At 66.1% G+C, this 56,775-nt stretch carries 51 protein-coding genes, 2 tRNA genes and 1 pseudogene (2 of these 54 only partly in view); 25 read left to right on the top strand and 29 right to left on the bottom strand.

The features are described from left to right. The 3 genes in view from AB7U46_RS04035 to AB7U46_RS04025 are tightly spaced (each overlapping or abutting the next) and all read right to left on the bottom strand, a layout consistent with a single transcriptional unit that may run on beyond the window. Nucleotides 1-1,585, bottom strand: partial view of an MlaD family protein gene (locus AB7U46_RS04035; protein WP_428335646.1) — the 5' portion only. The gene continues 437 nt to the left of window position 1, outside the view; only the first 1,585 of its 2,022 coding nucleotides appear in the window; the start codon lies at nt 1,583-1,585; the stop codon falls past the left edge of the window. After that, nucleotides 1,582-2,211 (bottom strand): paraquat-inducible protein A, encoded by a 630-nt coding sequence (locus tag AB7U46_RS04030; RefSeq protein ID WP_428335645.1) that lies wholly within the window; start codon nt 2,209-2,211, stop codon nt 1,582-1,584. The genes AB7U46_RS04035 and AB7U46_RS04030 overlap by 4 nt, the downstream gene beginning before the upstream one ends. Further along, nucleotides 2,208-2,843 (bottom strand): paraquat-inducible protein A, encoded by a 636-nt coding sequence (locus tag AB7U46_RS04025; protein ID WP_428335644.1) that lies wholly within the window; start codon nt 2,841-2,843, stop codon nt 2,208-2,210. Before AB7U46_RS04025 ends, AB7U46_RS04030 begins: the two co-directional genes overlap by 4 nt. 137 nt (nt 2,844-2,980) lie before the next feature. Between AB7U46_RS04025 and AB7U46_RS04020 the strand changes: the two genes are divergently transcribed. The 5 genes from AB7U46_RS04020 to AB7U46_RS04000 all read left to right on the top strand — a co-directional run bounded on the left by AB7U46_RS04020 (nt 2,981) and on the right by AB7U46_RS04000 (nt 8,871). Beyond that, nucleotides 2,981-3,832 (top strand): flagellar motor protein MotB, encoded by an 852-nt coding sequence (locus AB7U46_RS04020; protein WP_428335643.1) that lies wholly within the window; start codon nt 2,981-2,983, stop codon nt 3,830-3,832. A 104-nt stretch (nt 3,833-3,936) separates the two neighbouring features. Then, nucleotides 3,937-5,277, top strand: coding sequence for a flagellar hook protein FlgE (locus tag AB7U46_RS04015; protein ID WP_428335642.1), 1,341 nt, complete (start codon nt 3,937-3,939; stop codon nt 5,275-5,277). Between the two features lie 27 nt (nt 5,278-5,304). Continuing rightward, on the top strand, nt 5,305-6,759 hold the full coding sequence (flgK, locus tag AB7U46_RS04010; protein ID WP_428335641.1) for a flagellar hook-associated protein FlgK: 1,455 nt from the start codon (nt 5,305-5,307) through the stop codon (nt 6,757-6,759). 1 nt (nt 6,760) lies between these two features. Then, nucleotides 6,761-7,774, top strand: coding sequence for a flagellin (locus AB7U46_RS04005; protein WP_428335640.1), 1,014 nt, complete (start codon nt 6,761-6,763; stop codon nt 7,772-7,774). After that, nucleotides 7,774-8,871: a flagellar basal body P-ring protein FlgI gene (locus tag AB7U46_RS04000; protein ID WP_428335639.1), complete on the top strand. Its 1,098-nt coding sequence runs from the start codon at nt 7,774-7,776 to the stop codon at nt 8,869-8,871. The genes AB7U46_RS04005 and AB7U46_RS04000 overlap by 1 nt, the downstream gene beginning before the upstream one ends. 157 nt (nt 8,872-9,028) lie before the next feature. On the opposite strand, the pseudogene AB7U46_RS03995 reads toward AB7U46_RS04000, so the two are convergent. The 8 genes and pseudogenes from AB7U46_RS03995 to AB7U46_RS03960 all read right to left on the bottom strand — a co-directional run. Further along, nucleotides 9,029-9,813 (bottom strand): annotated as a pseudogene (locus AB7U46_RS03995) (integrase core domain-containing protein); the annotation flags it as partial. Nucleotides 9,814-10,346: 533 nt separating this feature from the next. Next, on the bottom strand, nt 10,347-11,780 hold the full coding sequence (locus AB7U46_RS03990) for a mannose-1-phosphate guanylyltransferase/mannose-6-phosphate isomerase (RefSeq protein ID WP_428335638.1): 1,434 nt from the start codon (nt 11,778-11,780) through the stop codon (nt 10,347-10,349). 293 nt (nt 11,781-12,073) lie between these two features. Further along, nucleotides 12,074-12,208, bottom strand: coding sequence for a hypothetical protein (locus tag AB7U46_RS03985; protein ID WP_428335637.1), 135 nt, complete (start codon nt 12,206-12,208; stop codon nt 12,074-12,076). 664 nt (nt 12,209-12,872) lie between these two features. Beyond that, nucleotides 12,873-15,122, bottom strand: a complete 2,250-nt coding sequence (locus AB7U46_RS03980; protein WP_428335636.1) for a hypothetical protein — start codon at nt 15,120-15,122, stop codon at nt 12,873-12,875. Beyond that, nucleotides 15,119-15,988 (bottom strand): flagellar motor stator protein MotA, encoded by an 870-nt coding sequence (gene motA / locus AB7U46_RS03975; RefSeq protein ID WP_428335635.1) that lies wholly within the window; start codon nt 15,986-15,988, stop codon nt 15,119-15,121. Before motA ends, AB7U46_RS03980 begins: the two co-directional genes overlap by 4 nt. Before the next feature lie 61 nt (nt 15,989-16,049). Further along, a complete protein-coding gene (locus tag AB7U46_RS03970) occupies nt 16,050-16,661 on the bottom strand; it encodes a MotE family protein (protein WP_428335634.1) in 612 nt (203 codons plus the stop codon). Further along, nucleotides 16,658-17,017 (bottom strand): hypothetical protein, encoded by a 360-nt coding sequence (locus AB7U46_RS03965; protein WP_428335633.1) that lies wholly within the window; start codon nt 17,015-17,017, stop codon nt 16,658-16,660. Before AB7U46_RS03965 ends, AB7U46_RS03970 begins: the two co-directional genes overlap by 4 nt. Nucleotides 17,018-17,027: 10 nt before the next feature. Then, nucleotides 17,028-17,516 carry a flagellar basal body-associated FliL family protein gene (locus AB7U46_RS03960; RefSeq protein ID WP_428335632.1) on the bottom strand — a complete coding sequence of 163 codons (489 nt, stop codon included), beginning with the start codon at nt 17,514-17,516 and terminating at the stop codon, nt 17,028-17,030. Nucleotides 17,517-17,650: 134 nt separating this feature from the next. Between AB7U46_RS03960 and fliF the strand changes: the two genes are divergently transcribed. The 4 genes from fliF to fliP are packed head-to-tail and all read left to right on the top strand — an operon-like array spanning nt 17,651 to nt 20,868. Further along, the gene (fliF, locus tag AB7U46_RS03955; RefSeq protein ID WP_428335669.1) at nt 17,651-19,249 is read left to right on the top strand and encodes a flagellar basal-body MS-ring/collar protein FliF; all 1,599 of its coding nucleotides are present in this window, start codon (nt 17,651-17,653) and stop codon (nt 19,247-19,249) included. After that, the gene (locus AB7U46_RS03950) at nt 19,246-19,845 is read left to right on the top strand and encodes a flagellar biosynthesis protein (RefSeq protein WP_428335631.1); all 600 of its coding nucleotides are present in this window, start codon (nt 19,246-19,248) and stop codon (nt 19,843-19,845) included. Before fliF ends, AB7U46_RS03950 begins: the two co-directional genes overlap by 4 nt. After that, nucleotides 19,838-20,122: a FliM/FliN family flagellar motor switch protein gene (locus tag AB7U46_RS03945; protein WP_428335630.1), complete on the top strand. Its 285-nt coding sequence runs from the start codon at nt 19,838-19,840 to the stop codon at nt 20,120-20,122. The genes AB7U46_RS03950 and AB7U46_RS03945 overlap by 8 nt, the downstream gene beginning before the upstream one ends. 41 nt (nt 20,123-20,163) lie before the next feature. Then, the gene (gene fliP / locus AB7U46_RS03940) at nt 20,164-20,868 is read left to right on the top strand and encodes a flagellar type III secretion system pore protein FliP (RefSeq protein WP_428335629.1); all 705 of its coding nucleotides are present in this window, start codon (nt 20,164-20,166) and stop codon (nt 20,866-20,868) included. 30 nt (nt 20,869-20,898) lie between these two features. Here the strand turns inward: fliP and msrA are convergent, their stop codons facing one another. The 4 genes from msrA to AB7U46_RS03920 all read right to left on the bottom strand — a co-directional run bounded on the left by msrA (nt 20,899) and on the right by AB7U46_RS03920 (nt 22,152). Beyond that, entirely contained in the window at nt 20,899-21,402 is a 504-nt protein-coding gene (gene msrA / locus AB7U46_RS03935; RefSeq protein WP_428335628.1) for a peptide-methionine (S)-S-oxide reductase MsrA, read from the bottom strand. Then, nucleotides 21,399-21,851, bottom strand: coding sequence for a peptide-methionine (R)-S-oxide reductase MsrB (msrB, locus tag AB7U46_RS03930; protein ID WP_428335627.1), 453 nt, complete (start codon nt 21,849-21,851; stop codon nt 21,399-21,401). Before msrB ends, msrA begins: the two co-directional genes overlap by 4 nt. Before the next feature lie 103 nt (nt 21,852-21,954). After that, nucleotides 21,955-22,030 (bottom strand) — tRNA-Lys (locus tag AB7U46_RS03925). A gap of 46 nt (nt 22,031-22,076) precedes the next feature. Continuing rightward, nucleotides 22,077-22,152, bottom strand: a tRNA-Lys gene (locus AB7U46_RS03920). Nucleotides 22,153-22,260: 108 nt separating this feature from the next. Between AB7U46_RS03920 and dapF the strand changes: the two genes are divergently transcribed. From dapF to AB7U46_RS03895, 5 genes are all read left to right on the top strand, one after another. Continuing rightward, entirely contained in the window at nt 22,261-23,100 is an 840-nt protein-coding gene (gene dapF / locus AB7U46_RS03915) for a diaminopimelate epimerase (protein ID WP_428335668.1), read from the top strand. Next, complete coding sequence (gene mtaB / locus AB7U46_RS03910; RefSeq protein ID WP_428335626.1) at nt 23,097-24,356, top strand: tRNA (N(6)-L-threonylcarbamoyladenosine(37)-C(2))-methylthiotransferase MtaB; 1,260 nt, start codon at nt 23,097-23,099, stop codon at nt 24,354-24,356. Before dapF ends, mtaB begins: the two co-directional genes overlap by 4 nt. 87 nt (nt 24,357-24,443) lie before the next feature. After that, on the top strand, nt 24,444-24,866 hold the full coding sequence (arfB, locus tag AB7U46_RS03905; RefSeq protein ID WP_428335625.1) for an alternative ribosome rescue aminoacyl-tRNA hydrolase ArfB: 423 nt from the start codon (nt 24,444-24,446) through the stop codon (nt 24,864-24,866). 24 nt (nt 24,867-24,890) lie between these two features. Continuing rightward, a complete protein-coding gene (locus tag AB7U46_RS03900; RefSeq protein WP_428335624.1) occupies nt 24,891-25,334 on the top strand; it encodes an NUDIX hydrolase in 444 nt (147 codons plus the stop codon). Between the two features lie 96 nt (nt 25,335-25,430). Then, entirely contained in the window at nt 25,431-26,900 is a 1,470-nt protein-coding gene (locus AB7U46_RS03895; protein ID WP_428335623.1) for an inorganic phosphate transporter, read from the top strand. Between the two features lie 9 nt (nt 26,901-26,909). Here AB7U46_RS03895 and pncB read toward each other — a convergent pair whose 3' ends face one another. Both pncB and pncA read right to left on the bottom strand, forming a co-directional pair. After that, on the bottom strand, nt 26,910-28,202 hold the full coding sequence (gene pncB, locus AB7U46_RS03890; RefSeq protein ID WP_428335622.1) for a nicotinate phosphoribosyltransferase: 1,293 nt from the start codon (nt 28,200-28,202) through the stop codon (nt 26,910-26,912). A 14-nt stretch (nt 28,203-28,216) separates the two neighbouring features. Beyond that, on the bottom strand, nt 28,217-28,825 hold the full coding sequence (gene pncA / locus AB7U46_RS03885; protein WP_428335621.1) for a bifunctional nicotinamidase/pyrazinamidase: 609 nt from the start codon (nt 28,823-28,825) through the stop codon (nt 28,217-28,219). A gap of 94 nt (nt 28,826-28,919) precedes the next feature. Here pncA and AB7U46_RS03880 point away from each other — a divergent pair, with 94 nt between their 5' ends. Further along, nucleotides 28,920-29,840, top strand: coding sequence for a rhodanese-related sulfurtransferase (locus AB7U46_RS03880; RefSeq protein ID WP_428335620.1), 921 nt, complete (start codon nt 28,920-28,922; stop codon nt 29,838-29,840). Here the strand turns inward: AB7U46_RS03880 and AB7U46_RS03875 are convergent. After that, nucleotides 29,822-29,980, bottom strand: coding sequence for a hypothetical protein (locus tag AB7U46_RS03875; RefSeq protein WP_428335619.1), 159 nt, complete (start codon nt 29,978-29,980; stop codon nt 29,822-29,824). The two genes, AB7U46_RS03880 and AB7U46_RS03875, sit on opposite strands and share 19 nt — an antisense overlap. 157 nt (nt 29,981-30,137) lie before the next feature. Between AB7U46_RS03875 and mbfA the strand changes: the two genes are divergently transcribed. From mbfA to AB7U46_RS03845, 6 genes are read left to right on the top strand one after another with little or no spacing between them, the layout of a single operon-like run. Then, complete coding sequence (gene mbfA / locus AB7U46_RS03870) at nt 30,138-31,115, top strand: iron exporter MbfA (protein WP_428335618.1); 978 nt, start codon at nt 30,138-30,140, stop codon at nt 31,113-31,115. Nucleotides 31,116-31,160: 45 nt separating this feature from the next. Continuing rightward, nucleotides 31,161-32,078, top strand: a complete 918-nt coding sequence (locus AB7U46_RS03865; RefSeq protein ID WP_428335617.1) for an AEC family transporter — start codon at nt 31,161-31,163, stop codon at nt 32,076-32,078. A gap of 8 nt (nt 32,079-32,086) precedes the next feature. Further along, nucleotides 32,087-32,917 (top strand): S-formylglutathione hydrolase, encoded by an 831-nt coding sequence (gene fghA / locus AB7U46_RS03860; protein WP_428335616.1) that lies wholly within the window; start codon nt 32,087-32,089, stop codon nt 32,915-32,917. Next, nucleotides 32,914-33,369, top strand: a complete 456-nt coding sequence (locus AB7U46_RS03855) for a YaiI/YqxD family protein (protein WP_428335615.1) — start codon at nt 32,914-32,916, stop codon at nt 33,367-33,369. Before fghA ends, AB7U46_RS03855 begins: the two co-directional genes overlap by 4 nt. After that, entirely contained in the window at nt 33,362-33,979 is a 618-nt protein-coding gene (locus tag AB7U46_RS03850; protein ID WP_428335614.1) for an HAD family hydrolase, read from the top strand. Before AB7U46_RS03855 ends, AB7U46_RS03850 begins: the two co-directional genes overlap by 8 nt. Beyond that, nucleotides 33,976-34,896 carry an ornithine cyclodeaminase family protein gene (locus AB7U46_RS03845; protein ID WP_428335613.1) on the top strand — a complete coding sequence of 307 codons (921 nt, stop codon included), beginning with the start codon at nt 33,976-33,978 and terminating at the stop codon, nt 34,894-34,896. The genes AB7U46_RS03850 and AB7U46_RS03845 overlap by 4 nt, the downstream gene beginning before the upstream one ends. A 106-nt stretch (nt 34,897-35,002) precedes the next feature. Here the strand turns inward: AB7U46_RS03845 and dxs are convergent, their stop codons facing one another. The 8 genes from dxs to AB7U46_RS03805 form a co-directional block, all read right to left on the bottom strand. Further along, entirely contained in the window at nt 35,003-36,913 is a 1,911-nt protein-coding gene (gene dxs, locus AB7U46_RS03840; protein ID WP_428335612.1) for a 1-deoxy-D-xylulose-5-phosphate synthase, read from the bottom strand. A gap of 16 nt (nt 36,914-36,929) precedes the next feature. After that, entirely contained in the window at nt 36,930-37,796 is an 867-nt protein-coding gene (locus tag AB7U46_RS03835) for a polyprenyl synthetase family protein (protein ID WP_428335611.1), read from the bottom strand. Then, nucleotides 37,796-38,044: an exodeoxyribonuclease VII small subunit gene (locus AB7U46_RS03830; protein WP_428335610.1), complete on the bottom strand. Its 249-nt coding sequence runs from the start codon at nt 38,042-38,044 to the stop codon at nt 37,796-37,798. Before AB7U46_RS03830 ends, AB7U46_RS03835 begins: the two co-directional genes overlap by 1 nt. A gap of 290 nt (nt 38,045-38,334) precedes the next feature. Continuing rightward, a complete protein-coding gene (locus tag AB7U46_RS03825; RefSeq protein ID WP_428335609.1) occupies nt 38,335-38,955 on the bottom strand; it encodes a queuosine precursor transporter in 621 nt (206 codons plus the stop codon). A gap of 105 nt (nt 38,956-39,060) precedes the next feature. Then, nucleotides 39,061-39,981: an esterase-like activity of phytase family protein gene (locus tag AB7U46_RS03820; protein WP_428335608.1), complete on the bottom strand. Its 921-nt coding sequence runs from the start codon at nt 39,979-39,981 to the stop codon at nt 39,061-39,063. Beyond that, complete coding sequence (gene mepA, locus AB7U46_RS03815; protein ID WP_428335667.1) at nt 39,954-40,850, bottom strand: penicillin-insensitive murein endopeptidase; 897 nt, start codon at nt 40,848-40,850, stop codon at nt 39,954-39,956. The genes AB7U46_RS03820 and mepA overlap by 28 nt, the downstream gene beginning before the upstream one ends. A 2-nt stretch (nt 40,851-40,852) precedes the next feature. Beyond that, the gene (locus AB7U46_RS03810) at nt 40,853-42,214 is read right to left on the bottom strand and encodes an MFS transporter (RefSeq protein WP_428335607.1); all 1,362 of its coding nucleotides are present in this window, start codon (nt 42,212-42,214) and stop codon (nt 40,853-40,855) included. A gap of 73 nt (nt 42,215-42,287) precedes the next feature. After that, a complete protein-coding gene (locus tag AB7U46_RS03805; RefSeq protein ID WP_428335606.1) occupies nt 42,288-42,815 on the bottom strand; it encodes an acyl-CoA thioesterase in 528 nt (175 codons plus the stop codon). A gap of 135 nt (nt 42,816-42,950) precedes the next feature. Here AB7U46_RS03805 and AB7U46_RS03800 point away from each other — a divergent pair, with 135 nt between their 5' ends. Both AB7U46_RS03800 and recQ read left to right on the top strand, forming a co-directional pair. After that, entirely contained in the window at nt 42,951-43,241 is a 291-nt protein-coding gene (locus AB7U46_RS03800; protein WP_428335605.1) for a YggT family protein, read from the top strand. 2 nt (nt 43,242-43,243) lie between these two features. Further along, the gene (recQ, locus tag AB7U46_RS03795) at nt 43,244-45,307 is read left to right on the top strand and encodes a DNA helicase RecQ (protein ID WP_428335604.1); all 2,064 of its coding nucleotides are present in this window, start codon (nt 43,244-43,246) and stop codon (nt 45,305-45,307) included. Here recQ and AB7U46_RS03790 read toward each other — a convergent pair whose 3' ends face one another. After that, nucleotides 45,308-47,530 carry a response regulator gene (locus AB7U46_RS03790; protein WP_428335603.1) on the bottom strand — a complete coding sequence of 741 codons (2,223 nt, stop codon included), beginning with the start codon at nt 47,528-47,530 and terminating at the stop codon, nt 45,308-45,310. Between the two features lie 134 nt (nt 47,531-47,664). Between AB7U46_RS03790 and AB7U46_RS03785 the strand changes: the two genes are divergently transcribed. Both AB7U46_RS03785 and pbpC read left to right on the top strand, forming a co-directional pair. Beyond that, a complete protein-coding gene (locus AB7U46_RS03785) occupies nt 47,665-53,106 on the top strand; it encodes an alpha-2-macroglobulin family protein (protein ID WP_428335602.1) in 5,442 nt (1,813 codons plus the stop codon). Beyond that, entirely contained in the window at nt 53,103-55,145 is a 2,043-nt protein-coding gene (gene pbpC, locus AB7U46_RS03780; protein WP_428335601.1) for a penicillin-binding protein 1C, read from the top strand. The genes AB7U46_RS03785 and pbpC overlap by 4 nt, the downstream gene beginning before the upstream one ends. A 73-nt stretch (nt 55,146-55,218) precedes the next feature. Here the strand turns inward: pbpC and AB7U46_RS03775 are convergent, their stop codons facing one another. Continuing rightward, nucleotides 55,219-56,394 (bottom strand): acetyl-CoA C-acyltransferase family protein, encoded by a 1,176-nt coding sequence (locus tag AB7U46_RS03775; RefSeq protein ID WP_428335600.1) that lies wholly within the window; start codon nt 56,392-56,394, stop codon nt 55,219-55,221. Nucleotides 56,395-56,665: 271 nt separating this feature from the next. Next, on the bottom strand, nt 56,666-56,775 hold the end of the coding sequence (locus AB7U46_RS03770) for a metallophosphoesterase family protein (RefSeq protein ID WP_428335599.1). It continues 622 nt past the right edge of the window; only the last 110 of its 732 coding nucleotides appear in the window; the start codon falls outside the window, past its right edge; it ends in the stop codon at nt 56,666-56,668.

Raw genomic sequence — 56,775 nt, 5'->3', positions numbered from 1 at the left:
GCGCCGCCTTGTCCGCGGAATCGAGCGTCTCGTGCAGCCCGTCGATTTCCTCGAGGAAGCTCGTCGCGGCCTCGGTCACCGCATCCACCGCCGTCACCGTCTTCGAGGCGGCATCCTGCTTGTTCAGCTCGGCGACGAGGGTCTGCGTCTGATCGAGCAGGCCCGAGAGATTGCCCGGGATCTTCCGCGTCTCCTCGCTTTCGGCGATCGCCGAGACCGAGTCGAGCGTGCGGATCGCGGAATTCATCAGATCCTCGATCGGCAGCTTGTCGATGCGCTTGAACACGTCCTTCGCCGAGGCGGCGATGTCGTTTTCCGCGGCGGGTGCGGTCGGAATCGTCGGATAGGGTTCGGCGTCGAGCCCCATCGCCCCGGCGGGCATGTCCTTCAGATCGGTCAGCTCGACGACCAGCGTCGTGCCCAGAAGCCCGGTGCCGGCGACGCGCGCGCGCAGCCCGTTCTTCACCTCGTCGGAGAGGAAATCGGTGACGATCGCCTTGTCGGTGTCGCGCGCGAGGCCGAGGCGCTCGGGCGAAAGCGCGATCACCACCTGCTGTTGCGCATAGCGCGTGCCCATGCTGTCGGTCTGCACCTTGATCGCGATATCGGTGACCTCGCCCGCCTCGACGCCGCGGAACTGCACCTTCGCGCCGCGTTCGAGCCCGTTGATCGCCTGATCGAAGAGCAGCGTGTAACGCGGGGGATCGACGATCTCTGGGCCGAAGATCGAGGATTTCGCCGCGTCGGCACTGGGATAGAGGCGGAAGGCATGGCCGTTCTCGACGATGCCGCCACCGGTCGCGAGCGTGTCGAATTCGACGCCGCCCTGCACCAGCGTCGCGAGCGAGCGCATGTCGAGGCTGACGCCGCTCGGCCCGAGCGAGACGGAAATGCCCGAGGTGTCCCAGAACCGCGTCGCGGTGGTCAGCCGCTTGTCATGCGGTGCCTCGATGAAGGCGTCGACGGTGACGCCCGAGTCGCTGTCGTTCAGGCGCAGGTTCTGGATATGGCCGACGGTGACGCCGCGAAAGAGCACCGGCGCCCCTTCGGCAAGGCCCCCGGCGTCCTCGGAGCGCAGCTCGACCACGGTGCCCTTGGTCGGGTCGGGGGCGACGGGCATCTTGTCGAGCCCCTTGAAGACGGTCTGCTCGCCATTTGGTTTCGCATCCCACCAGCCCTCGATGAAAGTGCCCGAAAGCACCGTGTCGAGCCGCGAGATCCCCTGCGCCGAGACCTGCGGCCGCACCAGCCAGAAGCGCGCGTCCTTGTCGATGAAGCGCGCGACATCCTTGTCGACGCGCACCGAGATCCGCACCGAGGTGAGATCGGCGTTGAAGCCGACCTTCTCGACCTTGCCGACCTCGACCTCGCGGAATTTCAGCGGTGTTTCGCCGGGGGTGATGCCGGTGGCATCGGCGAAGTCGATCTCGATCAGCACGCCGCGGTCGGCATAGGTCCGCCAGGCGACGCCGAGGGTGATGGCGAGCGCAAGCAGCGGCACCAGCCAGATCACCGAAAGCCGGGTCCAGATCGGGTCGCGTGCGGGGCGGATTTGCAGCTCGGCGGGCTCGGGAGAATCGGTCATCGGTCTTTCGTTACTACGGGCCCGCGCCAGATCAGTCGCGGATCGAAATTTTGCGCGGAGAGCATGGTGAATGCAACCGAAAGCGCGAAGGCGGCGGCGGCCGGCCCCGGATGGATCGAGGCGACGAAGCCGAGCTGCACCAGCGCGGACAGGATCGCGACGACGAAGACGTCGATCATCGACCAACGGCCGATGAATTCGACCACCTCGAAAAGCGCGAGATGGCGGTGCCCGCCGGCGCGGCGCTCGGTGCCGACGGCGAGGGCGAGGAAGGCGATCGCGAGGAATTTTCCGATCGGGATCAGGATCGAGGCGAGGAAGATGATCCCCGCGACCCCCCAGTTGCCGTGGCGCGCAAGCTCGACCGCGCCGCCGAGGATGGTGTTCTGCTGCGATCCGGTGAGGGTTGCGGTGCGCAGCATCGGAAAGAGATTGGCCGGGATGTAGAAGATCAGCCCCGCCGCCCACCAGGCCCAGACCTTCTGCAGGCTGGCGGTGTCGACCGCATGCAGCGTGGCGCCGCAGCGGCCGCAGCGCGCCGTGCCCCGCGGCCAGACCCGGCCGCATTGGGTGCAGCCGGTCAGCCCCGCGTCGGTCGCGGTCAGGATCGGATGCGGCTCGCTCATTTCCGCCCGATCTCCTCCCAGATCGTCCAGTCGCTGAGGAAGGCGTTCTTCAGCACGGTGACGATGATGAGGGCGCAAAAGGCCCAGAAGGCCGGGCCGAAGGAGATCGTCGCGAGGCCGCCGATCTTCACCAGCGCGACCGCGGTGCCGATGATGAAGATCTCTGCCATCGACCAGGGTTGCAGCACCTCGGAAAAGCGGAAGGCGAGGGCGGCGTGGGGCCAGGCCCGGCGCCCGTTGGCAAGCGGCCAGAGCGTGTAGATCAGCGCGGCGAAGCGCGCGATCGGCAGCGCCACGATGGCGAGCAGGACGGCGAGCGAAAGCGGGGCGAGCCAACCGTCGGAGAAGGCGAGGGCGACCTCGAAGATCGAGCTCGCATGGCTCAGCCCGCGCGCCGAAATCGTGAGGAAGGGAAAGAAGATCGCGGCGATCATCAGGATCATCGCGGCGAAGGCGAGCGCCACGACATGCAGGAAAGAGCGCGTGCGCGGGGTGATCAGCAGGCTGTGGCAGCGCGCGCAGGTCGCGCTTTCGCTCTCCGCGATCGCGTGCCGATGATGCAGCGCATCGCAGCGCGGGCAGGCGATCAGATCGTCGGGATCGAGAGGGGCATGGGGGACCACGTCGGACATGGCGCCAAGATAGCCTCGGCGCGGCGCGTCGCAAGGCGCTGTGGCGATGGCGCCGGAAATAATGCGGATTTTAGCCTTTAACAGGCCCTTAAGCCGCAGGTGCTAGACCGGACGACGGGTGAAAATGAGGTGGTGGGATGGGCACGCGCGACAACGCGGCGCCGGTCATCATCAAACGGAAGAAGGTCGTCGGCGGCGACGGGCACCACGGTGGGGCGTGGAAAGTGGCCTATGCCGACTTCGTCACGGCGATGATGGCCTTCTTTCTCTTGATGTGGCTGTTGAACGCGACGACCGAAAAGCAGCGCAAGGGTATTGCGGACTATTTCAATCCGACGATCCCGATCAACCGGATCTCGGGCGGGGGCGAGGGCGCCTTCGGCGGCGACTCGGTCTTTTCCGAAGAGGAGATCGCGCAGACCGGCACCGGTGCCACCGCGCAGCGCCCGACCGAGGAGCGCCAGGCGCGCGGCTCGAGCGGCACCAGCGCGACACCGCAGGATGAGGAAAAGGCGCAGTTCGACAAGACCGCGCGCGACCTCGAGAAGATGCTGATCGGCGTCGGCGGCGAATCGATGGCGAGCAGCAAGCTGGCGCGCCATATCGTCACGCGCGTGACCGACGAGGGGCTGATCGTCGAGTTCTTCGACATCGAGGACGAGCCGCTTTTCGCGCCCGACAGCGCCACGCCCGAGCCGATTCTCGACGAGATCGCGCAGATGCTCACGCGCGTCTTCGGCCTGGCCAGGAACAACGTGGCGATCAATGGCTATACCCGCGCCTATCCCGCGGTGCTCAAGGTCAATCCGGTGTGGGATCTCTCGACGGAGCGCGCGCAGGCGATGCGCCAGTTGCTCGAGGGGGATGGTTTCGACCGGATGCGGATCGAGCGGGTTTCCGGCTTTGCCGATCGCAAGCCGGCCGATCCGGTGCCGATGGCGATCCGCAACAACCGTCTCGAGCTGATTCTGCTGCGCAACGGGCGCTGAGTGTCGGGAGAAATCTGTAGGATTTTAGGTGTTAGGCTGATCTTAACGCCGGGTGCGGCACTCTGCAGGCTGATCGAGGGACACAGCAGCAGAAAGGCGCTTTCATGTCCATTTCTTCTTCGCTTAACGCGGGGGTCGCCGGTCTGGCGGCGAACGCCACGCGCCTTGCGACGATTTCCGACAACATCGCCAACTCCGGCACCTACGGCTACAAGCGGGCGACGGCGGATTTCGAGAGCATGGTGCTCAATCAGGCGCGCAGCGCCGGCACCTATTCCGCCGGTGGCGTGACCGCCTCCACCAGCCGGCTGATCGACGAGCGCGGATCGCTCGTCTCGACCACGAACGCGATGGATATCGCGGTTTCCGGGCGCGGCTTCCTGCCGGTCGCGACCACGGCCTCGCTCGACAACACGACGGGCGACCAGCCGCTGATGATGACCACGACGGGGTCGTTCCACACCGATGCCGATGGCGTGTTGCGTACCGATTCCGGCCTCGTGCTGCTCGGCTGGCCGGCGAATGCGGATGGCTCGATATCGACGATGCCGCGTGACACGATTTCCGGGCTCCAGCCGGTCGTGATCAATGCGAATCAGACCGCCGGCGATCCGACCTCGGTGATGAACCTCGGCGTCAATCTGCCTGCAACCGACACGGATTCGGATGCAAACGGCGATACCCTTCCGCTGTCGATCGAATATTTCGGAAATCTCGGAACGTCGGAGACGCTTCAGGTTTCCTTCACGCCGACCATCCCGGCTTCCGGTTCCTCGAACGAATGGACGATGGTGATCCGCGATTCCGCGACGATCGACGATCCGGCGACGGCGGCCGACGAAAGCATCATGGGAACCTATACGCTGACCTTCGACAACACGAGTGTCAACGGCGGCACCCTCTCGAGCGTCGTCCCCGATGCGTCGAGCCCGGCCTATGATGCCACGACGGGCACGCTGAACCTTTCGGTGGCGGAGGGGCTTCAGAACATCACGCTCACCATCGGCAAGATCGGCGACACCAATGGTCTGACCCAGCTTTCCGACAGTTTCGCTCCGACCTCGATCACCAAGGACGGCTCTCCTGTCGGCAATCTCACGGCCGTCGAGATTGACGAGAACGGCTATATCAAGGCGACCTACGACACCGGCTTCATCCGGACCGTCTATCAGGTCCCGCTCGTCGATGTGCCCAATCCGAACGGCCTGACCTCGCTCGACAACCAGACGTTCCAGGTCTCCTCGACCTCCGGATCCTTCTATCTCTGGGATGCGGGCGACGGCCCGACCGGTACGGTGGAAGGCTACGCCCGGGAGGGATCGGCGGTCGATGTCGCGCAGGAGCTGACCAACCTGATCCAGACGCAGCGCGCCTATTCCTCGAATGCCAAGGTGATCCAGACCGTGGATGAGATGCTGCAGGAAACGACGAATATCAAGCGCTGATCCCGGCGCGCTGAGAGGAGTTGAGCGATGAGTATGTCGAGTGCGCTGAACAATGCCGTGTCGGGGCTGACGGCATCGTCCCGAATGGCAGAGATCATCTCCTCGAACACGGCCAATGCGATGACCGAGGGTTACGCACGCCGCGAGCTGTCGCTCTCCTCGGAAACACTGGGTGGCGACGGGGGAGGGGTGCGCATCCTCGGCGTCAACCGGGTCGTCAATGAATCGTTGCTTCAGGACCGTCGCATCGCCGATGCGGAAGCGGCGAATACGACCGCTCGAACCGACTTCTACAGCCGTTTCGAAAGTGCCCTGGGGGATCCCGAAACCCAGGGATCGCTTTCCTCTCTGATGTCGGAGCTCGAAGGATCCCTGATCGAGGCGGCCAGCATGCCCGACAGCACGGCGCGGCTCACGACGGCCGTGAACGCGGCGGGAAACGTGGCCGACAAGCTCAACACGATCGCGGATGACCTGCAGCAGGTGCGCCTTGATGCCGATCACTCGATCGCGGATCAGGTCAGTACGCTGAACGACACGCTGCAGAAGATCGAAGTCCTGAACCGTACGATTACCTCGGAAATTTCGGTCGGCAACGATGCGGCTGGGCTGATGGATCAGCGCCAGGCACTGGTTGATCGTATCGCCGAGATCGTTCCGGTTCGCACCGTAGCACGCGATAACAATCAGATTGCGCTCTACACGACGGGTGGAGCGATTCTGCTCGACGGCTCCGCGTCCGAGGTCGGTTTCACGCAAAGCGGCGTGATGAATGCCGACATGACCATCGAGTCGGGCGCCCTGTCCGGTCTCACCCTGAACGGACATCCGATTTCGTCGAGCGATGACGGCGCCTTCGGGGGCGGCACGTTGGGGGCGGCTTTCGCGGTGCGGGACGAACTTGCGCCCGCGGCTCAGGAACAGCTGGACGCCGTGGCGCGGAATTTGATCGAGCGCTTCGCCGATCCCTCCGTCGACAGCACGCTGGCGAGTGGCGATGCAGGGCTTTTCACCGACGGCGGAGGTGCCTTCGATCCGGCGAACGAAACCGGCCTCGCCGGGCGTATCCAGATCAATGCGATCGTCGACCCGGCGCAGGGCGGAGAGGTCTGGCATCTGAGGGATGGTATTGGTGCAACGTCTGAAGGGGCGGTGGGCGATGCATCGCTCCTGAATGCACTTTCAGGGGCATTGTCCGAAGCCTTCACGCCCGCGTCCGGTGGGTTTGGCAGCGCATTGCGGAGTGCGTCGGGGCTGGTCGCGGATCTGCTGTCCTCGGCGTCCGCGAAACGGCAGTCTTCGGAGCTCGATCAAAGCTATGCCGTCGCAAGGCAAGAGACCTTGACCGAGCTCACGCTCGCTGACGGCGTGGACACCGACTACGAGATGCAGATGCTGCTTAAGGTTCAGCAAGCCTATGCCGCGAATGCGAAGGTCATCACTGCAATCGACGAAATGATGCAGCGCGTTCTGGAGATGTGAGATGAACTACGTTTCCGTCGGGGATATGGCGCAAACCTATTTGTTGCGCCGCCACAATGTTCAACTCAAGACGACGATGTCGCGGTTGACGCAGGAATTGGCGTCGGGCGTGCAGCAAGACGTCGGGGCAGCCGTCAAGGGCGACTTCACCGCGCTGGCAGCGATCGATCGTTCTCAGAGACGCATCGATTCCTTCAGCCAATCCGCAAGCGAGGCCGATGTCTTCTTGAGTTCTCAGCAAGATGCGCTTGAACTCATTCAGAACCATGCTTCGCAGATCGGCGCGACGATGATTTCGTCGGCATCGACGACTCAGGCCAGCATGATCGATGCGGTGACCGGTGACGCTGCGCAGCGTTTCGCCTCGATCGTTTCCGCGCTGAACGTGAATGTCGCAGGGCGCTATGTGTTTTCGGGGAACACAACGGATACGGCGCCCTTGGGGGCTTCCGAGGACATCATTTCCGCCCTGTCGGGCGTGATCACGGGCATGACGAACGCAACGGATATCGTTTCCGCTGTCGATGACTGGTTCGACGCACCGACCGGTGGCGGGGGATTCCTCGATTTTTCCTATCACGGAAGTGACACGGCTCTTGCCCCGGCCCAAGTGTCCGAGACCGATCGGGCGGATCTTTCGCTTACGGCCGCGGATCCGAGTCTGCGCAATCTGCTGAAGGGATTTGCACTTGCGACATTGGTCTCTGAAAATCTGGTGCCCGACGACATCGATGTCCGCGCCACGCTCACGCGCGCGGCTGGCGAACAGATCGCGACGGCAGATGCAGAACTGACGACGGTTCGATCGGAGCTCGGTACCGTTCAGGAAATCGTTTCGGACGCTCAGGTACGAAACTCGGCCGAGAAGTCTTCTCTGGCGATCGCGAAGAACAAGCTGATCGGAATCGACGAATATGACAGTGCGACGGCGCTGGAAGCGGTGCAGACGCAACTCGAAACTCTTTACACCCTCACGGCTCGGCTGACGGGCCTGTCTCTCACGGATTATCTCTGATGCGTTTCGTGTTTGCGCTTCTGCTTGCCCTCCTGCCGGCGGTTTCATTATCGGCGCCGATCCGGATCAAGGATCTGGTCGAGTTCGACGGGGTGCGAGGTAATGACCTGGTTGGATACGGGCTGGTCGTAGGGTTGAACGGGACGGGAGACGGCATTCGCAACGCTCCGTTTACCGAAGAGATCATGTCCAATATTCTCGAAAGGCTTGGTGTTAACGTTACTGGCGAGCAGTTTCGTCCTAAAAACGTTGCGGCGGTGCTGGTGACGGCGAGTTTGCCACCCTTCGCACGGGCGGGGGGCCAGATCGACGTTACGGTGTCAGCAATCGGCGATGCAAAAAGTCTTCTGGGGGGAACCCTGGTGATGACCCCGCTCAATGCGGCGGATGGTGAGATCTATGCCGTTGCACAAGGCGCGATCATTGCCGGTGGGGCTTCCGTTCAGGGGCAGGGGGCGTCCGTCGTCCAAGGGGTGCCGACTTCTGGAATGATTCCGTCCGGCGCGCGCGTGGAACGGGAAATCGCTTTCGAACTGAATAGTCTTGGGACGATCCGTCTTGCGTTGCGCGAGCCGGACTTCACGACGGCTGGCCGGATCGAGCAGGCGATCAATCGCACTTTTGGCAAACGCGTCGCCACGATGCAGGACGCCGGCACAGTTTCGCTCGACATCGGGGCGGCGCATATGAGATCGGCGGCGCATGTCATCGGAAGAATCGAAAATCTTGATGTTGAGCCGGAACAAAAGGCGCGTGTTGTCGTGGATCAAAGGTCCGGGACGATCGTGATGGGTGAGGACGTGAGGATCTCGCATGTCGCTGTCAGCCAGGGAAATCTCACGTTGCGGGTTCAGGAGGCCCCGCTGGTTGTTCAGCCCAATCCCTTCGCGCGCGGCGAGACGGTTGTCGTGCCCAGAACCACGGCCTCGATCGAGCAGGCGCCAGGGACGCGCATGGCGGAAGTCACTGATACGAGCTCCCTTTCGGATGTTGTTGCGGGGCTCAACGCGCTTGGAGTGTCGCCTCGCGACATGATCGACATTCTCAAGAGTATTAGCGCCGCAGGTGCGCTCCATGCCGAGTTCGTCGTGAATTGAGTGCGGATCGGTCCGCTTGGCTGCGGGCGGATGGCCAATCGCGCGCGGGTTGGTTTCCCGGTCGTGCAGACAGGAGGGGATCACAGGCTGCTTGGGAGGCCTGACCTGTTCGACAAGAACAACCAGATGTGCGCGCTGGCTTGCCCTGTGTCATTCATCAAGCTGCGAGCTGGGCCCGGTTGGTGTTTACGTCGATCGGCGCAGTGGGAGCATGCGCCTGGCCCGAGGCGCTTCCATGTCGCGCGGGGATGGGGGCGATTGCGGTGGTCAGAGAGCCTACGCGCGGTTAGCTGGGGGCCGAAAGTCCTCGGTCGAGTTGGGGTGTTCGGCATTGTGGTCGACACTCCAAGCAATGATTGAGATCTGCGCAAGGGCGAGGTTGCGGATATGGCCTCGTTGAGAATTTCCTCCGGCGTCTGACCGTTGAAGCTTTCGACGAAGCCGTGTCTCGCATCGGATTGTCCGGCGCGATGCCGTGCCATTCAGTTTGGTGCGCGGCAGCGAAGGTTAAGATTGCGTTACTGACCAGTTCGGTGCTGCTATCGCTGACGATCATTCCGGGTTTGCTACGCCGCTCGATCAGGGTTGTCAGTTCACGTGCCACACGGCGTCCCGAGATTGAGGGGCCGGGATTGCCGCGAGGCACCTGCGGGCGACGTCGTCGACTACATTGAGCCTCTGGGCGCACTGACCATTGACGAGATCCAGAGACTCGCACGCATTAGGCCTCGCCTCGCCCAAGATCGGGTTCGCGTTCCGGCGCCCTCGCGCCGAGACTTCCGTTTGCGCACCTCGGTGTCGTCGAGAAAAAGTCCCCTGACTGTTTTCTAATCCTTCTCCATCCATGCGGTAGAGCAGACAGATCCTGTGGATTCCCGAAGGCGCCCTCGCGGCGCAACAGGACGAAGGCCGCCGATAACCGAACCGTAGACGTCCGTTACTGTGTTCTCATAACTGCGCGAGCGGAATCGTGCCCAGTTTAATTCGCGGCGGCCTGTAATCCTCGGTGGAAAAACCGCGGGCGAGATCATGATCTCTTCATCGCCTGGGCATTTGTGCCAACGCGCCGCATGTGTTGTCCTGCAGGCGACCGAGAATTATGCCCATGCCCTCCCCCGCCCGGCTGAACCACGATCCCGGCGCGGCGAATCTCCTCGACCAGTGCCGTCTCTGGATCGGCGGCGTTCGCCACGATCCCGGCCCCGCACCAGCATGTCGGTCAACTTCGGGGGCACTCCACACCTGCGGTGTCCCGTGTCTGTGGCGACAGGTGAACATCGGCCATGCCAGCAGGGTAAGGGCTGTGCCTGATCCCCTCCACCTCGTGGACGGCGGCGGCTTGCGGCTCGGACAATCCGGTGGTGCAGGCCGCCGTTGAGGTGATCGCGGGGCGTGGTTGATGCCGAGGATCAGGGGCCGCGTGGGCCTTCCCGGTTCGCTGCCTGCCTCCTGGCGATACCGCGGAGACGCACCGGTCAGCCCTTCGTCCGCGGGCCTCGGGCGTAGACGTCCTCGTAGCGCACGATGTCGTCCTCGCCGAGATAAGCGCCGGTCTGCACCTCGATCAGCACCATCGGCAGCTTGCCGGGGTTCTCCATCCGGTGCACGGAGCCGAGCGGCACATAGATCGACTGGTTCTCGGTCACCAGTTGCACCTTGTCGTCGACCGTCACCTTGGCCGTGCCCTGCACCACGATCCAGTGCTCCGAGCGGTGATGATGGCTTTGCAGGCTCAGGCTCGCGCCCGGGTGCACGACGATGCGCTTGACCTGGAAACGCTGCCCGAGGGCCAGGGTTTCGAACCAGCCCCAGGGGCGGTGATCCTTCGGAAAGTGCACCGCTTGCCCGGCACCCTTGGCCTGGAGCGCCTCGATCGCGAGCTTCACATCCTGAGAACGGCTCATGTCGGCGACCAGGACGGCATCGTCCATCGCGACCGCGATGATGTTGTCGAGCCCGATACCGACAAGCTCGACCCCCTCGCTCTCCGAACGCAGCAGGCTGTTGGTGCAGTCGATCGCAGTGGCCGCGCCGGCAAGCCCCACCTCGGCGCGATCGCGCGGCCCCTCTTCCCAGACTGCATCCCAGCCGCCCATATCGGACCAGGCGCCGCGATAGGGAGCGGCGGAAAGATTGGGCGCATGCTCCATCACGGCATAGTCGAGCGACACATTGGGGGCCTTCGCCCAGGGCCCGGGCGCGAGGCGCAGGAAGCCCAGATCCGTCTGCGCCGCCGCGAGAGCCGCCTGCACCGGGGCGAGAACTTCGGGCGCATGGGCCTCGAAGGCCGCGATCATATCCGCGGCGCGGAACAGGAAGATGCCGGCGTTCCAGAGGTAATTGCCCGCCGCCAGCATCGCCTCCGCGTGCGCCTTCCGCGGCTTTTCGACGAAGCGCGTCAGCGCCACCGGCGCGCCGCTGTCATCGGGCAAGGCCGACAGCTCGAGATAGCCATAGCCGGTTTCGGGCCGGGTGGGCGTGATGCCGAAGGTCACGATGCGGTGCTCGGCCACTGCCTCGAGGCCGCGCATCACCGTCTCGCGGAAGCCCGCAGGATCGGGAATGGCGTGATCCGAAGGCGCGACGAGGAGCACCGCCTCGGGATCGCTGCGCAGCAGAAAGAGCGCCGCGGCCAGCACGGCGGGGGCGGTGTTGCGCCCCTCCGGTTCGATGATCACCGCACCCGGATCAATGCCGACCGCCGCCAGCTGCTCGGTCACGATGAAACGGAAGTCTGAATTCGTCAGCACCAGCGGCGCGGCGAAGCCCTCGCCCGCAAGCCGGAGCGCCGAGGCCTGGAACAGCGTTTCATTGCTCAGGAGCGGCACGAATTGCTTGGGATAGCTCTTGCGGGACAGGGGCCAGAGGCGCGTACCGGAACCGCCACACAGGATCGTTGGATATATCATTCAGCGCCCGCCAGCAGTGTTTTTCTAGAAAAACCATAAATGCTGCATTGCCACAATTCCTAACTTCCGGCGTGCGCCGGGCGGGCCGACATTTCCTGCGCCTCAGGAACGGGGTGGAGTTTCATGGGGGGCGAAAGCCCTCACCGGCGCGGACGATTTCTCGGCTTCGGAGCGCGTGCGGCGGGCGGCAGCGGCAGCACGAATTCCACGCCTTCGACCACCAACAGAGACGCGACGGCGTGATCGCGCTGAAGAGAAGGGGCGCCGATCGGGCGCCCCTTTCGCTATCCGGCTCAGTTCGCCGCGGCGTTCACCGAGGAGACGATCAGCGAGGGCGTGATCGCGTCATATTCGAGCGGGTTGTCCGAACCGCGCAGGATATAGATCTCCTTCGGGTTCGATTTCGCCGTGGTGAGCCCCCCGCCCACTTCATAAAGCGCATCGGCGATCGTGGCCTTGCGCTCATAGGGCTGCGCATAGCGCGCCTGCTTGCCGACCTCGCCGGTGAGATAGGCATAGTCGCACCCCTCCGCGCTCAGCTCGAGACGGGCGGTGAAGGTGTCTCGCGCCCTGCGCGCGCGTCGATCGTCATGCCCTCGGTCGTGCCGCGGCCGATCTGGTAGCGAAAGGCGCGGCCCGCCCTTCGAACACCTTGTGGGGGGCCCCGCATGTGATGTTCGCGCGTCAAGGCTGGCAGGTGAACCAGAAGAAGATCCGGCGGCTTTACCGCGAGGAACAGTTGCAGGTTTGCAAGCGTGGCAGTCTGTAGCGTACTTTGGGCATGCGACGCCCGATGCTGGTGTCGGAACGTGTCAACGAGGGATGGAGCCTGAATTTCGTCACGGATGCCTTCACCGATGGTCGGCGGTTCAGGGTGTTGGCTGTCATCGACGACTGCAGTCGGGAATCCTTGGCGCCGGTGGCCAATACATCCCTCTCGGGTTTGCGGACCACACGCATCCCTCGGCAATCTCACGCCAGAGGAAGTCGCCATGAAAACGAGACCGTAAGTGCAGGCCGCTTGGGGCCTGAAACATGCCGACGGGTTCTCCGCAAAACCGAAGGTAAGGCGGGTCTCAGGTCGGCCAGTTTTTAGTCGAGAGAGTAATCTTTCAGAAGCTGTTCCAATGCGTTGCGCTCGGCTGCGCTCTGGGCAAGAAGATCCGTTGACCTGCGCAAAAGGCCGTCCTCTTCCGAGGTGCCGGAGGGCAGAGGCGCTGCGGTCGCGGCATCGAGTTCGTAGAGTTCCAGCAGTTTTCGTTGCGATTCTGTGCCTTTGCTCGCGACGGTGGTCCAGTCTCCGCTCCGCCAGGCCTCTGCGAGGGCGGCATTCTGGTCACCGGAATGTTCGAAGGCCCCCATGGCATCGAAATGCTCGCCGAGCATGCCGAGCGCCTGTCCCCGAAGATGCGCGGCCTCCTGAGAGTCGATCCCATCGAGATACACAAGGGCGGCTGCCGCATCGTTGTCCGCAAGCGCGGCGCGTGCGAGCGACAGCTTTCCAGCGGTCGTGGCTTTGACCTGGGCAGAGAGAATATCATTCGCTGGTTTCGCGAAGCCGAGCTTTGAAAGGCGGTCGGCAAGCGTCAACTGGAGTGTGTCGGGCAGCTGGGACGCCTGTGCCTCCGTCAGGCGGGCGAAGTAGCTGGTCAGGAAAAGCGTGTCGTCCGGCACCTTTGCAAGCAGATCATAAAGATCCCTGAGTGTTTTCTGGCGCAACTCTGGTTCAGTCTCTCCGGGCCATTTGTCGAGCTGGGCAAACGCCGCAGGATAGGAGCCGATCGACGCAAGGCCCAGGATTTGGGTCCGGATCAGGCGCCAGCCCGTTTCCGTGCCGTCAAGCTCATGCGCGATGGCCCCGATATTGTCGATCGTCCCCTGATCGAGGGGCAAGCCTCCGGAAAGCCGCGTCTCGGCATATTTGATCAAGGCTTCCGGAGCGTGCACGGTATCCGTCTGGGAGACCTTCTCCAGACGATGTTCGGCATCGCGTGTCTTCCCTTCGCTCAGGTCGATATCGGCGTTCATCATGTCCAGGGCCTCGCCGTGATCACCGGGTGCTCGCGAAAGCGAGGCGCGGGCCGTGCGCGCGAGGTCCGTCGCACCCATGCCGATCAGCCGCTCGATGAGATCGGGGCCGAAACGCTCGCGCATGTGGATCGGGAGCGCGCCGAAGCCGCGCATGACGGCCCCGAAATTCACGTCCGTGCGGGCGGGGGGGGCGGTATGGGCGAGCAGGGACCAGAGTGCGACCTTGCCGTCGCAATTCGTCATCGTGAGAATGGGATTTTGCGACGAGACTGGTTTCTCGTCGAGTAGATCGGCGATCAGCATCGTTCCCGGATCCGTGTCGGGCGAGATGCCGAAGCTGTGGTAGAGGGCCCTGGACTCGGCGCCGAAGCCGAGCGCGACATAGATGCGGCCAAGCCTGCGGATGGCATCGCGTCGGGGACGGTCGAACTCGCCGACCAGGTCTCGGCGAGCGGCGGAGATCTGTTCTCCCGCAGGCGTCTCGTCGAGCCAAGCCTTGAGGTCGAAATCGGCGTCAGGCAGGCAGACCGTGCCCGAATTGCTGAGTTCTGTTCCGGGCCATTGCGCGGCTGTGTCGCGATCGACGACGGTTTCGGAATGTAGCGCGATATGAGGCGCGAGGCCGTTCTTTTCTGTGGGGAGGGCGGCATCCTCGGCAAAGGTCTCCGCGGCGCTTTGTTCGGCGGCCTTCGGCGGGATCTGCATTGTGATCAAACCCTGCGACGCCGCCCGACCAAGTTGCGCGAGCAGCTCCGTTTCCGCCTGTTCAACTCGCGGGTCGCGCGCCTTCGGAGCGAACAGCAGGATGTCGGGTTGTTCGGTTGGAACCTGTGGCTCGGAATCCATTCCAGAGGGCGGCGCGATTCCGCGCCAGTAGAGATCGAGATGGTCTTCTTGGCGCGGAGGGCGATATGCAGCGGGAGGGGCTGTCGCCATCGCGGCGGTTTCGCCGGTGCCATCGCGCAGGTCGAGCACCAGAGCGCCATTCTGGAGTTGGAATGTCTGGGGGCGCACATTCGGTGGCGTGGCGATCATCACCGCCGAATCGGCGAAATCCGGGGTGATCGCATTGACGCGGTCACGTGGGATCAGGCGAAAGACCTGCGACACGTCATACCGGAAGGACTTGCCGGGCGTCGTGAGACGCAGGCCTCCGTCGACGGGTTCGAGGTTCCAGGCGGTGCCACGTGGAAACATGAAGACGAGTCGAGAGAAATCGGCATGCTCCCCCGATTTCACGGAGATCTGCTGGGCCGTCGCCGGTGCCGCCAGTCCGATCAGCACCAGGATGAGGAGAAGGTGGAGCCTCATGCTGCCTCCGATTTCACCGCCTTGAGCGCTTCCTCGAGCTCCGAGAAGCTCGGGCGGATGTGGTGGGGTGTGTTCTGACGCCCGACCTCGATGCAGATGTTGGTTGCGTGATTATAGAGATTGGCGACCAGAACCTCGCGGATCAGCTTGTAGAAATGGCTGTCCTCGTCGATCACCGATTTGATGCGCATCGCGAAGGGCGCGACAAAGCCATAGGCCATGAACACGCCGAGGAAGGTTCCGACGAGTGCGCCGCCGATCATTTCTCCAAGAATTTCAGGTGGTTGGTCGATGGAGCCCATGGTCTTGATCACGCCGAGCACAGCGGCGACGATGCCGAGCGCTGGCATGGCATCGGCGACAGACTGGATCGCGTGGCTCGAATGCATCGCGTGCTGATAGTTGGCGTCGAGCTGTTTCTCGAGCACCTCCTCGACTTGGTGCGGGTCGTCGTAGTTCATCGAGGCGGATCGCATCGTGTCGCAGATCATTTCGATCGCCTCGTGATCCTTCAGAATTTTTGGATATTTTCCGAAGATCGACGAATTTTCCGGCGCCTCGATATGTTCCTCGATCGCGACTGGGTTCTGCCTTGCGAGCCGGATCAGCTCGAAAAGCAGGCAGAGCAGATCGCGATAATCCGAGGGTTTCCATTTCACCCCCTTGAACACCTTTCCGATGTCCTTGAGCGTGTGTTTGATCGAGGCCATGTCGTTGGACAGGGCAAAGGAGCCGACTGCCGCACCGCCGATGGTGATCATTTCAAAGGGCACCGCCTCGATGATCACCTCCATGTGACCGCCGCCTGCGATGTAGCCTCCGAAGACCATCGCGAAGATGATGACGATGCCGACGATGCCAATCATATGCGTTCTCCGTACGTTCCGGCGCAGCTTGCCAGAACTCGTTTAACAAATGCTCAGCGCGTCACTTTTCCGGAGCGCCGGCATTTCGGCCGGCCATGATCGCGCTGATCGAGTAGGCCGTGGTCGGATCGAGATTGGCGAGAACCGCGGCCGCCGCATCCGGGCGCATCCGCGCAAGGAAGCCTGCGGCGAACTCTGGAGACATCGCCGCAAAGAGCGGTGCCGCCTGCTTCGGTTTCATGTTCTCGTAAACGGTGACGAGGCGCGTGACGTCGTCGGTGGCGGCGCGATCTGCGATTGCGACTGTGCGCGACAATTCGTCCTCGGCGGCCACAAGGGCGGCGAGGCGTTCCTGGATGCGCTTGTCGGCAAGATTGAGCGCCTGCGTCCGATCGGCGAGGATTCCCTCGCGCTCTGTGATCTTTTTTTCTCGGTCCTGCAGCGCACTCAGCAGCGCGGCCGTGCCGGGGTCATTCGCGCAGGCCAGCGCATTTGAGGGGGCCTTGTCGGAGCCGAAAGCGAAGGCAAGGCCGATGCCGTTGCCGAAGCGAATCGCGGCGGAGCTCGCAAATAGGGCGACGATGATCGCCAGGCTCAAGCGACCGAGGCCGCGGCGTGGCCGTTTTGCTTTTTGTTTCAAAGCTGTGGCAGGTTTCTTGGCGGTCGTCTTCATTCCGCCGCCTCCAGATCTCCGTGGCGGTGGCGGCGGCGCAGGACGCGATAGCGCCGCGCCTCCCCCTCGCTTTCGGGGGCTTCGTGCAGCGCGGCGATCATGAGCTCGAGCCGTTGCGCGGATTGCTCGGCGCGTTCGGTCAGGGCCTTGAGCTGGTCTGCCGAGGTCGCCGCCGTGGCTTGGGCGCGGTTCAGCGCCTTGGTCATGTCGTCGACCTGGGCGGAAAGGACGGCGATCGCCCCGCCCATGCCGTTTTCGAGCTGATTGAACCGCTTCAGCCGCCGTCCGAGCACCAGGCAGTAGATCATGGCGCCGAGTGCGCCGAGGCCCATCAGAATGTCGGCAATATACTGCATCGGACGCTCCTCAGTTCAGGACGAATTCGATGATGAGAAGGTCGCGCACGCGTCCCTCCCCGGTAACGATCTGGATCCGCCGCAGCATCTGTGCCCGCAGGCGGATCATCGCGGAGGGATCCGCGAGTTCGGCTGTGTCGACGGCGCGGAGATACCCGTTGAGAACGTCCATCACCCGCGGTTTGAGCAGTTCCACATCGGCTTCATAGGCTTTCGTGACCTCGAGCTGCGCGGAGAACCGCAGGTGTCGCGCGCCGCTGTCCGTGAGCGAGATCACCATCGGATCGAGCGGCACGAAGGCGATCTCGGGCAGCGCCTCGGGCACATGTGCACCATCGGCGGGCGGCATGTCCGTCGCCGGGGGCGCGAGGATCAACCCCTTGTATACCGCAAAGAAACTGCCGCCGCCGGCAAGCAGCATCAGCACCAGCCCGATCAACATCGGCAGTTTCGACTTCTTGCTGGGAGGCGCTTCGGCTTCCGCTTCCAACTGGGCCATGATCGTCCCCGATTTCTTCGTTCGAGTCAGCTATAACCCCGGACCCACTAACCGATTGTTAAGGGCGATCGGGGAAAGTCGGGGAGACGACGGGGCAGAAGTCCGCTCACTGGAGGTGCGTCTTGCAACAACTCATGGCCGTCTGGCAGGCACTGGATACGCGACGCCGAATCATCGTTGCGGGGGCCACCGCTCTCATGTTTGCAGCTGTATTGGCCTTGTCGGGTGCTGCGACGCGGCCGGACATGGCGCTGCTTTACGCCGGGCTCGAGGGGGCGCAGGCGGGTGACATCATCACGGCGCTGGACCAGCGCGCGGTGCGTTACGAGGTTCGGGGCGATTCGATCTATGTCGATGCCACGAAACGCGACGAATTGCGCATGGCGCTTGCGGCGGAAGGGCTGCCGGCGACCGGTGGTGCGGGGTATGAGCTGCTCGATTCGCTTTCGGGCTTCGGGACGACCTCGCAGATGTTCGACGCCGCCTATTGGCGTGCGAAGGAAGGGGAGTTGGCGCGAACGATCGTATCCAACCCGATGATCCGCTCGGCGCGCGTGCATATCGCAGTTCCAAGCGGGCAGTCGTTTCGTCAGGAGAACCATCCAACGGCTTCGGTGACGGTCACGACCAATGCGGGGGGGCTTTCGCCGACTCACGCGAAAGCGTTGAAATATCTGGTTGCTTCCGCAGTGGCGGGGATGTCGCCCGACGACGTCTCGGTGATTGACAGTTCGGCGGGGCTGATCTCGACCGGCGACGATGCGATCACCCCCGCGGCGCAGGACCGGGCGGAGGAGTTGCGCAAGAATGTCGAGCGGTTGCTCGAGGCGCGGGTGGGCTATGGCAATGCGGTGGTCGAGGTCGCGGTGACGCCGGTGACCCAGCGCGAATCGATCACCGAACGCAAGATCGAGCCCGACAGCCGGGTCGCGATTTCCACCGATACCGAGGAAAATTCGAACAAGTCCGACGATACCAAGCCCGCTGCGGTGAGCGTCGCCTCGAATTTGCCCGACGGCAATGCCGCGAATGGCGGAAAGTCGCAGAGCCAGTCTGCGCAAACGCGGGAGCGCACGAATTACGATGTCTCGGAGACGACCCGCGAGGTGGTTCGAAATCCTGGCGATATCAAGCGGTTGACGGTCGCCGTTCTGGTCGATGGCGTCGAGGGCAAGGATGCGAGCGGCAATACGACCACGGTGCCACGCTCGGAGGAGGAGCTTGCCTCGCTCAAGGAGCTCGTCGCATCGGCGGTTGGTTTCGACGCGGATCGGGGGGATGTCATCACCCTGCGCTCGATGGCCTTCGAGCCGATGGCGGAGGTCGGGACGGTGGCGAGCGCTGGCATGCTTGGCGGCACGGTGCTCGACGTGATGCAGCTGATCAAGATCGCCCTCTTGGCGGTGGTCGCGCTGATTCTCGGCCTTTTCGTGATGCGGCCGATCCTGATGCAGCGCGGGGCCGGGGCCATGGCGGAATTGCCGGCGCCCGACGCCGACACGGCGGCCCTCACCGGCGAGATCGCCGATGACGACATGGCGCCCGAGAGCATGGCGCTGGTCTCCGATTTCGACATGGGGAACCTCCAGATGCCGATGATGAGCAGCGCATTCGGCGAAGAGGAGGGGGATGCAGACCCGGTCTCCCGGCTGCGCAAGCTGATCGAGGAGCGTCAGGCCGAGAGCGTCGAGATCCTGCGCAACTGGATGGGTGAGGCGGAGGAACGGGCGTGACGAAGCGGCAGATCCAGCTCGAATCCTTCGAGACGGGCCCGATGCCCGTGGAAGAGATCGCCCTGGCTCCGAGCGATTTCGAGGAGGCGCGCCTTGCGGCCTTCGAGAAAGGCTATTCGGCCGGCTGGGACGATGCGGTCGAGGCGCAGGATGTCGAGGCGGCACGCTTTCGGTCCGATCTCGGTCAGAACCTGCAGGAGCTTTCCTTCACCTATCACGAGGCGCGTCAGCATCTGCTCGAAGCGCTTCGCCCGCTGCTCGTCGACATGGCGGCAAAGGTGTTGCCGGCGATCGCGCGGCAGACGCTCGGCCAGATCGTGGCAGAGCAGCTGACGCCGCTCGCCGAATCGCTGACCTCGGCGCCGATCACGATCGTCGCCAATCCCGACAGCCTGCCCCAGATTCGCGACGTGCTCGCGGATCGCTCGTCGTTGCCCCTCGTCTTCGCCGAGGAAGCATCGCTCGGCGAGGGGCAGGTCTATCTGAAATTTGCCGAGACCGAGACGCGGATCGATCTCGATGGGGTGATCGCGCTGATCACCGAAGCGATCAACACCTATTTCCGCGCCAATCAGCAGGAGCAAGAGCATGGATGACGCCACCCGCCTCGACAGCCAGGCCAGCAATCCCTTCTCGCAGGTGCCGATCGAGATCACGATCTCGGTGGGAAAGGCGCGCCCGCTGGTGCGTGACCTGCTGCGGATGAAACGCGACTCGATCCTGCCGCTCGACCGGCGGGTCGAGGATCCGGTCGAGCTCTATGTCGGCGACAAGCTGATCGCGCGCGGCGAACTCACCGAGATGGAGGGCGATCCGAACGGTCAGCTCGCCGTGCGTCTCACCGAGGTCATCGACCTGCAGAACGGGCTCTGACCATGCGTCCCGCGGCCCGCCCCTGGCTGGCGTTAACGTTAATGGCTGGTGTCCTGCTCTGCGCGATGCCGGCCGGGGCACAGGAGATCACGCTGAACCTCGGTGGCAACGAAAGCCTTGCCGGGCGCTCGATGCTGCTGATTGCGGGGATTACCCTGCTCAGCATCGCGCCGGGGCTGGCGATCATGATCACCTGCTTCCCCTTCATCGTCACCGTGCTCTCGATCCTGCGTCAGGCGATGGGGTTGCAGCAGTCGCCGCCCAACATGCTGATCGTCAGCCTGTCGCTGTTCCTGACCTGGTTCATCATGGAGCCGACCTTCACTGAAAGCTGGAAGACCGGGATCGAGCCGCTGATGCAGGGCACGATCGACATGCAGACCGCCTTCGAGCGCGGGATCGAACCGTTCCGCATCTTCATGGCGGGGCGCGTCGATCCTGACACTTTCAGCCAGCTCTCGGCGTTGCGCGACGGCAAGGCCTATGTGGGCGAACTCGCCAAGGCGCCGCTCTCGATGCTGGTGCCCTCCTTCATGCTCTCGGAGATCACCCGCGCCTTCGAGATCGGCTTCCTCGTCTTCCTGCCCTTCCTGATCATCGACCTCGTCGTCTCGGCGATCCTGATGTCGATGGGCATGATGATGGTGCCGCCGGCCGTGGTGGCGCTGCCGTTCAAACTCGCCTTCTTCGTCGTGGCGAATGGCTGGGTGCTGGTCTCCGGCGCGCTGGTCCGAAGTTATTTCTGAACGAAACGGCGCCCCGCAGGGCGCCGTGCCTCACTCCGCCGCGCGTTTCGGCAAGACCCAGCCGGGTCGGATCCGGTGGCAGGTATAGCCATTCGGAAAACGCTGGAGGTAGTCCTGATGTTCGGGTTCTGCCTCCCAGAAGGGGCCCGCCGGCTCCACCTCGGTCACCACCTTGCCGGGCCAGAGGCCGGAGGCATCGACATCCGCGATCGTGTCGAGTGCAATGCGTTGCTGTTCCGCGTCGCGCGTATAGATCCCCGACCGATAGGAGGGGCCAAGGTCGTTGCCCTGCCGGTTCGGCGTCGTCGGGTCGTGGATCTGGAAGAAGAACTCGAGCAGCCGGCGATAGCTGATGCGCTCCGGGTCGAAGGTGATCTCGATCGCCTCGGCATGAGTGCCGTGGTTGCGATAGGTCGCGTTCGGCACGTCGCCGCCGGTATAACCGACGCGGGTCGAGACCACGCCGGGCAGCTTGCGGATCAGATCCTGCATGCCCCAGAAGCAGCCCCCCGCAAGAATCGCCGTCTCACTCATGCCTCGTCCTCCACCATGTCCAGGTAGTCGCCATAGCCTTCCTCGACCATCCGCGCGCGCGGGATGAATCGCAGGCTGGCCGAGTTGATGCAGTAGCGCAGCCCGCCACGATCCTGCGGCCCATCGGGGAAGACATGGCCAAGATGACTGTCGCCGTGCTTCGAACGCACCTCGACCCGCTCCATGCCGTGGCTCGAATCGCGCAGCGCGGTGACATGCGCCGCCTCGATCGGCCGGGTGAATGAGGGCCAGCCGCAATGGCTTTCGAACTTGTCCTGCGAGGCGAAGAGCGGCTCGCCCGAGACGACGTCGACATAGATCCCGGGTTCGTCGGTGCTGCAATATTCGCCGGTGAAGGGGCGCTCGGTCCCGCTTTGTTGCGTCACCCGGAACTGCTCCGGCGTCAGCCGCGCCAGGGCTTCGGGTGTTTTGGCATAGGTCTTGCTCATCGGATGCTCCCATCGCTGTCCCCCGACAGATGGGGCGGCGCGCAGGAAAGTCCAAGGGCCGCGCGAGGCGGCACCGGAAGACCTTGATCCTGAAGGGAAATGGTGGTGAGCCGTATAGGATTCGAACCTATGACCCGCTGATTAAGAGTCAGCTGCTCTACCAACTGAGCTAACGGCCCGCCATTTCGTTTCGCTTCGATATCCCCCGAAGCGATCGGGGTCAAGTGGTGAGCCGTGCAGGATTCGAACCTGCGACCCACTGATTAAAAGTCAGTTGCTCTACCAACTGAGCTAACGGCCCACTTCACAGGGCGCGTCTCTACAAAGCACCATACAGGGGGTCAAGTGGCAAGTGATGAAAAACGTCACGGCGCTGGAAAAAACCCCGGCGGGCGCGTATATCGCCGCCATGATGGATACGCGCCCCTCCCAAGACCTCTCCGGCCTGCCTTTCCTGAAGATGCATGGCCTCGGTAACGATTTCGTGGTGATCGACGCCCGCGCGGGCGACGACCCGGTCACGCCGGCACTCGCGCGCGCGCTGGGCGACCGGCATCACGGCGTCGGCTTCGATCAGCTCGCGGTGATCCGGCCTTCGGACAAGGCCGATTTCACGCTGGAATTCTGGAATTCCGATGGATCGAAGGCGGGGGCCTGCGGCAATGCCACGCGCTGCGTGAGCGACTGGATGATGCATCAGCTTGGCCGCGATTCGCTGCGGCTGGTGACCGAACGCGGCGAGCTGGTCGCGCGGCGGCGTGCGGATGGGCTCGTTTCGGTGAACATGGGGGCGCCGCTGCTCGAGCGCGATCAGATCCCGGTCAACGCCGATCCGATGGCGCTGCCGCTCGAGGGGAGCCCGGTCGCCATCGGTATGGGCAATCCGCATTGCGTCTATTTCGTCGAGAATGCCGAGGCGGTCGATGTCGCCGGGCTTGGCGCGCAGATCGAACGCGATCCGCATTTCCCCGAGCGCACCAATGTCGAATTCGCCTCGATCCTCGGGCCCGACCATCTGCGGATGCGGGTCTGGGAACGCGGCGCGGGAATCACCCTCGCCTGCGGGTCGGGCACCTGCGCCACCGCGGTCGCCGCGCATCTCAAGGGAATCACCGGGCGCCATGTCATCGTCGATGTCGACGGCGGGCGGCTCGAGATCGACTGGCGCGAGGACGGGGTCTGGATGACCGGGCCGACTGCGCTCGTCTTCGAGGGGCGGCTCTCGCCCGAGTTTCTGGCCGGGCTATGAAACCGCCGGTCTTCTCCACCCTCGGCTGCCGTCTCAACGCCTATGAGACGGAGGCGATGAAGGAACTCGCCGAACAGGCGGGGCTGTCGGGGGCTGTCGTGGTGAACACCTGCGCGGTGACCGCCGAGGCGGTGCGCAAGGCGAAGCAGGAGATCCGCCGCCTTGCGCGCGAGAACCCGGGCGCGCCGGTGATCGTGACGGGCTGTGCCGCGCAGACCGAGCCCGAGACCTTCGCCGGGATGCCCGAGGTGACGAAGGTCATCGGCAATCACGAGAAGATGCAGGCGGAAACCTGGGCCGCGCTTACGCCGCAGGGCCCTGATTTCATCGGCGAGACCGAGCGGGTGATGGTCGACGACATCATGTCGGTGCGCGAGACCGCCGGCCATCTGATCGACGGGTTCGGCCGGCATCGTGCCTATGTGCAGGTGCAGAACGGCTGCGATCACCGCTGCACCTTCTGCATCATCCCCTTCGGCCGCGGCAATTCGCGCTCGGTTCCGGCGGGGGTGGTGGTCGAGCAGATCAAGCGCCTCGTCGATCGCGGCTTCAACGAGGTGGTGCTGACCGGGGTCGACCTCACCTCCTGGGGCGCGGATCTGCCCGGCGCGCCGCGGCTTGGCGATCTGGTGATGCGGATCCTGCGGCTGGTGCCCGATCTGCCGCGGCTGCGGATCTCCTCGATCGACAGCATCGAGGCGGACGAGAACCTGATGCTCGCGATCGCGACGGAGTCGCGGCTGATGCCACATCTGCATCTGAGCCTGCAGGCGGGCGACGACATGATCCTGAAGCGGATGAAACGCCGTCATCTGCGCGACGACGCGATCCGCTTCTGCGAGGAGGCGCGCCGGCTGCGCCCGGGCATCCTCTTCGGCGCCGACATCATCGCCGGTTTCCCGACCGAGACCGAGGCGATGTTCGAGAATTCGCTCCGCCTCGTCGACGACTGCGGGCTGACCTTCCTCCATGTCTTCCCCTTCTCGGCGCGCAAGGGCACGCCGGCGGCGCGGATGCCGCGGGTGCATGGCGCGGTCATCAAGGAACGCGCGGCACGTCTGCGGGCAAAGGGGCAGGAGGCGCTCGAACGCCATCTGAGTGCCGAGGTCGGGCAGGAGCGCCTGATCCTGACCGAGGGCGCGCGCGCCGGGCGCACCGAATTCTTCACCGAGGTGGCCTTCGACCGTGACATGCCCGAGGGCACGCTGATGACGGTGCGCATCACCGGCCATGACGGCACGCGGTTGCTGGCCTGAGCGAGGCTCGGGCCGTCGCCGAGGTATTTCCGGCAAGATGAACGGGCGGGGGCTTTTCTTCGCCGCGCCGCGCGTTAGGCTCCGCCCATGCTGTGGATCAACGACACTCTGACAATCGCCGACTGGGAGCTTTCCGAAAGCTTCACCCGCTCGCAGGGGCCGGGGGGGCAGAACGTCAACAAGGTCTCGACCGCGGTCGAGCTGCGTTTCGAGGCGGAGCGCTCGCCGCATCTGACGCCGGCGGTGAAGGCGCGGCTGAAGCGGATCGCGGGGCGGAAATGGACGACCGACGGCGCGATCGTGATCCGCGCCGAGGAAACGCGCAGTCAGTTGCGCAATCGTGACTTGGCGCGGGAGCGTCTGGTGGAGATGATCCGCGCTGCGCTCGTCGCGCCGAAGCGGCGGGTGGCGACGAAGCCGACGCTCGGCTCGCAGCGGCGGCGGCTCAAGGCGAAAACGGTGCGCGGCGAGGTGAAGGCATTGCGGGGCAGGGTGGATGACGAGGACTGAGCGCGGCAGGGGAGAGACCGCCCGATGATCCGTTGGCGCGAGATCGTCTCCGGCCTGCTCGGCCGTCGCCCGAACCACCTGCAGGTCGGCGCGCTCTGCCTGCGCAAGCGCAAGGGGCGGGCGGAGGTTCTGCTGATCTCCTCGCTCGACACCGGGCGGCTGATCATTCCGAAGGGCTGGCCGATGCGCGGCCGCTCGCTGGCCGGGGCGGCGGCGCAGGAGGCTTGGGAAGAGGCCGGGATCCGCGGTCACGTCCGGCACGAACCGCTTGGCAGTTTCTCCTATGAAAAGCAGCGCGACGGCGGACTGGCGCTGCGCTGCGAGGTGCGCGTCTTCGCGATCGAGACCGAAAGCACCGCCGAGCGCTACCCCGAGGCGGGGCGGCGCGAGCGGCTCTGGCTGCACCCGGAGGAAGCGGCGCAAAGGGTCTCCGAGCCCGGGCTGCGCGAGATTATCCGCGCCCTGTGACGATTCCGCCGTTGATCGGCAGGGCCAAACCGGCTACCCCGCCGCGGAATGTGACAGAGTCCTGACAGTTATGTGACGGTCGGGCGAGGGGTGGATATGGCGACGCCGCCGGTGAACCAGTGGAAGACGCTGGACAAGGATCTCAAGCGCATCGGTCTGCTCGAGGAGGCGACGCAATTCGTCGCCCGGCCGCTGGTCGCGCCGGGGCTGGCGCTGGCCTTCATCGTGCTCGCGGGGCTTGCCGCGGGAATCCTGATGGGGGCGCAGGCCGGGCATCTGATCGTCGTCGCGGCGGCGGTGATCGGCGCCTATATGGCGCTGAACATCGGCGCGAACGACGTCGCCAACAACATGGGCCCGGCGGTGGGGGCGAATGCGCTCACGCTCGGCGGGGCGCTGGTGATCGCCGCCGTGTTCGAGACGGCGGGCGCGCTCGTCGCCGGGGGGGACGTGGTCAAGACCGTCTCGACCGGCATCCTCGCGCCGGAGGCTGTGCCCGACGCCGCGCATTTCATCTGGGCGATGATGGCGGCGCTGCTTGCCGCCGCGCTTTGGCTGCATCTGGCGACCTGGCTGGGCGCGCCGGTCTCGACCACGCATTCGATCGTCGGCGGCGTGGTCGGTGCCGGCATCGTCGCCGCCGGCTTCGGCTCGGTGAAATGGGAGGCGATCGGCGCGATCGCCGCGAGCTGGGTGATCTCCCCTATCCTTGGCGGCGTGGTCGCGGCGGCCTTCCTCGCCTTCATCAAGGCGCAGATCATCTATGTCGAGGACAAGATCGCGGCGGCGCGGCGCTGGGTGCCGGTGCTGATCGGGATCATGGCGGGCACTTTCGCCGCCTATCTCGCGATCAAGGGGCTCAAGAAGATCGTCGAAATCGGCCTTGGCGAGGCGGTGCTGATCGGCCTCGCCACCGGTTTCCTGAGCTGGGCGCTTTCGGTGCCGATGGTGCGGCGGCAATCCGAGGGGATGGAGAACCGCAAGAAATCGCTCAAGAAACTCTTCGCGCTGCCGCTCGTCGTTTCGGCGGCGCTGCTCTCCTTTGCCCATGGGGCGAATGACGTGGCGAACGCGGTCGGCCCGCTTGCCGCGATCGTGCATGCGGTCGAGTTCGGCTCGCTCTCCGACAATGTCACGATCCCGCTCTGGGTGATGGTCGTCGGTGCGCTGGGCATCTCCGTCGGGCTGAGCCTCTTCGGTCCGCGGCTGATCCGCCTCGTCGGCTCGGAAATCACCAAGCTCAACCCGATGCGCGCTTTCTGCGTCGCGCTGTCGGCGGCGATCACGGTGATCGTGGCGTCGTGGCTTGGCCTGCCGGTGAGCTCGACGCATATCGCGGTGGGCGCGATCTTCGGCGTCGGCTTCTACCGCGAATGGCATGCGGAACGCCGCGCGCGGCGCCTCGGCCTGCAAAAGGGCAAGCCGGTGCCGCCCGAGGAACGTTCGCGCCGCCTGCTCGTGCGCCGCTCGCATATGCTCACCGTGGCGGCGGCCTGGGTCATCACCGTGCCGGCCTCGGCGGCTCTTTCGGCGCTGCTTTACATGCTGATGAACATGCTCGCCTGAGGCCTGGCCTCAGACGATTACCTCACGCGCCTCCTGCGCGCCGACACCGAAGATGCGCTTGTAGCGCGCGATTTCCTCCGCCGGGCCGGTCGCCTTTTCGGGGTTGTCCGAAAGCTTCACCGTCGGGCGGCCATCGGCCGAGACCGCCTTGCAGACAAGGCTGAAGGGCGCAAGCGCGTCACCCGGCACGAGGCCACGGAAATCGTTTGTCAGCAGCGTGCCCCAGCCGAAGCTGACCTTCACGCGCCCTGCGAAATGCGCGTGCAGCCGCTCGATCTCCTCGACATCGAGCCCGTCGGAGAAGATCACCAGCTTCTCGCGCGGGTCTTCGCCATGCGCCTTCCACCAGGCGATCGCGGTCTCGGTGCTCTCGACCGGATCGCCGGAATCGATGCGGATCCCGGTCCAGCCGGCAAGCCAGTCGGGCGCGCGGTCGAGGAACCCCTTTGTGCCATAGGTGTCGGGCAGGATGATGCGCAGATTGCCCTCATGCTCCTCCTGCCAGTCCTCGAGCACGCGATAGGGCGCCTGGCGCAGCGCGGCCTCGTCCGGGGCCAGCGCGGCATAGACCATCGGCAGCTCATGCGCATTGGTGCCCACCGCCTCAAGGTCACGCCGCATCGCGATCAGGCAATTCGAGGTGCCGGTGAAGGCGCTCCCAAGCCCCTCGACCATCGCCTGCACGCACCAGTCCTGCCACAGGAAGCCATGGCGGCGGCGCGTGCCGAAATCGGCGATCTTGAGCCCCTCGATCTTTTGCAGGCGCTCGATCTTTTCCCAGACCCGCGTCATCGCGCGGGCGTAGAGCACCTGCAGCTCGAAGCGGCGCATGGCGCGCAGCACCGCGCGCGAGCGCAGCTCCATCAGGATCGCCAGCGCCGGGATCTCCCAGAGCATGACCTCGGGCCATTGCCCCTCGAAGGTCAGCTCATACTGGCCGTCGTGCTTTTCGAGGTGATAGGGCGGCAGGCTGAAATTCTCGAACCATTCCATGAAGTCCGGGCGGAACATCTGCCGCTTACCATAGAAGGTATTGCCGCGCAGCCAGGTGCTTTCGCCGCGGGTGAGTCGCAGCCCCCGGGCATAGTCGAGCTGTTCGCGCAGCTCGCCCTCGTCGATCAGATCGGCGAGGCGGATCGACTTCGAGCGGTTGATCAGGCTGAATTTCACCACCGTGTCGGGCTTGTTGCGGAACACCGACTGACACATCAGCAGCTTGTAGAAATCGGTGTCGATCAGCGAGCGCACGATCGGGTCGATCGCCCATTTGTGGTTATAGACGCGGGTGGCGATATCGACCATTTCCGGGCTCCAGCTCATTTCGCGAGGGTCACGCCGGCCGCGACCATCGCCTTGCGCGCGGCCTCGAGCGATCCGTTCAGGTCAATCGCGCGGCAGGCCCCCTCGAGCACGCGCACGGTGAAGCCAAGCTTCGCCGCGTCGATCGCCGACCAGGCGACGCAGAAATCGAGCGCGAGCCCGGTGAAGGTGAGATCGGTCACGCCGCGCTCCCGCAGATAACCGGCAAGGCCGGTGGGGGTGACATGATCGTTTTCGTAAAACGCGGAATAGCTGTCGATCGCGGCGCGAAACCCCTTGCGCAGGATCATGTCGGCCGGGTCGAGCGTGAGCGCGGGATGAAAGGCGGCCCCCGCATTGCCCTGCACGCAATGCGCGGGCCAGAGCGTCTGCGGCCCGTAGGGCATCTCGATCACCGAAAACGGCTCGGCGCTGGGGTGGTTGGAGGCAAAGGAGGAATGGTCCTCGGGGTGCCAGTCCTGGGTCAGAACGGTGACCGGGATCTCCTGCATCAGCGCGTTGATGCGCGGAATGATCTCATCCCCGCCGGCGACGGCGAGCGCCCCGCCGGGGCAGAAATCGTTCTGCACGTCGATCACGATCAGCGCTTCGGTGACTTCGGTCATGGCGCACCCCCTTGTTGTCACAATGGGTAGGGCGCGGGGGCGGCGGGGTCAATCGCGCTTGCGGCGCGGGGGGCTGGCGGATTAGAGGAAATCCATGTTCACCGTCGCCGCGCTCTATCATTTCACCCGCTTCGAAGATCCCGCCGCGCTGAAGGCGCCGCTGGCGAAACTTGCCTGTTCGCAGGGGGTGAAGGGCTCGCTCCTGCTCGCGCGCGAGGGGATCAACGGCACCATCGCCGGCCCGCGCGCCGGCATTGATGCGGTGCTCGCGCATATCCGCGCGCTGCCGGGATGTGCCGGTCTGATCTGGAAGGAAAGCGCGGCCGAGGAGATGCCCTTCGGCCGGATGAAGGTGCGGCTGAAACGCGAGATCGTGACGATGGGGGAACCCGACGTCGATCCGTGCGCGGCGGTCGGCCATTACGTCGAACCCGCCGAATGGAACGCGCTGATTTCGGCCCCCGACGTCGTGGTGATCGACACACGCAACGATTACGAGGTCGAGATCGGCACGTTCGAGGGGGCCATCGAACCGAAAACACGTAGTTTTCGGGAATTCCCGGAATGGTGGAAAGAAAACGCCGGGCGCTTTCACAACAAGCGGGTCGCGATGTTTTGCACCGGCGGCATCCGCTGCGAGAAATCGACGAATTACCTGCTCTCGCAGGGCGTCGAGGAGGTCTTTCACCTTCGCGGCGGGATCCTGAAATACCTTGAGGAGGTGCCCGAGGCGGAAAGCCTCTGGCAGGGCGACTGTTTCGTTTTCGACGGGCGCGTGAGCCTGCGCCACGGGCTGGTGCAGGGCGATTACGACAGCTGTCACGCCTGTCGGCGGCCGCTGTCAGCGGCGGACAAGCTGCACCCGGAATTCGAGCCCGGGGTCAGCTGTCACCGCTGTCTCGGAGAGTATTCCGACGCCGATCGCGCGCGGTTCCGCGAGCGCGAGCGGCAGATGCGTCTGGCCGCTGAGCGCGGCGCGACGCATCTGGGCGCGCCTCACTTGCCGCAGGACTGAGTGGCCAGGCTGCACAGCTGCGTCACTTGCGCCTCTTGGCTCGGGAAGTCGAGGCGCGGAATGTCGGCGGAGAAGCCGCCGGCCAGAACCGGCATGGAGGTCAGCGTGACAAGGGCGAGGCTCAGGGCGATGCGTTTCATGGTCAGGCTCCGATATTGAACCGTTTCGTTCACTTCTCGTCATATGAACCGAGTCGTTCAGTTTTTCAAGAGAAACTGAACTCGTCAGTTCAGAAAACCCGGCTTGCATGTACTGCATGGCCTGATAACTTAGAAATATTCTAAAAGAGGACGTGTCATGATCCCCGGTTTCGCCTCTCGCCGCCGTTTCTCGGAGCTTTCCGAGCAGGAGGTTCTGGCCCTCGCGATCTCCTCGGAAGAGGACGACGCGCGGATCTACCGCACCTATGCGGAATACCTGCGCAAGGATTACCCCGGCTCTGCCGCGATCTTCGAGGGCATGGCCGCGGAGGAAGACCACCACCGCCAGATGCTGATCGACCGCCATCGCGCGCGCTTCGGCGAGGTGATCCCGCTGATCCGGCGCGAACATGTCGCGGGCTTCTACGCGCGCAAGCCGGTCTGGCTGGCGAAGAACCTCTCGCTCGACGCGATGCGCGGCGAGGCGGAGGCGATGGAGCGCGAATCGCACAACTTCTACACGCTCGCGGCGCAACGCACCGCGGATGCGGCGACGCGCAAGCTGCTCGGCGATCTCGCCGCGGCCGAGATGGGCCATGAGAAGAAGGCCGAGGCGCTGACGAAGGAAAACCTGCCCGAGGATGTGAAGGAGGAGGAAGACCGCGCCGCCTATCGCCAGTTCATCCTGACCTGGGTGCAGCCGGGGCTCGCCGGGCTGATGGATGGTTCTGTCTCGACGCTCGCGCCGATCTTCGCCACCGCCTTCGCCACGCAGAACTCGCATACCACGTTGCTCGTCGGCCTTGCCGCCGCGACCGGTGCGGGCATCTCGATGGGCTTCACCGAGGCGGCGCATGACGACGGCGTCATCTCTGGCCGCGGCTCGCCGATCAAGCGCGGCCTCGCCTCGGGCGTGATGACGGCGCTGGGCGGTCTTGGCCATGCGCTGCCCTATTTCATCCCCGAGTTCTGGACGGCGACGACGGTGGCGATGATGGTCGTCTTCGTCGAGCTCTGGGTGATCGCCTGGATCCAGAACAAATACATGGAAACGCCGATCCTGCGCGCCGTGGTGCAGGTGGTGATCGGCGGCGCTCTGGTCTTTGCCGCGGGGGCGCTGATCGGGGGCGGCTGACGCCCCGCACTGGTGCGGCGCAGGCGCGCATGCTAGCCCTGTGCCATGCTGGCGATTTTTCTCAAGACGCTTCCGTTCTTCGGCCTGATCGGGCTTGGCTGGTTCGCCGGCCGGATCCGGTTTTTCCCGCCGGAAGCCACCGCCTGGCTGACGAAATTCGTCTTCTACTTCGTGCTTTCGGCGATGCTCTTCCGCTTCACCGCGACGCTGCCGATCGAGGAGCTTTTCGATCCCGCCTTCTTCGCCGCCTATCTCACCGGATCGGGGGCGGTCTGGCTGATCGGCTTTGCCGTGGCGCGGATGCAAAGCCGCCCGCTCGCCGAGGCCGCGATGGAGGCGCATACCGCGATGACCGGCAACACCGGGTTTCTTGGCGTGCCGATGCTCGTCGTGCTGCTCGGGCCGAAGGCGGCGGGGCCGGTGCTGATGGTGCTGGCCGCCGACATGATCGTGTTTTCCTCGCTGATCACGATGGTCATCACCGCGGCACGGCACGGGCGCATCGCCCTCGTGCCGCTGGCGCTGGGCCTCGTGCGCAATCCGATGATCGTCTCGATGCTGGCCGGTCTCGCCTGGGCGGGGCTGCATCTGCCGATGCCCGCGCCGCTCTCCGAATTCGTCACGCTGCTTGGCGCCGCTGCCACGCCGGGCGCCCTTTTCGCGATCGGCGCCTCGCTTGCCGGAAAATCGGCCGAGCGGGTCGGCCCCGCGCTCTGGCTTTCCGCGGCCAAGCTCTTCCTGCATCCGGCGGCGGTCGCGCTTTGCGCGCTCGTGCTCTTCCCGGTCGAGCCCTTCGCCGCGGGCGTGATGATCGCCGCCGCCGCGCTGCCCGTCGCCGGCAATGTCTATATCCTCGCCACCCATTTCGCCGTCGCCCCGCAGCGGGTCTCGACCGCGATCCTGATCTCGACCGCTTTCAGCATCCTCACCATTCCCGGCGTCATCGCCTGGGTCACGCGATAGGAGTTCCCATGCGCACGATTTCCGAAAACAAGTGCTTCGGCGGGATGCAGGGCGTCTATGCCCATGCTTCCGAGGCGACCGGCACCGAGATGACCTTCGGCCTCTTCCTGCCCGCCGAGGCCGAGGATCGGCCGGTGCCGGTGCTCTGGTATCTCTCGGGGCTGACCTGCACGCATGAGAACGCGATGGTGAAGGCCGGCGCGCAGCGCTACGCCGCCGAGCATGGCGTCGCGCTCGTCTTCCCCGACACTTCGCCGCGCGGCGAGGGCGTGCCGAATGACGACGCCTATGATCTCGGCCAGGGCGCGGGGTTCTACGTCAACGCGACCGAGGCGCCCTGGGCCGAGCATTTCCAGATGTGGGACTATGTCGCCGAGGAGCTGCCGCGGATCATCACCGCGAGCTTCGAGATCGACGAGGAGCGGCAGGCGATCACCGGCCATTCGATGGGCGGGCATGGCGCGCTGACCCTCGCGATGAGCCTGCCGGGGCGGTTCCGCTCCGTCTCCGCCTTCGCGCCGATCGCGCAGCCCACGGCGAGCGACTGGGGCCGCAAGCAGCTTGGCGCCTATCTCGGCGCGGACGAAAGCACATGGCTCGCCCATGACGCGACGCATCTGATGCGCGAGCGTGGCTTCGACGGCGAGGTTCTGGTCGATCAGGGCGCCTCGGATCAGTTCCTCGATCTGCTGCGCCCCGAGGCGCTGGCGCAGGCGATGGCCGCGCGCCGCCAGCCCGGGCTCTTCCGCATGCAGGCGGGCTATGATCACAGCTATTTCTTCGTCTCGACCTTCATCGCCGATCACGTTGCCTTCCACGCCGAGGCGCTCTGGCAGTGATCTGGGTCGATGCCGATGCCTGCCCGGTGAAGGAGGAGGCCGAGCGCGTGGCGACGCGGCTGCGGCTGCGTATCGCCTATGTCTCGAACGGCGGGCTGCGCCCCTCGCGCAATCCGCTTGTCGAGATGGTCTATGTCGCGCAGGGGCCGGACGAGGCCGACAAATACATCGCCGAACGCGCCGGGCGCGGCGATGTCGTCATCACCAACGACATTCCGCTCGCCGCGAAATGCGTTGCGGCGGGGGCGCGCGTGCTGCGCCCCGATGGCGAGGCGCTGACCGAGGCGAATATCGGCAATGTCCTCGCGATGCGCGATCTGATGGCCGATCTGCGCTCGGCCGATCCGTTCCGGCAGGGCGGGGGGCGGCCCTTTACAAAGGCGGACCGCGGGCATTTCATGCAGGCGCTCGAACGGGCGGCGCAGGCGGCGATGAGGGAAGCGAATGGTTGAGGCGGTGATCTTCGACATCGGCAATGTGCTGATCGAATGGCAGCCCGAACGCTATTACGACGCGATCATGCCGCGCGCCGAGCGCGAGGCGATGTTCGCCGAGGTCGATCTGCACGCGATGAACGACATCATCGACAGCGGCGGCCCGTTTCGCGAAACGATCTACGACTGGGCCGAGAAGTATCCGCGCTGGGCGGACAAGATCCGCCTTTGGCACGACGACTGGATCAAGATGGCCGCGCCCGAGATCCCGCGCTCGGTGCGGCTCCTGCAGGCCCTGCGCGCCAAGGGCATCCCGGTGTTTTCGCTGACGAATTTCGGCATCGGCTCGTTCGATTACGCCTGCGGCTTCTACCCGTTTCTGCGCGCGTTCGACCGGCCCTATGTCTCGGGCCACATGGGCGTGACGAAGCCCGATCCGAAGATCTACGAGATGCTCGAGGCGGACAGCGGGCTTTCCGGCGCGCAGCTCCTCTTCACCGACGATCGCGCCGACAATATCGCCACCGCGCATATGCGGGGTTGGAAGACGCATCTCTTCGAGGGGCCGGGCGGCTGGGCTGCGCGCCTCGTGGCCGAAGGGCTGCTGACGGAAAGGGAAGCGCAATGAGCATCGACCTCGTCGGGCCGCAGGCGGAACGCTATCTCGACTGGATCACGCTGACCGAGGCCTTCGAGGCCGGCCATCGCCTGCCGCGCGCCGAGGTTGCCGATACATTCCTTTATCGCGGCAAGGACACGCTGCTCACCCGCTCCGCCTGGATCTCGGGCCTCGGCCTCGCGGTGAAGGCGGCTTCTGTCTTTCCTGGAAATCCCGAAGCCGGGCGCGCGCTCGTCAACGGCACGGTCAATCTGCTCAACGACGAGACCGGTCTGCTCGAGGCGCTTGTCGATTTTGCGCTGGTGACGAAATGGAAGACGGCGGGCGACAGCCTGCTCGCCGCGCGCCGCCTCGCCCGGCCCGAGGCGCGCGAGATTCTGATCTGCGGCGCAGGTCATATCGCCGGCGCGATGATCGAGGCCTATTCCGCGGCCTTCCCCGAGGCGCGTTTCACGATCTGGAACCGCACGCGGCTCACCGCCGAAGCGCTCGCCGCGCGCACCGGCGCCCATGTCGCCGACGATCTCGAAACCGCGGCGCGCCGGGCCGAGATCATCGCCTGCGCGACGATGGCGACCACGCCCTATCTGCGCGGCGACTGGCTGACGCCCGGCACCCATGTCGATCTGATCGGCGCCTATCGCCCCGACATGCGCGAAGCGGATGACGCCGCGCTGCGCCGTGCGCGGATCTTCTGCGACAGCCGCGCGACGACGGTCGAGCATATCGGCGAATTCCGCGATCCGATCGCGCGCGGGGTGATGGCGGAGGCCGATATCGTCGCCGATTTCTACGATATCGAGGCGGGGCTTTTTACCCGCAGCTCGCCCGAGGAAATCACGCTGTGCAAGAACGGCGGCGGCGCGCATCTCGATCTGATCTGCGCGCAATACATCCTTCAAACCTGGCGCCAGAAGCGCGGCTGAGGCGCCTTTGACTGCGGTGGAATGAGTATTTGGACCAAGAAAAAGCACATGGTCTTTTCCTGGTTCAAATACCCCCGCCGGAGGCGTCCGACTTTGCCAGAGGCGCTCAGGCCCGTTTCGCGACCGCGACGCCCAGCAGTTCGAGCACCTTTGCCTCGATATCCGAGGCGCCCATCTTCGCGCTCGCATACATGTCCTCGGCATTGGCGTGGTCGATGAAGGTGTCGGGCAGCACCATCGAACGGAAGCGATAGCCGCGATCGAAGACGCCCTTCTCGGCCAAGAGCTGCGCGACATGGCTGCCGAAGCCGCCGATCGCGCCCTCCTCGATGGTGATCAGCGCCTCGTGCTCGGCGACGAGGCGCAGGATCAGCTCCTCGTCGAGGGGCTTGGCAAAGCGCGCATCGGCCACGGTGGGGGCAAGCCCGCGGGCGGCAAGCGCCTCGCGTGCCTTCAGCACTTCGGAAAGACGGGTGCCGAAGCTCAGGATCGCGACGCGCGCGCCTTCGGCCACGATCCTGCCTTTGCCGATCTCGAGCGGAATGCCGCGCTCGGGCATGTCGACGCCCATTCCCTCGCCGCGCGGATAGCGGAAGGCGATCGGCCCTGCGTCATGCGCGGCCGCGGTGGCGACCATGTGGACAAGCTCGGCCTCGTCGGCGGCAGCCATCACCACCATGCCGGGCAGGCTCGACATGAAGCCGATGTCGTAGCTCCCCGCATGCGTCGCGCCATCGGCGCCGACGAGCCCTGCGCGGTCGATGGCAAAACGCACCGGCAGGCGCTGGATCGCGACGTCATGCACGATCTGGTCGTAGCCGCGCTGCAGGAAGGTCGAGTAGATCGCGCAGAAGGGTTTCATCCCCGCCGCGGCAAGCCCGGCAGAGAAGGTCACCGCATGCTGCTCGGCGATGCCCACGTCAAAGCAGCGGCGCGGGAAGCGTTCGGCAAACAGGTTCAGCCCGGTGCCATCGGGCATCGCCGCGGTGATCGCGACGATCTTCTCGTCGCGCTCCGCCTCGCGGATCAGGCTCTCGGCGAAGACCTTGGTATAGCTCGGCGCGTTCGAGGGCGCCTTCACCTGCACCCCGGTCGCCACGTCGAAACGGTTCGTCGCATGGCCGCCATCGGGGCGGCTTTCGGCGGGGGCGTAGCCCTTGCCCTTTTTCGTCAGCACATGGATCAGCACCGGGCCGGTCGCCCGCGCCTTGAGCATGCGCAAAAGCGGAAGCAGCGCGTCGAGGTCATGGCCGTCGACCGGGCCGACATAGGTGAAGCCCAGCTCCTCGAAGAGGGTGCCGCCCATCGCCATGCCCTTGAGCATTTCCTTCGCCCGCCGCGCGCCTTCCTGGAAGGGCTCGGGCAAGAGGCTCACGGCGCCCTTGGCGACCGCCTTCAGATCCTGCATCGGGCTTTCGGCGTAAAGCCGGGTGAGGTAGCGCGAGAGCGCGCCGACCGGCGGGGCGATCGACATCTCGTTGTCGTTGAGCACGACGAAGACGCGCTTGCCCAGATGCCCGGCGTGGTTCAGCGCCTCGAAGGCCATGCCGCCGGTGAGCGCGCCATCGCCGATCACCGCAATCGCGTCGCCGGTTTCCGCGCCAAGCTCGCGCGCCATCGCAAAGCCAAGCGCCGCCGAGATCGAGGTCGAGCTGTGGCCGGCACCGAAGGCGTCATAGGGGCTTTCCGACCGCTTGGTGAAGCCCGAAAGCCCGCCTTTCGCGCGCAGCGTGCGGATGCGGTCACGCCGCCCGGTCAGGATCTTGTGCGGGTAGCATTGATGCCCGACGTCCCAGATGATCTTGTCGCGCGGCGCGTCGAAGACCGCCTGCAGCGCGACGGTCAGCTCGACCACGCCAAGCCCGGCGCCCAGATGCCCGCCGGTGACCGAGACGGCCGAGATCGTCTCGGCGCGCAGTTCCGCGGCGAGTTTCTTCAGCTCGGCGTCGGAAAGCGCCTTGAGGTCGGAGGGCAGATGCACCCGGTCGAGGATCGGGGTCTTCGGGGTCTCGCTCATGCGCTGGTATCCCGTATCACTTTTCGCGCGCGATAACGTAACGCGCCGCTTCCCGCAAGTTTTCTGCCTTTGCGCCATAAGGTGCAAGGGCGGCTTCGGCCTCGGCGACAAGCGCGGCGGCGCGGGCCTTCGCGCCATCAAGGCCAAGGAGCGAGACGAAGGTCGCCTTGCCCGCCTCGGCATCCTTGTGCAGCCGCTTGCCCGCGGCCTCCTCCGAACCCTCGACGTCGAGGATGTCGTCGGCGATCTGGAAGGCAAGGCCGAGCGCCTTCGCATAGGCGGCGAGCGGCGCGCGATCGGCACCCGCCAGGATCGCCCCGGCCTGCGCCGCAAAGGAGATCAGCGCCCCGGTCTTGCCCGCCTGCAATTCGGTGATCTCGGCCAGCGTCAACGGCGCCGCGGCGGTTTCCGCCGCGATGTCGAGCGCCTGGCCATAGACCATCCCCGCCGCGCCCGAGGCCTGCGCCAGCGCCGCGACAAGCGCGATGCGATTTTCGGCGCCCCCAAGCGCGGGATCGGCGCAAAGCTGGAAGGCAAGCGTCTGCAGCGCGTCACCGGCCAGAACCGCCGTCGCCTCGTCCCATTTCACATGCACCGTGGGCTGGCCGCGGCGCAGATCGTCGTTATCCATGCAGGGCAGGTCGTCATGCACGAGCGAATAGGCATGCAGTGCTTCGACCGCCGCCGCCGCGGGCATCGCCGCCGCTTCGCCAATGCCGAAAAGCGCGGCCGATTCGAGCACGAGAAAGGCGCGCAACCGCTTGCCGCCACTTGCCGCATAGGCCATCGCGTCGCGCAGCGGCGTTTCGGGATGGGCCGCGATCGCCTGCGCCAGCGCGCCCTCGACCGCCGCCTGCACGTCCTTCAACCGTTCGGAAAACATCACAGCCCTTCGACCGGCACGCTGCCCGTGGGCTGACCGCCCTCGCCCAGCGTGATCTTCTCGACCCGCTCCTCGGCCTGCTTGAGCAGCATGGCACAGCGCTCCTTCAGCGCCGCGCCGCGCTCGTAAAGCCGGATCGAGGCATCGAGCGGCACCTCGCCGCGTTCGAGCTGGTTCACCACCTGCTCGAGTTCCTTCATCGCCTGCTCGAAGCTCAGCGTCGCAATCTCGGTGGGGGTCTCGCTCATCGCATCCTCCTGTCGCGTCTCGGGATGCCACGGACGGAGGCGGCGCGCAATAGAAAGGGCCGCGTGCCTTTGGCAGCGGCCCCCGAGATCTACGGAGATGGTCCGGTTAGGGTCTGGATCAGATCCTCCGTCCCAGCCAGGGTTCTAGACCCTAGGGGTTGCCCTCAGGCCTCGGCCCCCCTGACTGTCCCGACACTTCTCTCCAATATCACTCTAGACACTGGACCACCTCCTTTCATGCGTTGCCGATAAGGGTAGGGTGGCACAGATTTGGTGTATGGCAAGTTAAATTACGCAACGCTTGGCCGCGCACGCCACACAATTGCCCGATAAGGCGTCAAAGCGATCAAAGCGAGGGCGATTTTTACACACCAATCGGCCGTCGCGAGCGAGATCCAGAGCGGAACCTGCGGCCCGAAACCCAGAAGCGGCAGCGTCTCGTTCGCCCAGGCGACGTCATTCGCGGGGTCGATCCAGACGAGGCTCATCGAAAAGGCGGTGGTGAAGAAGATCGCGGTATCGAGGCTGGCGCCGATCAGCGTGGAGATCAGCGGCGCCTTCCACCAGCGGTCGCGCCGCAGCAGGTTGAAGACGGTCACATCGGTGAGCTGCGCGGCCAGGAAGGCCGCGCCGGAGCCGATCGCGACACGCAGCGTCACCAGCGGGCCGAACTCGCCCATGATCTGCGAGCCGATCAGCGAACAGATCACGCCGACGACGAAACCGGAGACCACGACGAAGCGCGCGGCCCGCGCGCCCTGCAGCCGGTTGGTCACGTCGGTGACGAGGAAGGCGAAGGGATAGGTGAAGGCACCCCAGGTCAGCCATTGGCCGAACAGGTGCTGCACGAGGATGTTGGAGGCCACCACGATGATGGCCATGGCAAGAATGCCGGGCAGGAAGCGTTTCATGAGGACACCGTTTTTACATGGTCGCGGAGACATGGTCCGGGGATCCGGACAGGCGCGGCGGATACGCCTGCGGGGCGCGCGGGTCAAGTGAAACCGCAGCTGCGCCTACTTTCCGAGCCGATATTCCACGAATTCGGTGGTCTGGAAGAAGTTCTGATTGTCGTCGGAAATCATCGTGAGCCGGATCGCCCCGGTCGCGTCGCGCCAGAGCGCGATCCCCTCGAGATTGTCATAGGTGCCCGGCAGCGTCTCGAGCAGCACCTCGCCGCCGCTGATCCGGTCGCCGCGGATGTCGAACACCTGGATCCGGGTGCGGAACCCCAGAAGCCCCCAGAAATCGCGCTCGAGCAGGTAGAACCGCCCGTCGGGGCCGAAATCGGCGCCGACCGGCAGCCAGCTGCCCGCGCGCGGGATCGAGAAGGGCTGATCCCATTTGCCGTTCCGATAGCGCCAGACGGGGAAGGGGGCGGCGGTGGCGCCCGAGCGCTCCGGCATCGTGTAGAGCGTGCCGTCGGGCGCGATCGCCAGCGCCTCGAGCGAGGAGTTGGTCTGCATCTGCCTGAAGGCCTCGGGGCGCGGAAGGCGCTCGGCGGGGCCGTCGTCGCGCGGGTAATGCGCGACGCGGGCGATCCCCTCGAAGGAGATGTAGACGCTGCCGTCGGGCGCCATGGCGAGCCCTTCGGAATCGCCCGTCGCCCCCTTCAGCACCTTGCCGGAACTGTCGTGCAGCACCACCGGGCCCGCGGTCTCGACCCCGGTGATCCGGCCCTCCGCGTCGCGGTTCAGGTGCCCGCGCCAGATCGTGGCGCGATCGGACTGGGTGATGAAATCGCGCCCGTCGTCGGAGAGTTCGAGCCCGGAGAAGCCGCCGAAGCTCGGCTCCGACCGTTTCCAGACATAGGTCTGAACGAAGCTCAATGCGTTGTCGCCGCGTGCGCCGGCATGGCCGGCGTGAAAGAGCCCTCCGACGCCGATCAGCACCCCGAACGCGAGCGCGCTCAGGGCGAGGCGAGGATGGTGCGGCATTCGGCGGGGAGATCCGACATCACATAGGTCTTGGCGCTTTTCGGCGGCGGGCCGGTCCGCTTCGGTTTCTTCGGCGGGTGGCGCAGCTCTTCGAGATAGGTGGTCACCCACCAGTTCAGCGTGTCGTCGCAGCCGTCGCCGCCCTTCGACAGCTCGGCCACGGTGGGTTTCTGCACCTGGCAGAGCGGCGATCCGGCGGGGCATTTCAGGCGCACGTGGAAATGCACGTTGTGGCCGTAGATCGGGCGGATCTTCTGCAGCCAGGCGCGATCGCCCCTCGGCGCGGCATTGCACATCGCGATCTTCGCCGCGGCGGCGACGAAAATGCGGTCGACCCGCGGGTCGGAGGCGGCGGCACGCAGCAGCGCCATGTGCTGCGGCGTCCAGTTGCCGTTCACCCGGGTCTGGTCCTCGGTGCGGATCGAGATCGAGCCGATGCTTTCGCGCGCGCTCCGGCTGAGGTCGAGCCGCTTCGGCGGCAGCATCCAGATATCGGCGTCGAGGCCGATCTGGTGGCTGGCGTGGCCGCCGGTCATCGGGCCGCCGCGCGGCTGGCTGATGTCGCCGATATAGAGGCCCTTCCAGCCGGGCAGGCTGGCGGCGAAGCGCGAGAGATCCTCGAGATAGGCGATCATCTCGGGCTGGCCGTAATAGCGGTTGCGGCCAAGTCGCATCGCCTGCCAGGTCGGCCCGCTTTCCGGCAGCGCGACAAGCCCCGCGGCGCACCCGCGCGCATAGGTGCCGACCGGCTGGCTGTCGCCCCGGCTTGGCGCCTGCACCGCGCCGAAGAGCTGCCGCGCGAGCGGCTCGGCCGCGGCGGGCAGGGCGGCAAGGGCGAGCGTGAGCGCGATGGCGGTCGAACGGAAGATACTCATACGGTCGGTTGGTCCTCGGCTACGGGGCGCGGATCGCCCTTCGATCGCACGAAGCCTAGCAGGACAAGACCGATGACGAAAAGCACGATGATGGGAGTGATGCCGATCGACTGGTCGGAGGAGATCTGAGTCATCACCCCGATCGCGATCGGCGCGATGAAGGCCGTGGCCTTGCCTGTGAGCGCGTAGAGGCCGAAATGCTCGGTGATCTTCTCGGGATCGGCCTGCCGCACCATCATCGTGCGCGAGGCCGATTGCAGCGCGCCGCCACCGGCCCCGATCAGCCCGCCCATGACGTAGAAGGCGATGTCGGGGAGATGGCTTTCCGGCCCCACCGCGATGCCGAAGACGCCGTCGCGATGGATGAAGACGACGCCGACGACGACCGCGGTAAGCAGGATCAGGTTGAACACGATCACCGCCATCGGGCCGAACCGGTCATCCGCCTTGCCGCCGAGCCAGGCGAAAAGCGCGCCGGTGATCGTGCCGAGGATGCCGAAGATGCCGATCTGCATGATCGACCAGTCGAGCACCCCTTTCGCGTAGAGCCCGCCGAAAGTGTAGATCCCGTTCAGCGCGTCGCGATAGAGCATCGAGGCGATCAGGAAGGCGAAGAGCGAGCGACGCTTCGGCAGGCCCTTCAGCGTTGCGCGCAGCTCGGGCCAGGCCTCGCGCGCGGCGCGCGGCACCGAGATCGCGCCCGGGTGCCGCGGCTCGCGCACCCAGAGGAAGAAGGGGATCATGAAGACCGCATACCACACCGCAGTGAGCGGTCCGACGACGCGGGTGTCCTCGCGCGTGGCCGGGTCGAGGCTGAACATCGGCGGCAGGCCGACGAGCGTGTGCCCGGTCTTCGGGTTCACCTGCAGGAGCGTCAGCATGATGATCAGGCACAGCATGCCGCCGACATAGCCGAAGGCCCAGCCCGAGCCGGAGACCTTGCCGATCTGCTCGCGCGGGGCGAGGTCGGGCAGCATCGCATTGGTGAAGGTGGTGGCGAATTCCATCCCGATCATGCCGATCGCGAAGGAGGTCATGATCAGGATCAGGTTGAAATTGCCGGGCTCGGCATACCAGAGCCCCCAGGCGCCGAGCACATACATCAGCGAGAAGAGCCAGATGAAGGGCATGCGCCGGCCGGAGCGGTCGGCGATCGCGCCGAGGAAGGGCGAGGCGAGGGCGATCACGATGCCGGCAAGACCGACGCCATAGCCCCAGACCGTCTGCGCGGTGGTGCCGGAGCCGAGCAGATCCTCCATGAAGGGGGCAAAGATGAAGGTGATGAGCAGCGTGTTATAGGGCTGGCTCGCCCAGTCGAAGAACCACCAGCCCCAGATCCGTTTGCGCGTCGTGATCATGCCGTCCCCCTGAGATCCCTCACGCGCGATGAAGCCCGAAACCCCGGGGCGGCGCAAGGGCGCGATTGGGGGGTCAGATCTGCGGCGGCCAGGGGCGTTCGTGATCGGCGGCGATCCAGTGCTTCACCCAGTCGGGCAGCTCGGGGCTCTCGCCGTGATGACCCATCGCCTCCACCACGCTTTGCGGCGGCACGATCCCGGCGGGCGAGGTCACCGCGGCACGCACCAGAAGGTGGTTGCAGCACTCTTCGCCGCGCCACATCGCCTGTTCCATGTAGACGAAGCGATGATCCCAGCCGATGCAGCGCGAGCGCATCTCGAAACGCTGCATCATCGTGATCCGCTTGCGGTAGCGCGTGGTGTTGCCGGCGACGACGATGCCCCAGCGATTGGCGATCAGCGCCTTGTTCAGCCCCGCCCGCTGCGCAAGCGAGATCCGCCCAAGGTCGAACAGCGTCAGCGTGCGACCGTTGTTCAGATCCTTCCAGGGGTCGATGTCCCAGGGCCAGGCGATATGCCGGGTCACCACCGTGTCCAGAATGTCGATCGGCCCCTCGCGCGATGTCGCGAGCGCCTTCACCATGCGGATAATCGGATACATATGCGCCTCCCTCGCGCCAACGTGCCGCAGTGCAGCGGCAAGGGCAATCGCTACGTCGCGGCAAATGCCGCGTTTGCGCAGGTTGCATGAGGGGCCGTGCTGGCTTACCTCTGCGGGGCATCACCGGAGGTTCGCATGACCGCGCTCGCGCTGCCCTACAATCTGCTGATGGCGATCGACCTGCTTTTGCAGCTGGTCTGGTACGTCATCCTCGCCCATGTGATCATGAGCTGGCTGATCGGTTTTCAGGTGCTGAACCTGCGCCAGCCGTTCGTCGCGCAGGTCTGGTATTTCCTCAACCGCGCGCTTGAGCCGATCTATGGGCCGCTGCGCCGGATCATCCCGGCGACGCCCGGGCTCGACCTGACGCCGCTCGTCGCCTTCTTCATCATCATCCTGCTGCGCCGGCTGCTCTTCGGGCTCTGACGATGCCCGGGGACGTCGCCACGCCAGAGGCGCTGCTCGCCTCCGTCTTCGGTTTTCATGCCTTCCGCCCCGGGCAGGAGGAGATCGTGCGCGCCGTGCTCGCCGGGCGCGACACACTGGCGATCATGCCGACGGGCGGCGGGAAATCCCTGTGTTTCCAATTGCCTGCGCTGTGCCTGCCGGGGCTGACCGTGGTCATCTCGCCGCTGATCGCCTTGATGCGCGATCAGGTGCGGAGCCTGCGCGAGGCGGGGGTGGAGGCGGGCGCGCTCACCTCCGGCAATACCGAGGAGGAGACCGAGGCAGTCTTCGCCGCGATCGACGCGGGGCGGCTGAAACTCCTCTACATCGCACCCGAACGCCTTGCTTCGGGCGCCACGCTGAACCTCCTGCGCCGCGCGGGCACCCGGCTCATCGCGGTGGACGAGGCGCATTGCGTCAGCCAGTGGGGCCATGATTTCCGCCCCGATTACCTGCGCATCGGCGATCTGAAACGCACGCTCGGCGTGCCGCTCGCCGCCTTCACCGCCACTGCCGACGAGGAAACCCGCGCCGAGATCGTGACGCGGCTTTTCGAGGGGCGAGCGCCGGAAACCTTCCTGCGCGGCTTCGACCGGCCGAACATCCACCTCGCCTTCGCGCCGAAGGATCAGCCGCGCCGGCAGATCCTCGACTTCGCGGCGGCGCGGCGCGGGCAGTCGGGCATCGTCTATTGCGGCACCCGCGCGAAGACCGAGGCGCTCGCCCAGGCGCTGAACGAGGCGGGGCATCCGGCCTGTTTCTATCACGGCGGGATGGAGGCGGAAGATCGTCGCGTGGTCGAGACGCGGTTCCAGCGCGAGGACGGGTTGATCGTCGTCGCCACCGTCGCCTTCGGCATGGGGATCGACAAGCCCGACATCCGCTGGGTCGCCCATGCCGATCTGCCGAAGTCGATCGAGAGCTATTATCAGGAGATCGGCCGCGCCGGGCGCGATGGCGCGCCCGCCGAGACGCTGACGCTCTATGGCCCCGACGACATCCGCTATCGCCGCCAGCAGATCGACGAGGGCCTCGCCCCGCCCGAGCGCAAGGCCGCCGATCACGGCAGGCTCAACGCGCTTCTGGGCCTCGCCGAGGCGACCGGATGCCGACGGCAGAACCTGCTTGGCTATTTCGGCGAAAGTTCCGGGCCCTGCGGCAATTGCGATCTTTGCGAGCATCCGCCCGAGCTTTTCGATGGCACAGACGCGGTGCGCAAGGCGCTTTCGGCCGCGCTGCGCACCGATCAGAGCTATGGCGCCGGCCACCTGATCGAGATCCTGCTCGGCCAGACGAATGACCGGATCCGTGCGCGCGGGCATGACCAGCTGCCGACCTTCGGCGTCGGGCGCGAGCTGAGCCGGCCCGAATGGCAGGCGGTGTTTCGCCAGATCCTCGGCCATGACCTGATGCGCCCCGATGTCGAGCGGCACGGCGCGCTGGTGATGACCGAACGCGCGCGGCCGATCCTGCGCGGCGAGGAGCGGATCACGCTGCGCCGCGATCTGGTGCGGCGCAATCGTTCGAAACCGGTGGCGAAGGCGCTGGTGGCGGAGGAGGACGCGCCGCTGCTCTCGGCGCTGAAGGCGAAGCGGCGCGCGCTGGCCGAGGCGGCGGGGCTGCCGGCCTATATGATCTTTCCGGACCGCACGCTGATCGAGATGGCCGAGGCGCGGCCCGGCACGCTCGACGCGATGGCGCGGGTGAACGGGGTCGGCGCGAAAAAGCTCGAAAGCTATGGCGCGGCCTTCCTCGAGGTGATCGCGGGGGCGGGCAGCGCCGAGGAGCTGCACCCGGCGCGGATGAAACTCGCCGGTCGCGCCGAGGGCGAGCTTTTCGACCGGCTCGCGGCGGCGCAGCTCGCTCTGGTGCGCGGGGAGGACGGGCAGGATCGCTACCTCAGCTGCACGCAGACCACCCTGCGCCGGATCGCCGAGGTCAAACCGGCGAGCCGCGCCGATCTCGAGCGGATCGGTGGGCTGGGCGAGGCGAAACTCGCGCGGTTCGGCGATGCCTTCCTTGCGCTGATCGCGGATTATCGCTGATCATCCTGCCGCGGCCTCGGGCGCGACCGGGCGCACGCCTTCGGGCGCGCAGGCGAGGATGCGCTCGGCGATCGCGGCCTTCTTCAGCGGCTTGGTGAGATAGTGGTCGACCCCGGCGGCAAAGATCGACTCGCTGTCGCCATCCATCGCATGGGCGGTGAGCGCACAGATCGGCACATGCTGATCGGTGCCGAATTCCGCGGCGCGGATCGCGCGCGTCGCCTCCCGCCCGTCCATCTCGGGCATCGAGATGTCCATGAAGATCAGGTCGGGCGCGAAACTGCGCCAGAGCGCCACCGCCTCGCGCCCGTCGCCCGCGAAGCGCAGCTCGATGTCGAAATCCTTCACCATCTTGCCGAAGACGAGCTGGTTGGTACGGTTGTCCTCTGCCGCGAGCACGCGCATCTGGCGTTTCAGCACGGGCGGCGGCGGGGGCGCAACGGGGGCTGGCTCGGGCTCAGGCTCGGGGGCCGAGAGTTTCTGCAGCATCCGGAAGAGATCGGAGCGCAGCACCGGTTTTTCGAGACAGCCGACGAGCGAGCAATGCGTTTGCGCGGCCTCCAGCGCCTCCTTGTCGGAGGTCAGCAGCAGGATCGGCGTGGTGATGCCGCGGGCTTGCAACCGTTCGGCCAGCTCGACGCCGTCGAGATCGGGCATCCGGTGATCGGTCAGCACGAGATCGAAGCTCGCCCCCTCGTCGATCACCTTCAGCGCCTCCGCAGCGTTGCGGCAGAGCGTCACCTCGAGGCCGTAGGTCTCGAGCTGGCGCTCGAGGATCACGCGGTTGACGAGCAGATCGTCGACCACCAGCGCAGCATGCAGCGTGATCGGCGGCATCGGTTCGTCGATCGGGTCCATCGGTTCGGCGCGCGGCACGGTGATGCGGAAGCCGAAGCACGACCCTTCCCCCAGCACGCTGTCGACCCAGATCGCGCCGCCCATAAGCTCGACGAGCTGACGGGTGATCGCGAGGCCGAGGCCGGTGCCCTCGAACTTGCGGTTCGAGGCGCTCTCGACCTGGTTGAACTCGCCGAAGACATGCTCGACATTGTCCCGCGCGATGCCGATGCCGGTGTCTTCGACGGTGATGTGCAGCTCGTATTTCGCGGCGTCCCGCTCAAACCCGACGACACGGGCGAGGACATGGCCGGTCTCGGTGAATTTCACCGCATTGCCGATCAGATTGGTGAGGATCTGCCGCATCCGGCCCGGGTCGGCGACGAAGCGCGTGGGCAGGAACAGGTCGTAATCGACGAGCAGCTTGACCCCCTTGTCCTTCGCCGAGGGTTGCAGCAGCACCATGATCTCGTGGATGCAGCGTTCGAGATCGAAGACCTCGGGATAGAGGCGCAGCCGCTCCGCCTCGATCTTCGAGTAGTCGAGCACGTCGTTGATGATCGTCAGCAGCGCCTCGCCCGAGGAGCGGATCGTTTCGGCGTAGAGTTTCTGCTCCTCCGTCAGGCTGGTTTCGGCGAGCAGCTCGGCCATGCCGACGACGCCGTTCATCGGCGTGCGGATCTCGTGGCTCATGTTCGCGAGGAAGGCGGATTTCGCGCGATTCGCGGCCTCCGCCTTGCGGCGCGCCTCCTCGAGTTCCGCCTCTCGCGCGATCATATGGGTGATGTCCTGCGACAGGCAGACGAGATCGCCGCCGTCGCCCCAGCGGTCGATCAGCTTGATATGGCGGCCCGATTGCGTCTGCACCACGAAGGGTTCGATATGTTCGGAGCGGATCCGCGCGACCATGTCGTGATGCCAGTCGATCGGATCGCGCCCGGCCATGTCGACCATGTGATGTTCGGCGACGATGCGCAGAACCGCGTCGTAGGTCACCCCGGCGCTGATCGCGATCTCGCCCTGAAAGAAGGAGAGATAGGCCCGGTTCGCGACGACGAGGCGCAGATCGCTGTCATAGACGGCGAAGCCGTCGCGGATCGTTTCGAGCGCGTCCCAAAGGCGGCGCTGGGCGATCAATGCGACGGAATTGGCGCGTTCGAGGTCGATGCGGACCTTCGAATTCTCGCCCTTGAGCGATTCGGCCTCGGTGAGGGCGCGTTGCAAGCCGCTGCGCTGCGCGACGATCTGATCCGAAAGCGATCGGGCATGCTGCGCCAGCTTCTGGTTCGCTGCGAAAAGCTCCCGCTTCTTCTGTTCGAGAAGCCGCTCCGCCGCGAGCCGCGCGCGCCGCTCCTGCGCCAATTTCTCCACCATGCTGGCGTGCATCGCCCGCGCCTGTCCCTGACTGGTCCGTTCGGGGCAGCTTCGCATCTGCGGGTGAATTTAGCCTTAATGTCGTTCAGCGTGATTGATCGCCATCGCCGGGCATGAGACGATCCGGGCACTGTCTGGAGGAATTCATGCGCCCCTTTTCCCGTATCGCCGCCGCCGCTTTGCTGTCTGTCGCTGCCGCCCTGCCCGCCGTGGCGCAGGATCGCCCGCTGATCCCGGCCAAGCGCCTGTCGCTCGCCGAGGGGGTCGATCTGTCCGGCCGCGATCTCGCGCAGATCTTCGATACCACGCTCGAAGCCTGCGCGGCGGCCTGCCTGACCAATCCGGCCTGCGAGGCGGTGACCTTCAACGCGCGCAACAATTCCTGTTTCCCGAAAGCGGGGGTGAGCGGCGTCACGGCCTATCAGGGCGCCTTCTCGGGCATGGTGATCCCCGCGGCGAAAGGGGCCGAGGCGCGGGCCCGGACGCGGGCGGATGATCTCGATTTCCTCGGGGGGGATGCGCTTGGCGATGCCTATGATCTCGCCGCCGGTCTCAGCCGGGAGCATCTGACGAATTTCGCGAAAGCCGATCAGCTGGCGCAGGCGCTCGCCGAGGCGCGGGCGCAGGGCAACTGGACCCGCGCGCAGGCGATCGAGGGGGCGCTGATCGTGCTTACCGATGCCTCCGATCAATGGGTCGATTATGCCGCGCTGCAATTGCGGCGCACCGACGGCCGGCAGGTGTCGCGGGCGATCTCGGCGGCGGTGAACGGTTACTTGCGTGCGGCGAAGGCGCCGGCCCAGGCCGAGGCGCTGATGGGGCTCGCGCGGGCGCTCGACGCCGCCGACCGGCATCGCGAGATGCTCGCCGCGTTGCGCCTGGCCGCGGAGCTTTCGCCGCGGGACGACATTGCTGCGGCGCTCGCCGATGCGGAGGGGAAATACGGTTTCTCGATCGCGGAGCATCAGGTCGAAGCCGACAGCGCCGAGCCGCGGATCTGCGCGAATTTCAACGAAGATCTGGCGAAGAGCGGGGTGGATTACGCCTCCTTCGTGCAACTCCCGCAGCCCGGTCTTTCGGTCGAGGCGGAGGGGAGCCAGATCTGCGTCGGCGGCCTCGACCATGGCGCGCGTTATGCGCTGACCTTCCGCAAGGGGCTGCCCTCGGAAACCGGCGAGACGCTGGCGAAGGATGTCACCATCACCGCCTATGTCCGTGATCGTTCCCCCGCCGTCACCTTCCCGGGCCGCGCCTATATCCTGCCGCGCGGCGAGGACAGCGGCGTGCCGGTGCAGACGGTGAACCTCGAACATCTCGATCTGCGCCTGCTCAAAATCTCCGATCGCAACCTCGTGGCGACGATGCGGCAGGGCTATTTCGCGAAATCGCTCGACCATTGGGAGGAGGAGTATTTCGCCGACGATCTCGCGCAGGAGGTCTGGAAAGGCAGTGCCGACGTCAAGATGGAGGTCAACCGCGACATGGCCACGCGGTTGCCGGTGCAGGACGTCACCGGGCCGCTCGGGCCGGGGATCTATGCGCTCTCGGCCTCGGTGCCGGGCGCCGATCCCTATGACCACCCGCCGGCGACGCAGTGGTTCGTGATCTCCGACATCGGGATGACGACGTTTTCGGGCACCGACGGGCTGACCGTCGCGCTGCGGGGCCTTTCCGATGCGCAGCCGGTCGCGGGGGCCGAGGTGCAGCTTGTCTCGCGCGCGAATGCGGTGATCGGCACGGTGACGAGCGACGCTCAGGGCCTGGCGCATTTCGACGCGGCGATCGCGGCGGGCAACGGCAATGCGGCGCCGGCGCTGGTTTCGGTGACGAAGGGGGAGGATATCGCCTTCCTCTCGCTCACCGATGCGGAATTCGACCTTTCCGATCGCGGTGTCGCGGGCCTGCCGCCGGCCCCGCCGATCGACGTTTACCTCACCACCGACCGCGGCGCCTATCGCGCGGGCGAGACGGTGCAGGCCACGATGCTCGCGCGCGACGCGGAATCCGCGGCGCTGCCCGGCGTGCCGCTCACCGCGGTGCTGATGCGGCCCGATGGCGTCGAATATGCGCGCAACCTCGCGCAGGACGCGGGCGATGGCGGCCATGTCGCGGCCTTCCCGATCGGGGCGCAGGCGCCGCGCGGCACCTGGCGGCTCGATGTCTTTGCCGATCCGAAGGCGGCGCCGCTCGCCTCGAGCAAGATCCTCGTCGAGGATTTCCTGCCCGAGCGGATCGACTTCGCTCTGAACTTGCCCGATGGGGTGATGTCGGGTGGCGATTTGCCGGTGATCGGCCTCGATGCGCGCTATCTTTTCGGCGCACCGGGGGCCGGGCTCGAGACCGAGGGCGATCTGCTGATCACCGCGGCCTCGGATCTGCCGGGCTTCGTGGGCTATCGCTTTGGCCGTTACGACGATTTCATGGACCGGATCTATGACAGCCTCGACGCGGGGGAGACAGACGCCAAGGGCCATGCCGAGATCGCGGTCACCCTGCCGGACCTCCCGCCCGAGGCGGCGCGTCCGCTCGAGGCGAAATTCACCGTGCGGGTGAAGGAAGGCTCCGGTCGTCCGGTCGAACGCTCGATCTCGCGGCTGATGATGCCGCCCGAGCCGGTGATCGGCATCAAGCCGATGTTCGGCGAGACCGCGGCCGAGGGCTCGGAGGCGCGCTTCCAGATCGTTGCGCTTGGCCCCGACGTGAAGCCGATGGCGATGAGGCTGCACTGGGTGATGAACCGGGTCGAGACGCGCTATCAATGGTATGCGCTCGACGGCTCGTGGAACTGGGAGCCGGTGACGCGCCGCACCCGGGTGGCCGAGGGCGATCTCGCGCTCGACGGTTCGGGTCCGCAGGAAGTGGGGGCGAAGGTCGACTGGGGCGAATATGAGCTCGTCGCCGAGGCCGAGGGCAATGCCGTGGCGAGTTCGGTGCGGTTCGATGCCGGCTGGTATGCGCCGGCCGATGTGCTCGCCTCGCCCGACCGGCTCGAGATGTCGCTCGACAAACCTGCCTATGCCTCGGGCGACACCGCGAAGCTGCGCCTCGTCGCGCCGGCGGGTGGGGTGGCGCTGGTGTCGGTGCTCTCGAACCATCTGATCTCGCTCGATGCGAAGCCGGTGAAGGCCGGGGAGAACCTGATCGACGTGCCAGTGACGGCGGAATGGGGGGCGGGCGCCTATGTCACCGCCTCGGTGATCCGCCCGCTTTCGGGCGAAGCACCGGCGCGCGCGTCGAACCGGGCGCTTGGGCTCAGCTATGCCAAGGTCGATCCGGGGATGCGCGCGCTGCAGGCGAGTTTCGACGTGCCCGAATCCTCCGATCCGCGCGCGGCGCTGCCCATCGCGCTCAAGGTCGACGGCATCGCGCCCGGCGAGACGGTGCGCGCGACGATCGCCGCCACCGATCTCGGCATTCTCAACCTCACCGCTTTCAAGGCGCCCGATCCGCAGGGCCATTACTTCGGCCAGCGGCGTCTCGGCGTCGGGCTGCGCGACATCTACGGGCGGCTGATCGACGGGCGTTCGGGGGCCGATGGCATCATCCGCTCGGGCGGTGACGCCGATATGGGCCTCGTCTCGAACGCGCCGCCGCCGACCGAGGAGCTGGTCGCCTATTTCTCCGGCGTGCTGACGGCGGACGAGAACGGCGTGATCCATACCTCCTTCGACATGCCGGCCTTCAACGGCACCGTGCGGCTTGCTGCCGTGGTCTGGTCGAAGACCGGCGTCGGGCAGGCCTCGGCCGATGTGCTGGTGCGCGATCCGGTGGTGGTGACCGCCTCGGTGTCGCGCTTCCTGGCGCCGGGGGACAGCTCGCGTCTGCTCCTCGAGATCGTGCATGCCAAGGGCCCCTCGGGGCGGATGGGGCTTGATGTGACCTCGGCGGGGCTGGTGCTCGGCGAGCGTCCCTCGGGCGTCACCCTCGCCGATCTCGGCAAGGCAGAGGTCTCGGTGCCGATCACCGCCCCCGCGGGCGATGGCGTGCAGGAGATCCGCATCGCGCTCACCACGCCCGACGGAAAGCTGCTTGAGAAGGTGGTGAAGATCCCGGTCGAGCGGAACGATCCTGCCGTCGCGCATCAGTCGCGCTTCGACCTTGCCGCGGGCAAGACCTTCACTTTCGACGCGAATGTGTTCGACGGCTTCGTGCCGGGCACCGCCCATGCGACGCTCGCCGCCGGTCCCGCCGCGCAATTCGACGCGCCCGGTCTGCTGGCTGCGCTCAATGCCTATCCCTATGGCTGCACCGAGCAGATCACCTCGAAGGCGATGCCGCTCCTCTATCTCAGCTCGGTTGCCGAGGCGATGGATCTGGCGACGCCCGCCGATCTGAACGACCGGATCAACGTTGCGATCCGGAAGGTGCTGACCAATCAGGATGCCTCGGGCGCCTTCGGCCTCTGGTCGCCGAATTCGGGGGATGGCTGGCTTGACGCCTATGTCACCGATTTCCTCAGCCGCGCGCGGCACGAGGGGCATGCGGTGCCCGACACCGCCTTCCGCAACGCGCTCGACAACCTGCGCAATCAGGTGAATTACGCGCCCGATTTCGACCGTACCAGCAATGGCGGCGGCGAGGTTCTGGCCTATCAGCTGATGGTGCTCGCGCGAGAGGGCGCGGCGGCGGTGGGCGATCTGCGTTACTACGCGGACGTGAAGGGCGACGATTTCGCAACGCCGCTCGCCGCGGCGCAGCTTGGCGCGGCGCTTGCCTCCTATGGCGACCAGACGCGCGCCGATGCGATGTTCGCCCGCGCCGGGCGGATGATCGCGACGCTCGCCGCCGACAAGCCCAGCTGGCGCGACGATTACGGCAGCAATCTGCGCGACACGGCGGCGGTGCTGGCGCTTGCGTCCGAGGCGGGATCGACGGCTGTCGATCTCGATACGGTCGGCGCCTCGCTGGCGAAGCGGCTTTCGCAGGTGACGCTCTCGACGCAGGAGGCGACCTGGACGCTGATGGCGGCGAATACGCTTCTCGACCAGCCCGATGTCGCGCTGACGGTGGATGGCGTTCCCGCGAAAGGGCCGCTCGTGAAGCTGATCGACGCTGCCACGGCGGGCCGTTCGATCGCGATCGGCAATGCCGGCGACCGCGCCGAAGTGCTGACGCTGACCACGGTCGGCGTGCCCGAGGTGCCCGAGCCGGCGGGCGGCAATGGCTATGCGATCACCCGCGAATATTACACCTTCGACGGCGAAAAGGTCGATGTGTCGAAGGTGAAACAGGGCACGCGCCTTGTCGCGCTGATCGAGGTCACGCCGCATCACAATCAGGACGGGCGGCTGATGATCGACGATCCGCTCCCGGCCGGGTTCGAGATCGACAATCCGAACCTGATCGCGGGCGGTGACATCGCCGCGCTCGACTGGATCGACACCGAGCAATATCCCGCGATGACCGAATTCCGGCAGGAGCGCTTCCTGAGCGCGGTGGACTGGCACGGCAGCCGGCCGTTCCGCCTCGCCTATATCGTCCGCGCGGTGAGCCCGGGCACGTTCCATCAACCCGCGGCGCAGGTGATGGACATGTATCGCCCCGAGCTGCGGGCGCAGAGCGATGCGGGGCAGGTGGTGATCGAGTGACACCGCGCGCGCTCTTCGCGCTCGCCCTTGGCCTTGCGCTGGCTGCGGGCGGGCGCGACGCTTTCGACGGCTGGATCGCGGCGACGGATCTGCCGGTGACCGAGGTCGCGGTGGGCACCGAGGTGCTCGCGCGCGACGGCACGATTCTGCGCGCCTTTGCGGTGGCGGATGGCCGCTGGCGGCTGGCGCCCGGGCCGGTCGATCCGGGCTATCTCGCCGATCTCGTGGCCTATGAGGATGCCCGGTTCTACGCCCATGACGGCGTCGATCTGCTCGCCGTCGCGCGTGCAGCGGGGCAGGCGGTTTTCGCCGGTCATGTCGTTTCCGGCGCCTCGACGCTGACGATGCAGGTCGCGCGGCTGCTCGAGGAGGGGCCGACCGGATCGCTTGCCGGCAAGATCCGTCAGGCCCGCGTCGCGCTCGCGCTCGAACACCGGCTGACGAAGGCGCAGATCCTCGATCTCTACCTCCGCCTCGCGCCCTATGGCGGCAATATCGAGGGGGTGCGGGCGGCCGCGCTCGCCTGGTTCGGCAAGGAGCCACGGCGCCTCACGCCCGCCGAGGCGGCGCTGCTGATCGCGCTGCCGCAATCGCCCGAGGCGCGCCGCCCCGACCGCGACGCGAAGGCGGCGAAGGCCGCGCGCGACCGTGTGCTCGACCGGCTCGTCGCCGAGGGGGCGCTTGCCGCGGATGAGGGCGCGGTCGCGAAATCCGAACCGGTGCCGACACGCCGGCGCGACTTTCCCGCGCTCGCGCCGCATCTGACCGAACGGCTCGCGGCCGCCGCCCCGCCCGGTGCGCGGATTGAGACGACGATCGACAAGGGGCTGCAGGCGGCGGCGGAGAAACTCGCGCGGCGCGCGGTGACCGGGCTCGGGCCGCAGGTTTCCGCCGCGATGATCCTCGCCGATCACCAGAGCGGCGAGATCCTGGCACAAGTTGGCGGCGCCGACTGGACGAATACGAAACGCGCCGGGTTCGTCGATCTGAGCATGGCGCTGCGCTCACCCGGATCGACGCTGAAGCCTTTCGTCTATGCGCTCGCCTTCGACGACGGGCTCGCCCATCCCGAGACGCTGATCGAGGATCGCCCCGTCGCCTTCGGCACCTGGCATCCGCAGAATTTCGACCACCAGTTCCGCGGCACGATCCCGGTGCGGCAGGCGCTGACCTTCTCGCTCAACATTCCCGTCGTCAGCCTGACCGAGGCGCTGGGCCCCGCGCGGCTTCTGTCCACCCTGCGGCGGACCGGGGCGCGGGTGGATCTGCCGGGCAGCGGGGCGCCCGGTCTCGCGATCTCGCTTGGCGGGCTTGGCATCAGCCTCGCCGATCTGGTGCAGGCCTATGCCGCGCTCGCCCGCCTTGGCCGTCCGGTTCATCTTTCGGCCGAGGTCGGCCGCGCGCATCCGCTCGAGGGGCAGCTCTTCGGTCCGGTCGCGGCCTGGCAGGTCGGCAATATCCTCTCGAAGATCCCGCCGCCGCCGGGGGGCGCGCCGAACCGGATCGCCTATAAGACCGGCACCTCCTACGGGCACCGCGATGCGCTGGCGGTGGGGTTCGACGGGCGCCATGTCGGGGGCGTCTGGCTTGGCCGCGCCGATGGCACGCCGGTGCCCGGCGCCTTTGGCGGCGAACTGGCCGCGCCGGTGCTTTTCGAGCTTTTCGATCGCGTGGGGGCGGAGCGCGTCGCCCTGCCACCGCCGCCGCCCGCAACGCTGATCTTGCCGAATGCGCGCCTGCCGCAGCCGCTGCAACGCTTCCGCCCGCGCGATGCGGCCTTTGCAGCCGCGCCCGAAGGCGGACCGGAGGTCACCTTTCCGCCCGATGGCGCGGAGGTGGAAACGGGGGAGGGGGGGCTGACCGTGAAGCTGCGCGGCGGGGTGCCGCCCTTCACCTGGCTTGCCAATGGCGCGCCGGTGGCGGTAGCGACGCGGGCGCGCGAAAACACGCTCGCGCTGACCGGGCCGGGGTTCGTCAGCCTCACCGTTCTCGACGCCGAGGGGCGCTCGGCCTCGGCTCAGGTGCGGCTGACGCAGTAGCAAGGGAGTATTTGAACCAAGAAGAAATCAGCGCTTCTTCTTGGCCCAAATACTCATTGAAACGGTAACCGCCTCAGATCCGCTCGATCGCGATGGCGATGCCCTGGCCGCCGCCGATGCACATGGTGATCAGCGCGCGTTTGCCGCCGGTGCGCTCGAGATGGTAGAGCGCCTTCACCGTGAGGATCGCGCCGGTCGCGCCGATCGGGTGGCCGAGCGCGATCGCGCCGCCGTTCGGGTTGACCTTGTCGGGGTCGAGGCCGAGTTCTTTCGACACCGCCAGCGCCTGCGCGGCGAAGGCCTCGTTCGATTCGATCACGTCGAAATCGGAGACCTTGAGCCCGGTGCGTTCGCAGAGCTGCTGCACCGCGGGGATCGGGCCGAGACCCATCACCTCGGGGCGCACGCCGGCGACCGAGTAGCCGATGATCTTCGCGCGCGGCTTGAGGCCGGCGGCCTCGGCGGCATCGGCACGGGCGAGGATCAGCGCCGCGGCGCCGTCATTGATGCCCGAGGCATTGCCCGCGGTGACCGAGCCGTCCTTCTTGAACACCGGCTTCAGCGCGGCGAGCTTCTCGGCGGAGGTCGCCTTCGGGTGCTCGTCGGTGTCGAAGACCACCGTGCCCTTGCGCGAGACGAGCTCGACCGGGACGATCTCATCCTTGAAGGCGCCTTCGTCGATCGCCTTGCCGGCGCGACGCTGGCTTTCCAGCGCGAAGGCATCCTGCGCCTCGCGGCTGATGTCGCATTCGGTCGCGACGTTCTCGGCGGTCACGCCCATGTGGCCGGTGCCGAAGGGGCAGGTCAGCGCGCCGGTCATCATGTCGATGACCTTGGTGTCGCCCATCTTCTGGCCGAAGCGGGCGGCGGGCAGGATGTAGGGCGCACGGCTCATGCAGTCGACGCCGCCGGCAAGGGCGAAATCGGCGTCGCCGAGCATCAGCGCCTGCGTGGCGGAGACGATCGCCTGCGCGCCCGAGCCGCAAAGCCGGTTCACGTTCATCGCCGGGGTGCCGACCGGCACGCCCGCCTGGACCGAGGCGACGCGACTGACATACATGTCGCGCGGCTCGGTGTTGATGACGTGACCGAAGACGACCTGACCGATCTTGTCGGCGGCGAGGCCGGCGCGCTCCAGCGCGGCCTTTGACACGAGCGTCGCGAGGTCGATCGGCGCAAAGCCGGCAAGGCTGCCGCCGAAAGTGCCGATCGCGGTGCGCGCGCCGGACAGAATGACGATATCGGTCATGGAACTCCCCCATATGGTTGCGGGGGGAGATTAGCGCCTCACCCGGGGGCGAGCCAGTTGCCCCAAGGGGAAGTGACGGGGCGTCACTCCTCTTCTGCGGGCGCGAAATGCCATGAGAGCGATAACAAATCCCCGCCGCTCGTGCGGGCATTCGTGGTGGTGTGCCAGGTGGCGACGAGAAGGATCTTCCGAATCGGACGCATGGGAACCCCCCTGGAAATGCCCGCGCAGGGAGACTGCACCAAGGGGGTTGAGAAATCGTTGAAACCCGTCAGCCGAGTTTCACGCGCCCTTCGGGGGTGAGCAGCCAGGCCTCGCGCCCCTCGATCACCGCGGCGGAGACCGGCCCGCCATAGGCGGCGCTCGAATCCATGTTCAGGT

It is taken from the genome of Paenirhodobacter sp. (genome assembly GCF_050177655.1).
GTDB lineage: Bacteria > Pseudomonadota > Alphaproteobacteria > Rhodobacterales > Rhodobacteraceae > Rhodobacter.
The sequence above is the reverse complement of the archived record's forward strand: the minus strand, read 5'-3'. Positions and strand labels throughout refer to the sequence as shown.

Coding starts and splice junctions, on each gene's coding strand:
- AB7U46_RS03965 (WP_428335633.1), bottom strand. CDS start 17,017: ATGCAGTATATTGCCGACATTCTGATGGGCCTCGGCGCACTCGGCGCC.
- AB7U46_RS04020 (WP_428335643.1), top strand. CDS start 2,981: ATGGGCACGCGCGACAACGCGGCGCCGGTCATCATCAAACGGAAGAAG.
- AB7U46_RS03960 (WP_428335632.1), bottom strand. CDS start 17,516: ATGGCCCAGTTGGAAGCGGAAGCCGAAGCGCCTCCCAGCAAGAAGTCG.
- fliF (WP_428335669.1), top strand. CDS start 17,651: ATGGCCGTCTGGCAGGCACTGGATACGCGACGCCGAATCATCGTTGCG.
- AB7U46_RS03810 (WP_428335607.1), bottom strand. CDS start 42,214: ATGATCACGACGCGCAAACGGATCTGGGGCTGGTGGTTCTTCGACTGG.
- AB7U46_RS03875 (WP_428335619.1), bottom strand. CDS start 29,980: ATGAAACGCATCGCCCTGAGCCTCGCCCTTGTCACGCTGACCTCCATG.
- msrB (WP_428335627.1), bottom strand. CDS start 21,851: ATGAGCAAGACCTATGCCAAAACACCCGAAGCCCTGGCGCGGCTGACG.
- AB7U46_RS03820 (WP_428335608.1), bottom strand. CDS start 39,981: ATGCCGCACCATCCTCGCCTCGCCCTGAGCGCGCTCGCGTTCGGGGTG.
- AB7U46_RS03850 (WP_428335614.1), top strand. CDS start 33,362: ATGGTTGAGGCGGTGATCTTCGACATCGGCAATGTGCTGATCGAATGG.
- motA (WP_428335635.1), bottom strand. CDS start 15,988: ATGATTGGCATCGTCGGCATCGTCATCATCTTCGCGATGGTCTTCGGA.
- AB7U46_RS03900 (WP_428335624.1), top strand. CDS start 24,891: ATGATCCGTTGGCGCGAGATCGTCTCCGGCCTGCTCGGCCGTCGCCCG.
- AB7U46_RS03980 (WP_428335636.1), bottom strand. CDS start 15,122: ATGAGGCTCCACCTTCTCCTCATCCTGGTGCTGATCGGACTGGCGGCA.
- AB7U46_RS03990 (WP_428335638.1), bottom strand. CDS start 11,780: ATGATATATCCAACGATCCTGTGTGGCGGTTCCGGTACGCGCCTCTGG.
- dapF (WP_428335668.1), top strand. CDS start 22,261: ATGATGGATACGCGCCCCTCCCAAGACCTCTCCGGCCTGCCTTTCCTG.
- AB7U46_RS03790 (WP_428335603.1), bottom strand. CDS start 47,530: ATGCACGCCAGCATGGTGGAGAAATTGGCGCAGGAGCGGCGCGCGCGG.
- mtaB (WP_428335626.1), top strand. CDS start 23,097: ATGAAACCGCCGGTCTTCTCCACCCTCGGCTGCCGTCTCAACGCCTAT.
- AB7U46_RS04000 (WP_428335639.1), top strand. CDS start 7,774: ATGCGTTTCGTGTTTGCGCTTCTGCTTGCCCTCCTGCCGGCGGTTTCA.
- AB7U46_RS03865 (WP_428335617.1), top strand. CDS start 31,161: ATGCTGGCGATTTTTCTCAAGACGCTTCCGTTCTTCGGCCTGATCGGG.
- AB7U46_RS04025 (WP_428335644.1), bottom strand. CDS start 2,843: ATGTCCGACGTGGTCCCCCATGCCCCTCTCGATCCCGACGATCTGATC.
- AB7U46_RS03880 (WP_428335620.1), top strand. CDS start 28,920: ATGTTCACCGTCGCCGCGCTCTATCATTTCACCCGCTTCGAAGATCCC.
- AB7U46_RS03835 (WP_428335611.1), bottom strand. CDS start 37,796: ATGTTTTCCGAACGGTTGAAGGACGTGCAGGCGGCGGTCGAGGGCGCG.
- AB7U46_RS04030 (WP_428335645.1), bottom strand. CDS start 2,211: ATGAGCGAGCCGCATCCGATCCTGACCGCGACCGACGCGGGGCTGACC.
- AB7U46_RS03845 (WP_428335613.1), top strand. CDS start 33,976: ATGAGCATCGACCTCGTCGGGCCGCAGGCGGAACGCTATCTCGACTGG.
- dxs (WP_428335612.1), bottom strand. CDS start 36,913: ATGAGCGAGACCCCGAAGACCCCGATCCTCGACCGGGTGCATCTGCCC.
- AB7U46_RS03800 (WP_428335605.1), top strand. CDS start 42,951: ATGACCGCGCTCGCGCTGCCCTACAATCTGCTGATGGCGATCGACCTG.
- fliP (WP_428335629.1), top strand. CDS start 20,164: ATGGCTGGTGTCCTGCTCTGCGCGATGCCGGCCGGGGCACAGGAGATC.
- AB7U46_RS03805 (WP_428335606.1), bottom strand. CDS start 42,815: ATGTATCCGATTATCCGCATGGTGAAGGCGCTCGCGACATCGCGCGAG.
- AB7U46_RS04015 (WP_428335642.1), top strand. CDS start 3,937: ATGTCCATTTCTTCTTCGCTTAACGCGGGGGTCGCCGGTCTGGCGGCG.
- AB7U46_RS03830 (WP_428335610.1), bottom strand. CDS start 38,044: ATGAGCGAGACCCCCACCGAGATTGCGACGCTGAGCTTCGAGCAGGCG.
- AB7U46_RS03895 (WP_428335623.1), top strand. CDS start 25,431: ATGGCGACGCCGCCGGTGAACCAGTGGAAGACGCTGGACAAGGATCTC.
- fghA (WP_428335616.1), top strand. CDS start 32,087: ATGCGCACGATTTCCGAAAACAAGTGCTTCGGCGGGATGCAGGGCGTC.
- flgK (WP_428335641.1), top strand. CDS start 5,305: ATGAGTATGTCGAGTGCGCTGAACAATGCCGTGTCGGGGCTGACGGCA.
- mbfA (WP_428335618.1), top strand. CDS start 30,138: ATGATCCCCGGTTTCGCCTCTCGCCGCCGTTTCTCGGAGCTTTCCGAG.
- AB7U46_RS03970 (WP_428335634.1), bottom strand. CDS start 16,661: ATGAAGACGACCGCCAAGAAACCTGCCACAGCTTTGAAACAAAAAGCA.
- recQ (WP_428335604.1), top strand. CDS start 43,244: ATGCCCGGGGACGTCGCCACGCCAGAGGCGCTGCTCGCCTCCGTCTTC.
- pncB (WP_428335622.1), bottom strand. CDS start 28,202: ATGGTCGATATCGCCACCCGCGTCTATAACCACAAATGGGCGATCGAC.
- AB7U46_RS04005 (WP_428335640.1), top strand. CDS start 6,761: ATGAACTACGTTTCCGTCGGGGATATGGCGCAAACCTATTTGTTGCGC.
- AB7U46_RS03945 (WP_428335630.1), top strand. CDS start 19,838: ATGGATGACGCCACCCGCCTCGACAGCCAGGCCAGCAATCCCTTCTCG.
- AB7U46_RS03775 (WP_428335600.1), bottom strand. CDS start 56,394: ATGACCGATATCGTCATTCTGTCCGGCGCGCGCACCGCGATCGGCACT.
- msrA (WP_428335628.1), bottom strand. CDS start 21,402: ATGAGTGAGACGGCGATTCTTGCGGGGGGCTGCTTCTGGGGCATGCAG.
- arfB (WP_428335625.1), top strand. CDS start 24,444: ATGCTGTGGATCAACGACACTCTGACAATCGCCGACTGGGAGCTTTCC.
- AB7U46_RS03825 (WP_428335609.1), bottom strand. CDS start 38,955: ATGAAACGCTTCCTGCCCGGCATTCTTGCCATGGCCATCATCGTGGTG.
- AB7U46_RS03785 (WP_428335602.1), top strand. CDS start 47,665: ATGCGCCCCTTTTCCCGTATCGCCGCCGCCGCTTTGCTGTCTGTCGCT.
- pncA (WP_428335621.1), bottom strand. CDS start 28,825: ATGACCGAAGTCACCGAAGCGCTGATCGTGATCGACGTGCAGAACGAT.